This window comes from Tateyamaria sp. Alg231-49 (assembly GCF_900143535.1).
In the GTDB taxonomy this organism is placed as follows: Bacteria; Pseudomonadota; Alphaproteobacteria; order Rhodobacterales; family Rhodobacteraceae; genus Tateyamaria.
The window spans coordinates 1-57671 of the sequence record NZ_FRFA01000006.1 but is presented as its reverse complement, the minus strand read 5'-3'; the positions used below and the strand labels follow the sequence as shown (position 1 = coordinate 57671).

The window sequence follows — 57671 nt, the reverse complement described above, 5'->3', positions numbered from 1 at the left end:
ACCGCCTATCTAGCGCAGTGACGGGTTCTGCCCTTCTCGTGACAGGTTGCATTCCGGTGGCCTTAAGCAATTCCGAGGGCGCTGGCTCTGTCCGGATCCTGGTCCGGTTACCTGGCACCCACCTGTACATACAGGTCCTCGGGAATGAGAGAACCAAACGGATGTGGTGGTTCCCGTCGCTCTTCACCTGCAATACCGGGTCGGTGGGAGGGCGCCTTTAGGCCCGCAGGGGCTAAACAGTGCCGCCCGGCGACACCATTCGATGCACCATGTCCCAGTATTGATCCTGCACAGCGCGCAAACTCAGACGGCCTTCGGCGCGGAACCACGTGGTCACACCCGTCAGCATGGCAATCACGGCCAAGGTGGCGACTTTGGTATCCTGAACTGAAAAAACGCCCTCTGCTGCTCCCGCGCGCAGTATGGTTTCAAGCGCAGTTTCATAGCGACGGCGCAGCCCCTCAATCACCGTGAAATTGTCAGGCGCGAGGTTGCGCAATTCCATGTAGGCGATGAAAACCGCATCGGGACGTTCATGATGAAAGGCGATGTGAAAGCGCACAAAGTTTTCCAACTGTTTTGCCGCCGAAGCATCGGACTCCTTTGGCAACGCCGCCAGCAACTCCTCCATATGGTTGCACATCAGATCAAATAACAGGCTCTGCTTGTCCGGTGTGTAGTTATATAGTGCACCAGCCTGCACACCGACCTCCGCCGCGATCTGGCGCATGGAAACCGCCGCAAACCCGTGCCGCGCAAACAAGGCCAAGGCAGCGGAGCGCACGCGCGGTCCTGTGATGCCAGAATGTGATCCAATGGTACGGGGCATGCGGTTGGGTTTAACTGAACAAGCGTTCAAAACCAAGTGGCGCTTGCGCAGGGCGGCCCCATCGTGCATCCTTTTTGAACCTGCAGCCTTTTGCGGACACCTGCCACGTGATACGCGCTACATCCCTTATACTGTGCCTGACGCTTGCCGCTTGCACGCAATTTCCCGAACTTGACGGCACTGTTGCGCCGGACCTCAGGGATGCCGATTTCCCGCAACTGGTCCCAATTGAACCGCTTTTAAATGCCAACGCCCCGGTTGTGGCAGATCCAATCCAGACCACGCAGGCACTAGACGGGCGCATTGCCGCACTCCGCGCACGCGCCGCCGCCTTGCAAGAGCGCGACGTTGTGGATGCGGAGACCGAACGTCAGCTAGAGGCGGCGCGCAACTGATTCTGCGCGTGCACGGCAATTGCACCCCATCCCGGAACCCGTTACATCGCGACCAAACGCCCGAAGACCGGTGCGCATGATGAAAAGGACACCCACATGAACGCACCCCTGCGCCTTGGCATCGCCGGATTGGGAACGGTTGGTATCGGTGTGGTCAAAATCGTGCGCCTGCACGCCGCTATGCTGGCTGTGCGGACGGGTCGTGACATTACAATAACCGCCGTCAGCGCGCGCAGCCGTGACAAGGATCGCGGCGTGTCTCTGTCGGCCTACGCATGGGAAGACGACCCCGTTGCGCTGGCCAAGCGGGACGATGTGGACATCTATGTCGAACTGATGGGCGGCACCGAAGGCCCGGCCAAAGCCTCGGTTGAGGCCGCTATCGCCGCCGGAAAAGACGTGGTCACCGCCAACAAAGCTATGCTTGCCATCCATGGCCAGTCACTGGCCGAAGCGGCAGAAGCTGCCGGAGTGTCGCTGCGCTATGAGGCAGCAGTCGCCGGGGGCATCCCTGTGATCAAGGCGCTGAGCGAAGGGCTTGCGGGCAATGACATCACCCGGATCGTCGGGGTTATGAACGGGTCCTGTAACTACATCCTGACCCGCATGGAAAACGCAGGCCTGAGCTATGATGAGGTCTTTGCCGAAGCCGACGCACTTGGGTATTTGGAAGCCGATCCGCAACTGGACGTGGGCGGCATCGACGCAGCGCACAAACTCGCTATTCTGTCCTCTATCGCATTCGGCACACAGGTCGACTTTGACGGGATCGAACTGGAAGGGATCGAACGTGTCAGTATCAATGACATCCGGCACGCCGATGACATGGGGTTCAAAATCAAGCTGCTGGGCGTTGCACAGCGCACCGGGCGCGGTCTTGAACAGCGAATGATGCCCTGCCTTGTGCCCGCATCCTCGCCTATGGGCCAATTGCAGGGTGGCACCAACATGGTGGCCATCGAAGGCGACGCGGTCGAACAAATCGTGTTGCGCGGGCCCGGCGCTGGCGAGGGGCCAACAGCCTCTGCGGTGATGGGCGACGTGTGCGACATAGCGCGCGGCACCCGCCTGCCCGTCTTTGGTCAGCCCGCCGCCATGCTTGAACATGCAGATCGCGCAAGTTCCGTCCTGCCTGCGCCGTACTATCTGCGGATGGCACTGGCCGACAAACCCGGGGCGCTTGCCAAAATCGCAACCGTGCTGGGCGATGCGGGTGTCAGTATTGACCGGATGCGCCAGTATGAACACAGCGATTCCTCGGCCCCCGTGCTGATCGTGACGCATAAAACCACGCGCGCCGACCTCGACAACGCGATTGGCGCGATGAAATCCATAGACGTATTGCTCTCTGACCCTGTGGTGCTGCGCATCGAAGCCGTCTGAGCACCCTGTTTGATCCCGAAAAGGACTATTGCCATGACCACCCCTTCCATCTTTCAGGACCGCATGCTCTCGCTTGGCCTGGCCCGTGTATCCGAGGCCGCCGCTTTGGCGTCTGCCCGTCTGGTTGGACATGGTGATGAAAAGGCCGCAGATCAGGCCGCAGTGAATGCCATGCGCGAGCAATTGAACATGCTCGACATTGCAGGCGTTGTGGTGATCGGTGAAGGCGAGCGGGACGAAGCGCCAATGCTGTTCATCGGCGAAGAGGTTGGCACAGGCAACGGCCCCGGAGTGGACATTGCACTGGACCCGCTTGAAGGGACCACACTGACCGCCAAAGATATGCCGAACGCCCTGACCGTGATCGCGATGGGACCCCGCGGTTCAATGCTGCATGCGCCAGACGTTTACATGGACAAGTTGGCAATTGGCCCCGGTTTTGAGGCAGACACTGTGACCCTTGATATGTCTCCGGCCGAGCGTGTAGCGGCGCTTGCAAAAGCCAAAGGGTGCGAAACGTCCGACATTACAGTCTGCATTCTGGAACGCCCCCGCCACGAGGCCATGATCCAAGCGGTGCGTGCCACAGGCGCGTCGATTCGCCTGATCACCGATGGTGATGTCGCCGGCGTCATGCATTGCGCGGACCCGTCCACAGGTATCGACATGTACATGGGCGAAGGCGGCGCACCCGAAGGCGTGCTGGCCGCCGCGGCCCTGAAATGCATGGGCGGTCAGATTTATGGCCAATTGCTGTTCCGCAACGACGACGAAAAAGGGCGCGCGGCCAAGGCAGGGATCACAGACCTGAACCGGATCTACAGCCGCGACGAAATGGTCACGCAGGATGTGATCTTTGCAGCGACCGGCGTCACCTCTGGGTCTTTGTTGGCCGCCGTTCACCGCGAACCCGGATGGCTCGAGTGCGAAACGCTTCTGATGCGCTCCAAAACCGGCTCGGTTCGGCGCATCAACTATCGCACGCCAGTTCACACGGTCTGAGCGGCCACAGGCGCCAAGCGACCGGCGTCTTTCACCTGATCTGAGGCGTGGGTTAGTTTTCGTGCCTCCGGCGGGAGATTTTTAGGCGAGATGAAGGAGGAGGCCGTGGCGTTTCTGGGTGTCGAGCAATCGTTGAGCGGGCGCACGTGGGTCGGACCTTCGGCCGATCTGGCCCGCACGGCAGAGGCATTGGCACAACAGACCGCCCTGCCCCCTCCCGTGTGCCAAATTCTCGCGCGCGCAGGTGTCGATGCAACCGGCGCGCAAGCCTACTTGTCCCCCACTTTGCGCGACTTGATGCCCGACCCGCGGTCATTGCGGGATATGGAGCAAGCAGCCACACGCGTTTTGCAGGCACTAAGCAAGCGTGAGCGGATCGCGATTTTCGCCGATTACGATGTGGATGGTGGCAGTTCAGCCGCCTTGCTTTTGACTTGGCTGCGCGGGCTCGGGCACACCGCGACGCTCTATGTCCCGGACAGAATTGATGAAGGCTATGGGCCCAATGACGCCGCCATGGCCGCCCTCGCCCGGGATCATGACCTGATCATCTGCGTGGATTGTGGCACGCTGTCCCACGGCCCCATAGAGGCGGCAAAAGGGGCGGATGTCGTGGTTCTCGATCACCACCTCGGCCTTGAAACGCTCCCCGCGGCCCACAGCGTCGTAAATCCCAACCGACAGGACGAAGACGGCACTCTGGCGCATCTGTGCGCCGCAGCCGTGGTGTTTCTGATGCTGGTCGAAACCGGTCGCCAGATGCGCGAAGCGGGCAAAAAAGGTCCGGACCTGATGGCTCTGCTCGACCTTGTGGCGCTGGCCACTGTCGCGGACGTCGCGCCGCTGGTGGGCGTCAATCGGGCCTTCGTGCGCCAAGGGCTGACTGTGATGGCGCGGCGCAGCCGTCAGGGCCTCGTGGCGCTTGCGGATGTTGCCGGCATGGATACAGCGCCCACGCCCTATCATCTCGGCTACCTTTTGGGCCCGCGCATCAACGCGGGTGGACGGATCGGTCAGGCCGATTTGGGCGCGCGCCTGCTGTCCACAGATGATCCGCACGAAGCCGCAGCTCTTGCCGAACGGCTCAACACACTCAACTCGGAACGGCGCGATATCGAGGCGTCGGTGCGCGCCGCTGCGCTCAGCCAAAGTGAGGAACGCGGGCAGGATGGCGCTCTGGCATGGGCGTCAGGCCCCGGATGGCACCCAGGCGTGGTCGGCATTGTGGCGTCGCGGTTGAAAGAGGCCACCAACCGCCCTTCAATCGTGATCGGGGTCGAAGACGGCATTGGCAAAGGATCGGGACGATCCGTGTCCGGCATTGATCTTGGCGCGCCAATCCAACGGCTGGCGGCCGAAGGACTATTGATCAAAGGTGGCGGGCACAAAATGGCTGCAGGCCTGACCGTCGCAGAAGACAAGATCGAAGCGGCCATGGCGCGTCTGTCTGAGCTACTGGCGCGGCAAGGGGCGGACGCCCTTGGACCTGCTGATCTACGCCTGAGCGGCGCATTGATGCCCGATGCGGCAACCGTGCAATTGCTGGAACAGATCGATTCTGCGGGACCCTTCGGGGCTGGCGCGCCAGCGCCACGCTATGCTTTTGCCGGCATGCAGATTTATTACGCCAAGCGGGTGGGCGAGTCGCACCTGAAACTCTCTTTCGGCGCGCGCGGAGGCGCTCGCATTGACGCAATCTCTTTTGGTGCTTTTGATGGTCCGCTTGGTCCAGCCTTGATGGATCATGGCGGGGCATCCTTTCACCTCGCAGGGCGCCTTGAAATCAATACATTTCGGGGACGGGCCAGCGTTCAGCTGCGGCTTGAGGATGCGGCACCCGCCTGAGCCACGAGAGGCCGACAATCTGGAACATATGCGATTTTTCCGCTTGCGCCCGATACCCCGATTGCCTAAAGACCCGAACACAGTTTGTGTCCCGTTCGTCTATCGGTTAGGACGCCAGGTTTTCAACCTGGAAAGAGGGGTTCGATTCCCCTACGGGATGCCATCTGCATCTTTCAACACACTGTAAAAATTGAACAAACCGATCCAACACGGATCGTCGTGCGTTCCTTTGTACAATTGAATTCGGCGGATCAGGTCAGTGCAGCGACTCGGCACCGGGGTGCCGCAATACTTGGCGGATCACGTGATGCACGGCTTATCTGCTAATCTGACGTTTTCAACCCGTCGATGTAACCCAAGACACGGTTTCGGTCTTCGTCGTTCATTTCTGTCAAACTGGCTTTGACGGCAATGCATCCGCATATGCTACCACTTTGTTTCGGTCAGCAGAGTTCACCCGCGCCCAAAGCGTGTCGATCATTTCATCAGTCATGTCAGCTCCTTTCGATGCGCAGCGACCCGGCACCGGGTGCTGCAATGCCTGACGATCGATCGTATCGGGCTGAAGCTGTCGCCACATTGGCCACATAGGACGTCTGTGCGGTTTTCGGCATTCCATGCCCCTCCAGATGAAGGGGACGCGGCGCGGCCCGAGGGCAGAGACATGGGTGTCCGACCTGAACCCGATCAAGCTGCTCAAGGGTGCAAACAGTAACGGCAGGGCCAGCATCACAGCGACAGAAAGTTCAACCATCATAAACTGGTTGAGCGTGCCGACCAGCAGCACAAGAGCCATGCCAACTGTCACTTTGAACAGGGACAAACTATCTTTGTGCGACGCCGTCGGGCGCCGCGGGATCATTTGAATTGGCGACCTTTTTCCGCAAGGAAGGCTCATAAAACGTTTGACGCCCCCGCCCTCTATCTTTGGAGGCGTAAAGCGCGACGTCAGCATCATCCATAATCTCCGCCACAGTTTTCGAGGACTCGGGATCGTAAATCGCCATTCCGATGCAGCCAGAAATCCGGCACATCTCGCCTTGATACATCATAGGGCGACACAACTGTTCAATGATGCGTTGGCCAATATTCTCCAACACGTCCTGTGAACTTGCATAGGGCAGAATAATCACAAACTCATCACCGCCAGTGCGTGCGACCGTATCGCAACCGCGTGTCTCCTCCACCATGATGCGGGCCACATTCTGCAGGACAAAGTCGCCTGCGGCGTGCCCAAGCGTGTCGTTGACGGCCTTGAACCAATCAAGGTCGACTTGCATCAGACCAAAGCGTGTGCCCCAGTCAACATGGCGTGCCAGAACATGATCCATCGCACGGCGATTTTTGAGGCCGGTGAGTGTATCGGTGAATGCCTGTTCTTCTGCGGAAATCATAGCACCCTGCAAACGCAGGTTCAGCTTACGGGAAGCATCCATCGCGGCGGACTTTGCCTCGACAAGATACAGCATCTCAATGGCCAGATCAGTGGCGGCAAAATCCGCGCTGGTCAGGGCAAAGTCGGCCACCGCGTCCACGATAGAAATTCCAAAAGACAGGTTCACGATGCTGTGCCCGGACAGCGGTGCAGGCATCAACACGCCTTTAATCTCGGTCTGGGGTGCCGCACGCAATTGAAGGTGCATCTTCGTCCCGGCATTGGCACGCAAGTCGCTGATTTTCTCTATGGAACGTGGACGCTTGAGATCAAAAACATCGAGGAACTGCTCTCCGACCAGCGTTGTCTCGGGGCGCAGTTTCTGCACAGTCGGACCCGCATGGGTAATCATGCCCGTGTCCGAAATCACCAAATGCATGGGGCAAAGAACATCCAGTATGCGCGTGAGTTGGTCAGGCGCCATCATATCGCACGCCCGCCCAATTCAAATGAACGCCCCTCGGCAAATTCGGTTTCAATCAATGTGATTGAAATCGTTTCGGTCCCGTTGTTTGATCCGGCATGTTCCAAAACGGCCAAGACGCCATAATCGTCCGCCATTGCGCGCAAAACACCCATAACGACGTGCCCATACCCCTCGATCGATTTGTCACACGCTAGTCTGAACTGCCCCGGGGCAAGGTCCCGCAACTCCAGCCCCGGAAGATTCAAATCTGAGACAGCCAACCGCGCACGGTCTGGCAGATCATCCAGCGAATGCAGGAATTCCACGAAATCTAGACCGCAAAATCGCAACAGCCGCCTCAATGCCTCAACATTGGGATGCGACACAAGATACGTCCCAATATCTTCCATGACCTCGTTGCGTTCACGGTTCAGGACATGGCTGACAGCATCCAGCAGTTTCGGTGTAACGTCGTCATCATAGGCCAGCATAGATTCGAACTCGACAAATCCGAGACCCGCGTTTACCGCAGCCTCTACCCATGTTTCAGAGCCATAGCTGTCTTCGACAAAGCACTGAATTGCCCTATTTATTAACCCATGCATAACGACTTAATCCCAAATCCGCGTCAGCGATTTTGGTTAACAGGACTAAACAATCCTCTAACAAATCGAGTTTTAGCTAGTTTCCCTTTCGGGCAGCAGGGCTTCTAAAAGTCTGTTGGTGCTCCGCCTTCGGATTTGCGCCGCGCCACGAAATCAGCCAATTCCTCGCGGATCGCCACGTCCATTGTCGGCGCTTCAAAGTTGGCGATGATATTTTTGAACATCGTGTGCGCCCGCTCTTGGGTCCACACCCCACCGGCTGCTTCCCAGCCTTCATAATTCTTCCAGTCGCTCAGGAAGGGTTGGTAAAAGGCCGTCGCATACCGATCCTGGGTGTGTTGGATGCCAAAGAAGTGCCCGTCATTGCCGACGGACTTGACCGCTTCAAGCGCAATCTCGTCAGGGCCGGTCGCTGTCAGAGAGGGATCGAGATAGCGTTGAATTTGCTGCAAAACTTCGCAATCCATGATAAATTTCTCCGGACTTGCGATCAGCCCGCCTTCCAGCCAGCCTGCGGCGTGATAAACCATATTGGTGCCCGACTGCACCGCCGCCCAAAGGCTGTTGGACGTCTCCCACATGGCCTGCCCGTCCGGCACATTCGCAGCACAGACACCCGATGAACGCATGGGCAACCCGTAAAACCGTGCCAACTGCCCTGTCATCTGCGTGGCGCGCATGTATTCAGGGGTGCCAAAGGCCGGAGCGCCGGACTTCATGTCGACATTGGACGTGAACGTCCCGATGGCGCAGGGCGTGCCGGGCCGGACGTATTGGAACAACGCGATCGCACACAATGCCTCGGCAATGGACTGCGCCACGGCCCCTGCCATGGTCACCGGCGCCATAGCGCCCGCCAGCGTAAAAGGCGTTACCACGACCGCCTGTCCCCGACGCACCAAACGCAGGCAGCCATCAATCATGGGATGGTCGTGTTTCAGCGGCGAGGTCGAGTTGATGTTTGTGTACATCCGCGGCGTCGCTTCAAATTCTTCATCCGAAAGGCCGCCGGCGATGCGCACCATCTCCATCACATCTTCGACCCGCTCCTTGCCAAGGGAATAGGCGTGCATGACCTTATCCGTCAGCGTCAGCTTGTCATAAACAACGTCCAGATGTCGGATAGAGGCATGTATGTCGACCGGCTCAACCGGATACCCACCAGCAAAGTGGATACAGTTGAAATACTGCGTGAGCTTGAGCAGGTTCGCACACATTTCGCGCGTGCCAGGCACCTTTGTGCCCAACTCCATATCCCAATAATTGGGCGGCGAGGACACGTTTCCAAAGGTGAGGTGACGTCCACCGATGGTGATCTTGCGATCCAGATTGCGCGGGGTCAGCGTGAATTCAGATGGGGCCTTGCCCACCATCTCCATAACAAATTCGCGGTCCATGCGGACGATATCGCCGTCAACCTTACATCCCGCCTCGCGCAGGATCTCCAATGCTTCATCGTTAAGAAATTGAATGCCAATTTCTTCCAGGATGCGCATCGCACCGTCATGGATCGCCTCAACGCCCTCAGGACGCAGTGGTTCCACCGGTGGGTCAATCATGACCGGAGGATTCCATGGCATCTGCTCGATCACTGCGCCACCACGCCGGGCCGCCGCCCCTGCCCGTCCGCCGCCACGAGTCTTACGTTTGGTGTCGGTCATGAAACGTCCCCTTCGATGCAGTTCGCCCCCTAAGACACATCACGGAACACGCGGCGACATTGCCGTTTGCGACGGTACGTGTCGTTTTTAAAGGCAGGGGTGTCTATCGCGGTGGGGCCGCATGCAATTGATCGAGCCAGTCAGGGATATAGCCAATATTCGGCAAAACGACTTCGGCATGCGGCGACAAGTCCTCGGCGCTGGCCATCCCTGTCAGCACCGCAACACAGCGCATACCCGCTGCACGACCAGCGTGCAGATCATGCAGGCTGTCGCCAACCATGATAACGCCTTCTGGTGACAGGCCAGTGACTGCACAAAAGGCCAACAGCTGACCCGGTGCCGGCTTACCGCCATGGCCGCTGTCAAACCCAGCAACAAAGTCGAAAAGACCGGTGACACCAGCCGCATCAAGATGGGACCGCGCAGGCGCTTCGGCGTCATTTGTGGCCACACCCAGGGCCAATCCACGCGCCTGCAAATCGTTCAGAAATGGCGCCAGCGGGACAGCTTCGGCCTGGGGTGCTGCTCCAGCTTCGGCGTTCAGCATGGTGAGCAATTGAACTGTGGTCAGGTCCGGCAATTGTGGCGACAGGGCCGCAGCAACTTCGCCAGCGGTGCCTGCGATCACAATGGAGTCTTGTGCAAAGCTGCGACTGTCCAGATCAAAACCGATGGCAACGCCCAAGGTGCTGGCACGGACCGCATCGCCTTCGCAAACGCGCAGCAGAAAGGCTGCCGCCCATGCCTCCCACGTGGTGGCAAAATCAAACAGGGTGCCATCCTTGTCAAAGATGATGCCGTTTACTGGGAGCGGGGAATCACTCACGTCCAATGCACCTGATCCCCTCCGGGCAGCATCATGCGCGCATGCATCGGTTGGTCATAGGCCAGACCGGCGGAATCACAGAACTCTCGGACCCAATTGTCGTCCATCATAACAAAATCCAAAAGCGCACCCAAAAAGCCAGGATCGGTGACCCCTGCGCGCACATCTGCCTCGCTTGCACCTGTCGCGCCAAGAAAAACAGGCAACAACTCTTCGTTGCCTGCCATCCAGGTCAGAGCTTTCAGCCCCACAACTTCGGCGGATTCTTGCGACATTCCCACGACGAATGAACCTTCTCTCGGCTTTCGAAACCCTTTGTTAACCTAAACGAACAAATAACGAATGCACAGAACCTGTAATGAAATGGACACGCCTCATGCACGGTAAGATCCTGGTCATCGATGCCATTGCAACCAACCGCATCATGTTGCGCGTCAAGTTAGAGGCGAGTCATTACGAAATGATGCAAGCCGACAGTATTCAGGCAGCCATGGCTGCGGTTACCGCATCGGTGCCTGACATGATCCTGTGTGCTGATATGTTGCCAGACGGAAATCCATTGCGCCTTCTTGCGCGGCTGCGCAAGGCGGGCCTGCTCGGCAAAATCCCAGTGATCGTTATGGCAGCGCCAGGGGCTCCGCTAGACCGACAGCGACTGTTTGGGGCGGGGGTCGAAGATGTTCTGGAGCGCCCGGTTGATGATGCCCTGCTGTTGGCGCGCGCACGCAGCGTACTGCGCGCCTATGCGTCGGCCAGCGAATGGACCCTCAGGGACGGCACGTCGCGCGCGCTGGGATTTGCTGAACCAAGCGCAGAGTTTGGCCCACGCCAGCACGTCTGTATCCTTGCAGAACCCACCGTCGACATCACCGATTTGCGCGACGCCATTGCCCCTTTGATGTCAGCACGCATCACGGCTCGTGCCCCATGCCAAGGCATTTACAGCGACGCGGACGGAGTGCCGGATGCATTTGTATTGCCCGTGGACCGCGACAATATGGCGGACATGCTGAGCCTGCTGGCAACGCTGCGCAGCCACGCAGTGACGCGCCACAGTGCTATCGTCATCCTCCAGATGGACACCGATCCTCGCCTTGGCGCTCAAATGCTCGACATGGGGGCAAACGACCTGATGGCCTTCGACAGGGCCCCTTCCGAACTCTCCTCGCGGTTAGAGACATTGATGACCCGCAAGCGGATGTCAGATGCGCTGCGCGACACGGTCCGTTCGGGGGTCGAAGCGGCTGTGATCGACCCGCTGACCGGTCTGCACAATCGCCGCTACGCCATGCCCCATCTGTCGCGGATGGCCGACCGGTCCGCGGAGTCCAAAAGACCGTTCGCAGTGATGGTTGCCGACATGGACCACTTCAAACAGATCAACGATACCTATGGGCATGCGGCAGGCGACGCTGTCCTGATCGAAACGGCACGGCGATTACGTGAAAACCTGCGCAGCGTTGACCTTGTGGCCCGGATCGGGGGCGAAGAGTTCCTGATCGTGATGCCGGGCGCGGGTCTGAGCAATGCGCGCAAGGCCGCCCAGCGTCTGTGCCGCATGATCCGCGACACGCCATTCGGAATGCCGGGCCTGGGTATGCAGGGCTTCACGGCAACCATTTCGATTGGTTTGACGGTTTGCGATCCGGATCTGAAAACCACGCATACACTGCCGATGACAGCCGAATCGCTGCTGGACCGGGCGGACAAGGCGCTTTACGGCGCCAAGGCTGAAGGACGGCATCGGGTCACCCTGCTGCGCCCGGCGGCATAAAGGCAGAATGCACCGACGCCTGGCAGGATTGCGCCAAACACCATTGAAATGGACGTGGCCAAGGGGTCGGTTCAGGCTTTAGTGGACGAGACTTCAGTTCTTGCCCTTCTTCGGGCGATCATTTCGGTTCAGTGCATCTTGAATCCGGTCAGTATAGGCTGCGCGCTCTTCATCGCTCAGACCAGAGACAGCCTCCAGCCACGCAGCTTGCGAGGCGGTCTGCACACGAGACACACCGTCGCCCTGACGGAGCAGCACCGCCTCAACGGCGGCGGCGTCAAACGGGGTCACCTTCAGGGCTTTTATCATATCCCGGTATTCTTCGCGGCGGGCGCGCCTGTCAGGCAGGCTGTCGTCATTACGCACAGCCTTAAACACATCGCGGCGCAGTTCGCGCGGCAAGGCCAGAACATACGGCATCGCATAGCCCAGCGCGGGTGCGCGCCCGGCCATCGGTCCGCCACGCAACACAAACCCGGCAACAAGGCCCGCAATACATAGGTTCAACCCCAATGACAGAGCCAGAACGAACTTGATCCACAGCGGGCAGCGTTTGGTTTCGGTCTCTTCTTGCATGATCAACCTTCTTCCATGTCCCAGCCAAAGGCATCGAGGCTGCCAGGGCTGTCGTAATAGGTTTCGTAGGTCATGGTCCAAGGGGTAGTGACCCCCACACTGTCAAGGCCGCCAAGGCCAACGACAAACCCGGTTGCAGCGGCCGTAACAAGACCACCTACTGCCACCCAGCCGCCAATCCCGTCCACGACCTGGCGCCACCAGGGCGCAGGGATCACGCGCCCACCGGGCGCGGGCAACATCCCATAAGCATCCTCCATGACACACGTCATCAGGTCATCCGGGGTCTCCGGCACGGGCATACAGGCCAGATCATCCAGCATCCCATCGATCCAAGCGTCGTCACCGTTGCGATTTGGGGTGTTGGTCATGTCCTTCATCCTTCTTCATATCCAAGGGCAGCAGCCTGACCTTTGAGTGCCGCCGCAAGGGCGCGCTTGCCACGGGCCGTCAGACTTTCGACCGCTTCCGTGCCGATGCCAAGGGCTTCTGCGATCTCGGGGTTCGCAGCCCCTTCAAAATGGCGCATCGTGACCGCAATCCGCTGGCGTTCCGGCAAGGCAGCAAGGGCAAGGCGTAATGCATCCCGGCGCGCATCATCTTGCATCTGTGATTCCACGGACGGGGTCGGGTCTTCGGGCTCGGCCACAGCGTCCAGTGGCATTGCAGCGCGAGCACGCTTGCGCAGGCGATCGGTGCACAAGTTGGCAACCACGCGGAACAACCACGTGGTAACCTTTGCCTCGCCGTGGCGCCACTCCGGGGCCACGCGCCACAGGCGCATCATCGCCTCTTGGGCAACATCTTCGGCCTCGCCCGTATCGCCCAGCATCCGCACCGCCTGCCCATAGGCGCGCGGGGTCAGGCGCACCGTCAACAAACGGGCCGCACCGGCATCCCCACGTGCATAAGCCGCAAGCAGGTCGGCGTCATCCATATGCGGATCGGTATCAAGGGGCATGGCCATCGGGTCCGGGCTATCTCTGCCCCGCCCCTTTATGCAAGGGGCGGGATCGGGTCTGGCTCAGTTTTTGTTGCGCTTTTTGCCACCGCGACGCTCTTGCATCTTGGCACGGGCTTCCTGAAACTCTTCCTCGGAAATGCCGCCACTGCCGTCTGCGTCGAGCCGTTCAAACATGCGGGACGGGTCGCGGCGCGGGTTCTTCAACTCTTCTGCAGACAATTTACCATCATCATTGGCGTCCATCCGCTCCATCGTGCGAGCAGCGCGTTCGCTTGCGCGTGCCTGAGTTGCGGCTTCCAACTCAGGCAGGCTCAGGAAACCATCACCATCCGTGTCGGTTGTTTCAAACCGCGCCTCACCGCCAGCCTGCAATTCGGACAAAGTCACCTCCCCGTTGCCATCGGCATCCAGAGTGGCAAAGTCGGGGCCGCGTTCGCGGGCCATGGCGGACAGCGTGGTCAAACCTACAGCAGCAGCTGCGATGGCGGCGATAAATGTTGTACGTTTCATGTGTTTCTTACTCCGTTATTACTTCATGACGGGTTGGCTTTTCCAACCGCGCCATACCCATCAAACGGACGCTTTCGAACATTCCGTCGAAAAAATTTTGGCACACGAAAGCGCGACATCGGGACGCAAGGACAGTTTGAGCCATTCCATATTGCACCGCTTGTCTCCACATTAACCGGGCAGTGACGAAGGAACAGTTTCGTGCACACAGATTCCACATCAGACGATACTGACAACGACGCATCTCAACGCGCCGTGCGCCCGGCCCTTTTTCGTGGCTGGCGACGCAAATGCCCGCGCTGCGGTCAAGGGCCCCTTCTCAAGGGGTATCTGGCTGTGGCTGACACCTGCCCTGTGTGCAAGCTCGACTATTCGCACCACCGCGCGGATGACGGACCGGCCTACCTCACGATCCTGCTGGTCGGGCACCTGATGGCGCCGCTGCTGCACTTTGCTTTTGTCAAATGGCGGCCGGAGCCGTTGGTGTTGTTTACGATATTCGCCGTGGGCTGCGTGGCGCTGTCGCTGTATCTGCTGCCGCGGCTCAAAGGGGCGATCGTAGGTTTTCAGTGGGCGCGCGGCATGGGCGGGTTTGCTCAAAACGGCTGATCAGCCTAGGCTGCCCGGACGTGACATTGCAAATGACAGGACGCCGCGCCGCATGGCCACAGAGATAGACAAGACGCAAGTGCGCGACGCCGCGACCGTGATCGTGTTGCGTGATCGGAGAACGTCGCCGCGCATTCTGATGGGACAGCGCGGGGCGAAGGCTGCGTTTATGCCCAATAAGTTCGTTTTTCCCGGCGGAGCAGTGGACGCCGCTGACCACCATGTTCCACTGGCCACGACACTCGCCGCCCCCAACACGGACCGTCTGTCCGAGGACAGTACACCAGGTCTTGCCCCTGCTCTGGCAGTTGCCGCAATCCGTGAACTGTTTGAAGAAACCGGGCAGATCCTTGGCACACCCGGCGAGTGGGACGCTCCCCCAACCGACTGGCATGGATTTGCAGCCACAGGTCACCTGCCTCATGCTGAACCATTACAGTTCGTATTCCGCGCCCTAACACCACCCGGACGCCCGCGCCGGTTCGATGCTCGGTTTTTCCTGATTGATGCAGACGATCTGGCCTCTGAACTCGACGACTTTGGCCAAGCCTCGGATGAGCTATCCCACCTCCAATGGGTTGGTCTGGATGAAGTACGTAGTTTCGACATGCCCTTTATCACCGAAGTGGTGCTGAGCGAAATTGCGGCCCGGGTACAGGATCGAACTCCGCCCGCCAGCGTGCCCTATTTCCGAAATGACGACGAGGAAAGCCTGTTCCTGCGCCTGCGCGGCACCCCGATGCGGGACTAGGATCAGATCACAACAATCAACATCAGGATCGATCCCAGCAAAACCGCCATCCCGGCCCACTCGCGGGCACTGATAGCCTCACGAAAGACCAGCGTGGAGGCCAGCGCGCTCAGGATCAACTCCACCTGCCCCACCGCATTCACATAGGCCGCGTTCTGCAAGGTGAAGGCGGTGAACCAGCAAAAAGATCCAAACATCGACATCAGGCCGACCCAAACTGCAACGCGGCGCGCGCCCCAAACGGCAGTCACCTGCCCAGGATCGCGCCATCGCAGCCAAATCACCATGGCAACCAGCTGCATCGCCGTCACCGCAGACAAGGTCAAACCCGCACGGGCCAGCGGGTCCTCCAACCCAAGGCTGAGGGACGCACCGCGATAACAGACGCCTGAGACGGCAAACAGCAGCCCCGCGCCAAGGCCCAGAGCCACAGACCGATTGGCCAGATCGCGCAAACGCACACGCACAAGGTCCGGCGGAGCGGACAAAAGTAAAACGCCAACCAGCCCGAGCCCGATGGCCGCAAACCCCAAAACAGAAACGGAGTCGCCCAAAACGACCCAGCCCACCAGTACGGCCTGCATCACTTCGGTCTTTTTAAACGTGATCCCGACAGCGAAATTACGTGCCTGAAACAGACGCACGGTAGCGACGGTCGCAAGGATTTGCGCAAGCCCCCCGCTGGCCCCATACGCCCAGAATTCCGACCCGAACCGGGGCCAGTCCTGCCCAGTTTGCGCCATGTAGATCACGATAAGCACCGCAACCAGCGGGGCAGAATACATGAACCGGGCCAGCGTCGCCCCGCCCGCACTCAGCGTGCCCAGCGACAACTGGCGTTGCAGCATGAACCGCAGCGTCTGAAACAACGCCGCTGCGACGGTGATGGGAATCCAAAGGGTCATACCCCGCTATGGGGGATCAGCGCCGCCGCGACCAGAGCGGATGGGCCACTTTGTCCTTTGCAGCAAACAAGTGGCGCGCAAAAACCTCGCCATAAGACCGGTAACAATACCCCTCATTGCGGACCAGATAGCGCGAGGCATTTGCGCGATACATGCCCAGCAGGCGATACCAAGGCACCTTTGGGTGCATGTGGTGCACAACGTGCAAATTGTTGTTTAAAAACAGAAACGCCAGCAGCCCACGATCTTCCACGATGACAGTTCGGGCCCGCGCCAGCTTGTGGGCCTGATGCTCAAGAAAGGTGCGGATCTTGAGGATCGACAAAGCGGCATAACAAGCCAAAAGATACGCGCCCAGCGACATAGGCGAGCCCCAGACCACAGCCAGAACAAGCGCAACGCCCGGCAGGTGCAAAAGCCAACCCATGGCTACTTGCCACTCCCCAGCCCGGATGGCGCGCCAATCGTCGCGCATGAACACATATTGCGAGATCACAGGCCCGATCAGCATCCGCCCGATAAGCGTGTTGTTGACGTGGAAAAGCATCTGGATCGCACGAGGCAACTCGTCCCAGACAGCCGGGTCCATATAGTTGGTCTCCGGATCGTCATAGGGGTCCGTCAGGTTTTCATCCCTGTGATGCGCAAGGTGGGTGTCGCGAAACCTGATGTAAGGAATGAAGAGCAAAGGCGTGACAATCACCAACGCTTCATTGGCCAATCGGGACGAAAACGGGTGACCATGCAGCACCTCGTGGCTGAGAGAGGCATGCAACACGAGGGCCAGCGCCACCATCACAACCGCAAGCGCTAGTGACCAGTCCGAAACGAAAAACACAGCCGCGCCCAACACCCCCATACATCCCGACCACAGTGCCAAAGTGCCCCATTCCACTGCCTCAAGAAATTCAGAACGCAGCGGTCGGGCGGTGGATGTGGGGGGCATGATGACGGGGGTCCTTTCAAAGGTCTACTATGGACCCTAGCCACCCGTTCGCTGCGGGCACATTCTGAATATCGTTAACAAACCCGACATTCTGTGATTTATATCACCAAATGAGTAATATTATTGACAAACGCGACCGTGCGGACCGGTTCCGCCGCAGGCTTGCCCGCGCCATGCAAAGCACAGGGATCAGCCAAAGCGCGCTGGCCCGCCAAATCGGCGCCGACCGCTCCACCGTATCTCAGGCGCTGGCAAGCGGAGGTGCGCGCCTGCCCGGGGCACAAGTTGTCGGGGCATGCGCCCAAGCACTCGGCGTCTCGACTGACTGGCTGCTGGGGCTTTCGGATCGGCCCGAAAGTGCCGCGGCCCTGACCGCAGCGGCCCTCACCCTGACCCAAGCCCCCCGCGCACTGGTAGACGAGCGCATCTTCGGCTGGCATCAGGAGGCGGCGGGCTACAAAATCCGCCACGTGCCTGCAGGCCTGCCCGACATGCTGAAATCACAGGACATGCTGGAATGGGAGTATTCGCCGCATCTCGGAAAGACCACGGCGCAGGCTATCAACGCCTCCCGTGACCGGCTGAACTGGATGCGTGCTGCGCAATCGGACTACGAAATCGCCATGCCGCTCTACGAGGTACAAAGCTTTGCGGCCGGCACCGGATATTACGAAGGGCTACCCGCCCAAACGCGCGAGGCGCAACTCAATCACCTCACCGACCTGACCCGGCAACTCTACCCCCGACTGCGGGTCTATCTGTTCGATGCCCGTCGCCTCTATTCCGCCCCGATCACCGTCTTTGGTCCCCTGCTCGCCGTGCTCTACACTGGCGGACACTACATGGCCTTTCGCGACCGCGAACGGATCGAAACACTGTCACTACATTTTGACGAACTGGTGCGCGAAGCGCGGGTAAGCGCACGCAATATCCCCGACCATCTGGACGGTTTGCGCAGCCTGATAAAGTGACATCACACAGGGGTCGGTGGGTGCCGGACTCCGCGCCCACGCAAGCGTGGACACTCTGTCCGGTCACGCGCACGCCTAGCGGACGCTGAGGCGCATTTGCCAAAGCCAAACAGAGCATCCACCAAGCCAAAACACCTGCTCACACTTTCGGATCAGGGTTCTCCGTATGCCCGTCCACGGCAATCACCTGCCCGGATACCATACGCGCCGCATCCGAGGCCAAAAACACAACCATCTGGGCGATATCCTCAGCCTCAACAAAAGAACGCATGGAGGTTCCAGCGGCATATCCGTCATAGACCTGATCACGGGTCATTCCCTTGGCCGCCGCCTCGCGGGCCAATACCCCTTCCATGCGCGGCCCCTCAACAGCGCCGGGACAAATCGCATTTGCGCGCACACCAAACGGGCCTGCTTCCATGGCAACTGTCTTCATCAATCCAATGATGGCCCACTTGGCCGCACTGTAGGGCGCGCGGTTTGGATAGCCAAATTGCCCGGCAGTGGATGAGGTAAAGACGACTGCCCCTTGCCCCGCCGCTTTCATAGGGCCCAGCGCGTGCTTGGCTGCCAGAAACGCACCCTCAAGGTTGACGGAAACGCACCCGCGCCAATCGGCAAGGTCCACATCCTCGACCTTGGCCGTTGGCCCCGCGATGCCAGCATTTGCACATAGAACGTCCAACGCGCCCACTTCGCCCATAACCTCGACCAACCGGGGCTCATCCACCGCATCGCAGTGACGCCCGGTGATGCCCTTCGGCAAAGCCTCCAGCGCCACGGCGTCCACATCCGTCACCCACACCTCATCACCACGATCGGCAAAGGCGCGCGCCATGGCCAGACCGATGCCCGAAGCTCCGGCAGTGATCAGCACCCGGCTCATGGACGTTGCCCAACAGCGCGCCCCGCGCCCTCTGGCGTGGACAAGTCGGCGTGGGCCGCAGCAATGCGGTCAAGGGCGACGACAATGGCAAGTGACGGCTCGGACGGACGGCGGGTCTCAAGGCTCACATGCAGCAGGAAATGCTCGCCCGTGGCCAGCAAACGATCTCCTTCAAACATCTCGTGAAACAGGTGCAGCTTCTTTCCCGCACCGGCCAATACTTGCGTGCGCACTTCGATGGTGGCACCCGCCAAAGCCTCGTCCACATGGCGAATATGCGTCTCGGCGGTAAAGTAGCTGCCCCCGGTCGCGATGTATTCTGCATCACATCCAATCAGGGCCATGAACCGGTCCGTCGCATCCCCAAAGGCCTGCAAATAGCGGGCCTCGTTCATGTGGCCATTGTAGTCCGTCCAATCGAGTGGCACCGCGCGGCGCACTGTCAGGATCGGGGCCGATACGTCTTCGAGATCGTCCGCATGCGCACCCAATACGGTGCCTTCACGCAATGCGGCCTCGTGGGCGTTCATCACTGCACCGGCGCCCCAGTTGTTGGCCTTGAGCGCGCGCATCATGCCAACCAGATTGTCGTCACGCGCAGCCAGCATTTGGGAAATGCTCATATGACCGGACTGTGCATCGGATTGACCTGCGATCAAATCAACCAGTTCATCCGTGAACTCAGGCACATCCATGAGCTTGGTCCACGGCCATTTCAGCGCCGGGCCAAACTGGGCCATGAAGTGACGCATCCCTGCCTCACCGCCTGCAGTGCGGTAGGTGTCAAACAAACCCATCTGCGCCCAGCGAATGCCAAAGCCCATGCGGATCGCTTCATCGATCTCTTCAGTCGTGGCAACACCGTCTTTTACCAACCAAAGGGCCTCGCGCCATACGGCCTCAAGAAAACGGTCGGCGATATGTGCGTCAATTTCCTTGCGCACCCGCAACGGAAAGTGGCCCAGAGTGCGCAAAATCCCTTCGGCCTTTTCGACAAGTGCGAGGTCAGTCTGGGGCGACGGTACAACTTCGATCAGCGGCATCAGGTAAACCGGGTTGAACGGATGGCAGACCATGATCTGACCAGGACGGGCTGCGCCTTGCTGCAACTCGGAGGGTTTAAAACCACTGGTGGACGACCCGATGATTGCATCCGGAGGGCAATGCGCTTGCACCGAAGCCAAAACGGCATGTTTGATCTCAAGACGCTCGGGCACGCTCTCTTGAATCCAGTCAACGCCGGATACAGCCTCGGCCATATCATTGTGAAATGTCAAAACCCCCTCTGGCGGTAGGGCCACATCCGTGAGGCTGGGCAATGCCCGGCGCGCCTGCGCCAAGACAGGGGCAAGTTTCGCATCTGCCTCTGGGTCGGGATCAAACACCCGCACATTCCACCCATTAAGCAAGAACCGGGCAGCCCAACCGCCCCCGATCACACCGCCGCCGATGATTGTTGCCGTTGTCATGGCATCCCTTTCCAGTCTTTCGTTCTGTATCCGTTGAAATCCAGCACCTGACGGGCCGCCGCAACCTGATCGGCGCGCACACGTCCGGGACGCGTCGCGACAAAGCCGAACTGCCCGTCCGGATCGCCGATGGCTGCTGTTTGATGATCGGGGTCAATCCAAACGATCCAGAGGGTACGCGAGGCACCGTTTGCATAGCCGATCTTGAAAATACCCGGTGCCAGTTGTGTGATGGCCCCGGCAGACGTATCGCGCCATTCGGTGCTGGCACTGGCGACCTCAAAGCTGCGCAAATCCCACGCGCCACCAGCCGTGTCGACCACCTCCCAGCGCCCGTCAAAAAGGGCCGGGTCAAAGCGAGTGATTGCACCGATCGGCACGGTGGGATTGCGCAACAGCGATGGGTCAGAGCCAAAAAGCGCCGCATCGCTGCACGCAACCAGTGTTAGCGACAGGATGGCATATGCACCAAATCGGTGCACAGTCTGTGCACAGGTTTTGCACGCCCTGTGCATCGCCTTCCTCACCCCTTGGGCGCCCGTTTCACCAACCCAAGCTTTTCGCGCACTTCTTGCGGGCCAATTACCCGCGCCCCCATGTTTTCGATGATGGTGCCCGCACGTTCAACAAGTTGCCAGTTCTGTGCCAATTCGCCTTTGCCCAGCCAAAGGTTGTCTTCCAACCCGACGCGGACGTTGCCACCCGCGAGCACTGCAGCCGCAACATAGGCCATCTGATTGCGCCCCAAACCAAAGGCCGAGAATGTCCAATCGTCAGGCACATTGTTAACCATCGCCATAAAGGTATTGAGGTCATCGGGCGCGCCCCACGGCACACCCATGCACAATTGCACCAGCGCCGGAGAGTCCAACACACCGTCACTAACCAGTTGTTTTGCATACCACAAATGACCCGTATCAAAGGCCTCAATCTCGGGCTTGACCCCGAGATCTGTCATCATGGACCCCATCGCCGTCAGCATGCCCGGCGTGTTGGTCATCACATAATCAGCCTCAGCGAAATTCATTGTTCCGCAGTCAAGGGTGCAAATCTCGGGCAGGCATTCAGCCACGTGCTGCACCCGCTCGGCAGCACCAATCATGTCCGTGCCTTCAACCGGGGGCATCGGTTTTTCCGTGGGGCCGAATACCATATCCCCCCCCATACCAGCCGTCAGGTTAAGAACCATGTCGACTTCGGATTCCCGAATACGTTCAGTGACTTCGCGGTAATACCCCAAATCACGGCTCGGCTTGCCCGTCTCTGGATCGCGCACGTGGCAGTGGACAACCGCTGCCCCCGCTTTGGCCGCTGCAATCGCGCTTTCGGCGATCTGCGCCGGGCTCCGCGGGACATGGGGACTGCGATCCTGCGTACCGCCAGAGCCGGTTACGGCACAGGTAATAAACACCTCACGGTTCATAGATAGGGGCATGGGTGGCATCCTTTCTCGTGTTTTGAACACTTTCGCGATCACACGAGGATACGCCACCTCAAAAGCGTCTTTCGACAGAGAAAAAACGATGTTTCAAGGATCGCCGCCCCCCTTCAAGAGCCGTCCCACCTCAAAGACTTTATCTCGCCGAAAATGCTCCGCCCAAACGGGCAGAGAAAACGCTCAATACGGCATCGGATGGGCGCGTTGGGCAGCCGTGATTTCGGCCAACACCTCATCACTCAAAGTCACATCGGCGGCTCCAAGGGCAACCTCAAGCTGATCCATGTCCGTTGCGCCGAAAATGACCGAGCACATGAAGGGACGCGTCATACACCATGCCAAGGCCATTTGGGACGGATCAAGCCCGTGGCGCGCTGCGATATCCAGATAGGCGTCAACAGCTGCAAAGACTCGGTCCGTCTTGCGCCCACCCATATCGCTGTTCAGCGACATACGAGAGCCGTCCGGCACCGCACCCCCTTGATATTTGCCAGTCAAAAGGCCCGCCGCGAGCGGAGAAAACGCAAGCAAACCAACATCTTCATGCACACTCATCTCGGCCATGTCGGTGTCATAGAGGCGGCACAGCAGGGAATACTCGTTCTGCATTGACGCGACACGTGGCCCGCCTGTCCGCTCTGACGCGGCAAGCCACTGGCACGTGCCCCACGCACTTTCGTTGGACAAGCCAAAGGCGCGGATCGTACCCCGGTCCACCTCAGCCTGAAGCGCGCCCAGGCAGTCTTCCATGTCCTGGCGTACCGCGACGGGGTCGGGTCCAGTCGGGTCATAATCCCAATTCTTGCGGAACATGTAGCTGCCGCGATTGGGCCAGTGAAACTGGTAAAGGTCGATATAGTCGGTCTGCAACCGACGCAGCGATCCCTCCACCGTTTCCCGAATCGTCTTGGACGAGATCGGCGCGCCGTCACGCACGTGGCGCATCCCTTCGCCCGAATGCTTGGTCGCAACGATCCAATCATTGCGAGCACCGCCACGTTCGAACCAAAGGCCAATGATCTGTTCGGTCCGTCCAATGGTTTCGGCGCTGATCGGGTTGACGGGATACATTTCGGCTGTGTCGAGAAAGTTGATGTCCGCCTCAAGCGCACGTTCGATCTGTGCGTGCGCCTCGTCCACAGTGTTCTGGGTTCCCCAGGTCATCGTCCCAAGGCACAGCGCAGAAACCTCAATATTGGTCCGTCCGAGTTTACGTCGTTCCATGCCTTGTCCTTTCACGTCGTTGGCTGGGGTGACCCTAACCGGCACACCGTTACGGGCAAGCGAATTTTCAATGGGGTAAGTGGCATTTGAACATTGAGAACATAAAGTGAACATGTATGATGGATTTATGCCAGTCTCCCACCCCCTCTTACAGCGCGGCCCTGCGCGCGATACGCCCTCCATGGCGCTGCTGCCGCAGAGTGAACACCACGGGCTGGGCCATGGATTGGCACTGGGGCGCGTGCATGAGGGGTGCGGACCAGCACGCCACCGTCTGGCGCTTTGGCTTGCGACGCAGGCCACGGGGCCGGTGATCTGGATTGCCCCTGATTGGGGCGCAGACCGGCTAAACCCCTGCGGGATGATGCCGTTTATCGACCCTGCCCGCCTCACATTTGTACATCCCAAACGGGCCGAGGATGTGTTGTGGAGCATGGAGGAAGTGCTGCGCACAGGTGCGGTGGCTCTTGCTGTGGCCGACCTGCCCGGCCTACCGGGCCTGACAGCGGTGCGGCGGATGCATCTGGCGGCAGAAACCGGGGGCAAGATGCGGGGGCGCGCGCCCTTGGGCCTGCTGTTGACGCCGGGCATGGGCGGCGCGCAAGGGGTGGAAAGCCGCTGGCATCTGGCCCCGGATCACAAGGCGTCAGCGGGGGCCTGGACGCTCAGGCGGTTGCGGGCACGCACCGCACCCGAAGCCGCCTGGCATGTCGCCAGAGAAAAAGGCACCGCCCTCCCGCGCATCACAAATGCAATAAAAGCCGCGTGAGGGATGTATAGAATGCAACGCTGAGGTGTTAGCCCTGCATCAATCCCTCCAAAGGAGACGACCCATGCACCGCCGACACATCCTCGCCCTTGGGCTTGCCGCCATCGCCGCCCCCACTTGGGCCGCGCCTACGCCCTACCGCCTAAACGGCGCAGCCTCGACAATCACCTACACATTCACACTAGAAGGCACGCCCCTAAAAGGCACGGTACCCATCGACCGCGCCGAACTGCAGATTGACCCCACCAACCTCGAGGCCTCGACCGCCGACGTCACAGCAGACGTGCGGCGCGCAAAGACCGGTCTCATCTTTGCCACCGAAGCCTTGAAATCCCGCAGTGTACTGGCGGCAGACGACTTTCCCCTTGCTCGGTTCCAGTCGACCAAAGTCACCCTTGGCGCACGTGGGCGCATCTCGGAAGGGGCAACGATTGAAGGCATGCTGACCCTGCGCGGCGTGACCAAACCGGTTCGGTTTGATGCCCAACTGTTTCGCGCCCCCGGCAGCGCCGCTGATGACCTAAGTGCTTTGCGGGTCATCCTGAAAGGCAGCATAAATCGAGCGGATTTTGACGCAGTTGGGTACGCTGATCTGGTTGATGACACCGTCGCCATCGAAATCGACGCAAATATCGAAGCAACAGGATAAACCGCCCCATTTTGTCGGAAATGGGCAAGGGATGACGGGCCAATCAGGCTAGGTGCTGCCTTATGCGTATGCTCATTTCTTTCGCGGCCCTGTTTCTGTCTGTCATTCTGTTGCAGCTCAGTTCTGGTTCGCTCGGGCCACTCGATGCACTGTCCGGATTTGCCCTCGGGTTCAGCACGCAAGAGATCGGGATTCTTGGTTCAGCGCACTTCTTTGGCTTTTTCATAGGGTGTTGGTGGGCCCCGCGCCTGATGGGAAGCGTCGGTCACGCTCGCGCCTTTGCCGCCTTCACGGCATCGGGCGCCATTGCGCTCATTGCACATATGCTAATTCTCGATCCGACGGCTTGGGCAGTCATGCGGATCGCCTCGGGCATGTGCGTGGCGGGGTGTTACACCGTTATCGAGGCTTGGCTGCAGGCAAAGGTCACCAACAAAACACGCGGGAGAGCCATGGGGGTCTATCGCGTGGTGGACATGGGGGCTTCGCTGACCGCACAGCTTGTGATCAGCGTCCTCGAGCCAGCCAGCTATGTCAGCTACAACATCCTCGCAATCGTATGTTGTGCCGCACTGTTGCCACTCACTTTGACGAAAGCAAAGCAACCGGAAACACCTTCCTCCCCACGCCTCAGACCCCGGCTTGCCTTTGAACGCTCGCCCCTCGCGGTCTTCGGAGTAATCGTTGCCGCCCTTTCCAGCGCGTCTTTTCGAATGGTTGGACCGATCTATGGGCAAGAGGTGGGTTTGAGCACGGCCCAAATCGCCTGGTTTCTGGCGGCCTTCGTATTGGGCGGGGCGCTGGCCCAATACCCAGTCGGCTGGTTAGCGGACAAGTTTGACCGGCGTTGGGTACTGATCTGGCTGTCAGTCGCAGCGATGCTCAGTTGCGGGATCACGGTTTTGGGCTCTGAATTTGGAACATTCGGGATCATGGTGACTGCCTCATTGTTCGGCCTGACAACATTCCCGATTTATTCAGTGGCCGCCGCCCACGCCCATGACTTTGCCGACAGTTCCGAGCGGGTGGAGCTTTCAGCGGCGCTCATGTTCTATTTCGCTGTCGGGGCCATCGCGGCACCGGTTACAGCATCTGCCCTGATTGATGCCTATGGTCCCGCCGCGCTCTTTGCGATGATCTCAGTCGGGCATGGGTTGTTGATCGTTGTTGGGCTTGCCCGGATGCGCGCGCGAAACACACCAACCGAGCGGACACGCTATGTATATGCACCGCGCACATCCTTTGTGATTGGGCGGTTGCTTGGGCGCAGTCGCGAACGGGACTAGAGCGCCAACAGGGTCTTTTCCCTGCCCCGCCGCACTGCTAGACGGGGCGCACTCATGCAAAGGCCCCGTTTATGCAGCGTCACCTGATCACTTCTGCGATCCCCTACATCAACGGGATCAAACACCTCGGCAACCTGATTGGCAGCCAGCTGCCAGCAGACCTGTATGCTCGCTACCAGCGCGCACGCGGCAACGAAGTCCTGTTCCTGTGTGCGACGGACGAACATGGCACGCCGGCAGAACTGGCCGCAGCCAAGGCGGGCAAACCGGTGGCTGAATACTGCGCTGAAATGCACGCCGTTCAGGCCAAAATTGCCGATGGTTTCGGGCTGTCATTTGATCATTTTGGACGCTCCTCCTCCCCCCAGAACCACGCCCTGACCCAACATTTTGCGGGGCGGCTGGCAGATGCGGGGCTGATCCGTGAAGTGTCGGAAAAGCAGGTTTATTCTAACGCTGACGGGCGTTATCTGCCTGATCGCTACATCGAGGGCACCTGCCCCAATTGCGGGTATGACAAGGCGCGCGGGGATCAGTGCGAAAACTGTACCAAGCAACTCGATCCGACCGATTTGATCGATCCACGTTCGGCCATTTCTGGTTCAACCGATCTGGAAGTGCGCGAGACCAAGCACCTATACCTGCGCCAGTCCGCCCTCAAGGATGACCTGAATGCCTGGATCGATAGCAAATCGGACTGGCCGGTTCTAACCACTTCCATCGCCAAAAAATGGCTGCATGATGGAGACGGACTGCAAGACCGGGGCATCACACGCGATCTGGATTGGGGCATCCCGGTACGGCGCGGTGACGATGACTGGCCGGGGATGGAAGGCAAAGTCTTCTATGTCTGGTTCGACGCACCGATCGAGTACATTGCCTGTGCTGGCGAGTGGTCGGATGCCAATGATGGTGCAGATTGGGAACGCTGGTGGCGTACAGACAAGGGTGCGGCGGATGTGCGCTATACCCAGTTCATGGGCAAGGACAACGTGCCGTTCCACACGCTCAGCTTTCCGGCGACCATTCTTGGGTCAGGCGAGCCCTGGAAAATGGTCGACCACCTCAAGTCGTTCAATTACCTGAACTATGATGGGGGTCAGTTTTCGACCAGCCAAGGCCGCGGTGTTTTCATGGATCAGGCGTTGAATATTCTGCCCAGCGATTATTGGCGCTGGTGGCTCCTGTCCAACTGTCCAGAAACGTCGGATTCTGAATTCACGTGGGAGCTTTTTCAGCAAGGCGTGAACAAGGACCTCGCCGACGTACTAGGAAACTTTGTCAGCCGCGTGACCAAGTTCTGCCGGACGAAATTTGGAGAAACGGTGCCCAAAGGCGCCGAATTCGGCCAGCTGGAGACAGAACTGCTTACCGACCTGAACGCACGCATTGCGCGGTATTGCGGGTTCATGGACGCAATGGAAGTTCGCAAATCGGCGCAAGAACTGCGCGCAATTTGGGTTGCTGGCAATGAATATCTGCAAGCCGCAGCACCGTGGGCGACCATCAAAGAAGATGAAGCACAAGCCGCAATGCAAATCCGTCTGGGATTGAACTTGATCAGCCTATATGCCGCTCTTTCTTCGCCCTTCATTCCTGATGCCGCCAAGGCTTTGCAAAAAGCAATGCGGATTGACGAACAAAACTGGCCAGTCGACGCCAAGAGTGCAACGTCTCTGCTGCGGCCTGGGCACGCGTTTTCGGTTCCGGATAACCTATTTGCCAAGATCACCGATGAACAACGTGAAAACTGGCAGGAACAGTTTTCGGGCGTGCGTACCTAATCAAGAGATGCGCATTGGCAATTTGTCGCGAAAATGGGCTGCGATGCGCATCTAGGACGACTGTTTAGGGCAGAGTCGGCCTCGCGCCTCCGTGCGTTCACCGTCCCAACCTGATTAAGCAAATTCCCCGGCAAAAGCCGGTGCCGGCCTCTTAACGTGGTTTTCCAGGTTCCAAGGCACGCGCGGGTTTCTCATTGGCTGCCGCTTCGCAATCTGTCCAGAACCGTCAAAACTCTTCCCAACCCACTTCGATCTTGGGATCCTTTTGATCACCCACTGCCAAAGCCGTGTTTCCGGCCACCGCAATCGATGCGACCTGCGCTGGCTTGCCTCTTTTGGTCACAAGGCCCGGCATCGATCCCCCCGACATAGAGCTTTGTTCGACGCACAAATGCGCATCGCCAAGATTAAACTTGGCAACCGCCGCCGCCAATTTGTCCGCTTCGGACGAGAGTACGTGACTTGCTGCGGTTGTTTCCTCAAACATAACTGCGTTTTGCTGTGTAACGTGATCCAGTTCATTCACGGCGATGTTGATTTCAATGAGGCCTGAGGACTGTTCTCGCGCGGAACTGGCAATTGCAGCAACGCGTTCAGAGATATCAGATACAGACGAAACGATAGATGCGAGTGCAGATCCAGTGCGATCAACCAAGTCAACACCTTGCCGCACGTGCTCTGCACTGTCGGTTATCAGTGCATTGATTTCATGCGCCGCATCTGAAGACCGTTGAGCCAATGCACGTACCTCTGTGGCCACTACGGCAAACCCGCGTCCGGCCTCCCCTGCCTGTCCCGCTTCGCCACCTTCTATCGACTTTGATACTGCCAACTGGTTCCCAGATTTTGTGGCGCCGCCAGACTACAAAGCCAGCAATTCAGTAATACCCGAGACGCGATCCGACTGGGCCGAAAGCACCAAACCACGGCTCCCCTGACCGCTTAGCATTGACTTGCTAGCAACAACGCAAAGCATCGCCAACGCAGCGACCAAAACCGTTTTGAACAGGGTATTGTTGAATTTGGACGATTTAGTCGTCGAAAGTTCGGAGCCATTCATTGCCACACCTGTTATCGAGCCAAACTGCAGACAATTCCGGACAGCCTTTGGGATGTGGCGTGGCTAAACTACCTCTGTTACCGGCCGATTAACGTTGCAGCTTTTGGTTTGAATGCATGCTGCGCTCACTTTTCGGCAGAGTGGCCGTGAGCAGAATAGCGCGTCGCGACCGCAGACTGTTCCAGACCATTATGGCTCGGACTCGGCGGACCTTTTTGTAGCACTTTGTTGTGCCAACCGTCTTCTCTCCATTGCCTCTTTTGGCAATTTGACACCGCTGATGGACCTTGGGCTGTCAGCGCAAAAATGAGGCGCACCCAATCTCTGCAACGTGGTCGGATTGCTGTTCTGGCGTGGGTTAGGAGCGTTAGACGAAACCCGCGATCCGTTCAACGAACCAGAAGGCTGCCCAACCTCCAATGCCATAAACGGCGAGGGTTTCAAGACGCAGGCTAAGGTCTGTTCTGATCAACCGTCGAACAAGTGCCCATGCAGCAAGGCAAACGGATATGAAAACAATTTGACCAAGCTCGACCCCAATATTGAAGGCCAGCAAAGCCAGAACAATCTCACTTTGGGGCAGTCCGATTTCGCTGAGCGCGCCACCAAACCCCAATCCGTGGATAAGCCCGAAACCGAAGGAAACAAGCCACGGAGCGCGCTCGGAAAGCCGCGGGTTGTCTGGGTCGCGGTGGAATATCTCGGAGGCAACAAACATGATGGATAGCGCGATGATCGCTTCCACCGGAGGGCCCGGTATGTTCAGCCAGCCCAGCGCCGCAGCACCAAGCGTAAGACTGTGGGACACCGTGAACGCGGTTATCGCGCCGATCAACAAGCGGACGTCCCGTATCAACAGCAGCAACGCCAACACAAACAACAGGTGGTCAAAGCCGAAGAGTATGTGTTCCGCCCCAAGGAAGGTATAGCTTTTCACAACCTCCCACGCCCCAGGCGACACAGGCACTTCAAAGGACGGTGCTGTAGGCACAAGGCGCCATGCCTGTCCTTTTTTGGGTTCGAGTTCGTAACGGACCAACACGTCGGTGCTGGTTTCTTCGAGACCTTCGATCGAGATGATGCCCCCGCTCAGTCCGCCTGAGCAGGACGTGATCCACCGGGTCGACCACCCTTCTCCATCGAACTTCGGTTCAGGGCCGCGGCGTTGCGCGCAAGTGTCGGGCAAGATGGCATCAAGTGCCATCGGCTGCCCCTGCACGTCTGGTTTGCGCCAGAAAACGCTCCACGTGTTGCCGTCCAAGGCCCGCAGTTCAAGATACCCGGGCTGAAGGGCATGCGCCTGTACCAGGCTGCCCCACAGCATTGCTGATAGTGCTAATGCAAAGAGTCGCTTCATGTGTCGGACATCTGGATTTCGATTGTGTATCGCTCTCGCAGATCTTCATAGATTGCGTCAGAGAGTTCTACGGCGCGCTCCGCGCGCCACTCGGATTCCAACATGTCGCGAACTTCTGCAAGAGCGGGTTGACGCGCTGGCGTCTGCTCAATCACCCGCACGACATGTATGCCGTACCCGGACTGAACAGGTCCGGTCCACGTGCCGATTGGTTGACCCGCCAGTGCTGCGGCAAAGCTGGTGCCAAACGTTCCATCAATGGCAACGTCGGTGCTCAGCGGCACTTCTCCCGGCAACAGCGTCCGCTCGCCAATCGTGTTGCGATCTGTTCCGGCATTCAGGCTGGTCAAGGTTGCAGTGACAATGTCCGCCGTAGCCCTTTGCCCCAGATAGACCTGTTCAAACGCCATCTTTCCACTCACCAGGTATCGATCCGAATTTTCGTTCAGAAAGGTCTCAAGCTCTTCATCTGTCGGGACGACGGCATTTGCTCCGGAGGACAGCAGAAAATCCATCTTCTGCTGCAGTCTTTGGCGGATGATCGCGTCGTTTCGATCCAGTCCAAGCCCCTCGGCTTCGCGGACCAGGACCTCCTGACGGACGTGTGCGTCAATGATCGCTGCGCGTTCAGCGTCATTTGGCGGGCGACGCCAATTGCTTTGAAATGCCTGTTCCAGAACTTCGATATCGCTTGTCGTTACGACAATCTTGTTGGGAACTTCGGCGGGCTCAGGGTTGAGATAGCCAAATGCTGCAAACAGCAAAGCTCCGATCACCACAAAATGCACAAGGGGTTCGCGTAGAATGGGGCCCATGTTGTCCGTGTCCACTGTTTTGATTTTGCTCAATATTACACATGGGATTTGCAGACACAAATGACGCGACACGCCCTAGGCAATGTCACGCAACTTGTCTGTTGCCCCTTACGGGTGGGCGCCAAAAGGCGCCCACCGCCGTCTGAAATTACTCGGCTGGAGTATACCAGATGGGAGACGAATAAGCCCGTTCCTGATGGGTCAGCTGCGCCTCTTCCGGCAGGTCGATCCCATAGCGGACTTTGTCATAAACGATCCAACGGGGTGTCGGAATTTCGAGGACGCGAACGTAATAGAACGCACGCGCTTCGGGATCGAAATCAGGATCGGTCCAAACAGTCATGAGCTCCGCGCTGCCAATGGTGTTGGACCAGCTGGCAGTCTCCAGATCGACCGTGTTGCCAACGGCTGGAACGACGCCATTCGCGTCCGCCACCCGATCACCGGACCATGCCACGTCATACACTTTCTCATCCAGTTCGCCGTCAGGTGTGAGCCAGCCTTTGACCACTTGCATACGGTCCAGATTGGCTCCAATCGGATCGCGCAGCGCATAGATCATAAAGCTTGGTGCTGCATCGCCTTCGCGCGGGCGCAAATCGCCACCCATGGGAACACCCTTGTCGTATCCGTTCTGAGCAGGCATGCGCGTGCGCAGATCATCATCCGTGTAGTCCCAACCACCGAAGAAGCGCAGCCCCATGCGTGGGCCGGTGGTGGCGTAGGTTTCGCGGCGTTTAAATGCATCGAAGATCGCAGCCCGTGTGTTTTCAGTAGCCCACACAGCGGTATAGCCTGATGCCACTATCATATCGCCTGGAATTTCGCCCAGTTCGCTTTTGATAAAGGGATGCTCGATACGAGTCGGTGATGGCTCCACGCTAACCGATTTGCTAAAGAAATTTTCTTCCTCGGCAGTCGCCAGAGACGTATGGCTATCGGTCGCGCCGCCCATGCCGAACTTGTATGGGTTCACCCCGAACTTCGCCTCAAGAGCCAGCCCCTGTTTCAGAGCTTCACGCGCGTATTCACCCGCCAGCATTTCTTCGGTTTTGAGCTCGGTCAGATCAAGGTTGCCGATATCCCAGTTTTCATAGTCGGCGAATGCATCGTCCGGACTAAGAGCAGGGTGTGCCTCGCCGTCACCCTTGATCTGAGTGACCTCGTAGTGCGGCTCCCACTTTGCACGGCGATCGACATATTCCTGATCAACCTCACCACCGTGATAAGTGTCTTCGGTTGGAAACATCCAACCATTTGAAAGGTTGCCGTTATGCGAAAAAGCCACCGCGCGTCCGCCGGTTTTTTCTTCGTACATTTCAAGCCAGTCATAGAGCGTGTGAGGGTTTGTATCGCCGTAGGGCGGTTGCGTGACAGGTGGAACCACCTGCTTTGCTCGAACCCCGCCATCGCGCAACATGACATTACGGTGCAAGTTGAACCCCTTGGGCACCGACGTCCATTCAAAGCCAATAAAGGCCGAGAACGTACCGGGATCGTTATGCCGCTCGGCGGCGTCCACAATGTGTTCCCATGTGAAAGCAAACGCATCAGCTCCGGGGCTGTAGGATTCCAGCAACAACTCAGGCAGGGTCATCTGGGAAAAATTCGTGATCAGGTCAAACGCAGATTTACCAGCTGCTTCACCACCTTTTGAGTAACCTTCATACCATTCCCGTCCCTTGGGATCGGCCAAAACGGAGGGTTTGCCAGCCTGCAGGTCAGGCGCAAAGCCCATAAGATCGGTGTGATCTGTCAATACCATCCAATCAAGCGGTCTGGACAACCTGACTGGTTGGCCTGTTGAAGAAATGACCTGCTCTCCCTTGGCAAAGCGCCATGCTTCGTCTGGCAAAAGGGTATTGCCAAACGCGCCGGCGTCCAGCGAAAGCCCGGTGTGCAAATGGCTGTCTCCCCACAGAGGCCGCTCAGGTATTGTTCTGTTTGCGTAGGGCGAAAAAGGTTTTGCCGGAAATGTTCCCTCGGCAGCTTCTTCAGACGGCACTCCATCCGCGATCGCTCCTGTTGCAAGGATAGTAAAACTCAATGCGGCAACAGATAATTTTGACATGGATTCCCCCCCAAGTGTCTTTATTCGTGGGCGACGCATACACTGGAACAGCGGCAGAAGACGCCCGTGGCCTGGCCACAAGTCGAAAACACTGCCTATACAGAAGGTTATTCTCGAGGGCGGTCGCCAAACCATAGAACCGCTCACTGAGTTGAAAACTCAAGTGACGTGAGAGCAGTGTGCACATGTTAATCGATTTAGACAAGTGACCGCGATCATTAGCGTCGAAAACAAATCGAGTTTCCATCGATCATTAGCCACCTTTTTTCGAGCTTATTCCCCTTCTGGAAACCCAATCAATTCCTCAGACTGCGTGGCAAATGGGATGTGCGCACTCATCCCTCTGGCATGTGTCGAACGCATAGACACAGATGTCAGCCCAAAGCTTTTCGGGCCTAAAAACCGGGGTGAAAGCCAGTTCTGATCCGGCCTGCTATGGCTGAAAGCGGGCCCTGGCAAGCTGCCCGGCTATCCGTCTTCGCTTTGTGCTGTGGTCTGTTTTGCCCGCAGGACGTAAGCGGTTACGCTTGCCAAGTCTTTGATCGTTGTCAGCTTGCGTTCCCTGATCAGCGGCTCAAGAAGTATCGCTTGCGACCAATCGGACCTAAGCGTGAACTGCCGCGCAATCAACGCGCCGGTTTCTGGCCTTTTTTCAACCAGATCGGACAGGGTGTCTGCGATGGCTTGCTGTGTTTGCGCATCCGTAACCGCGTGCTGAACCGACAGCGCCATAACCACCTGTTCCACTTTGTCGAGCGGCTGATTTGGGTCGAAAAGAATGTCTTCTGACAGCTTTTGAACAGCCGCAGCGCCCTCCAATTCGATCAGGGCTGCGGAAAACGCGCCCAAGTTGGTAGGCGACATCTGGTCCTTGGCCCGGTCAACGAAATTATAGATCTCTGCGCGTGCAGCCGCATCATCTGATAGCCCAAGCAGCAGAACATGTATGGCTTGAAACGGATAGTTCGCTGGCTGCCAGAGTTCGGACAGCAATTGCCCTGCGGGTATACGTAAGTCGAGGGTACGCAAATGATCATATGGAACTTTGTCGAGCTCACTGATCAAAAGAAACCGCAGCGTCCTGTGGTCGATATCCTGTAGGCTGTCGATCAGGCGCAATCGGCTTTCGTGGAACCCGGCTTGCCATTCGTCACGATGGGCCAAAGAGATGTCCAGGACGCGGCGAAACTCGGCATCTACATATGCAACTCGGCGCCAATCGCCGTCGTCGAATCTGGCAAACAAAACAGCATCCTGTGGTGCCGCCGACAGCCGGTGTCGGGCCGTCCTATCAACCAGATGAGGAATATCAATTTCAGTTGTATCACCGTAAAGAACCTCCACCATTCCATAGGCAAAGGGATTTTCGGGCTTGGGTCTTGCAAGCAAGAGGTGGTCCGCCTCAACGACCCAGTCGATCGCTGTGCGTTCTGGCTTGACCATATCAAAGGCGCAGGCGCGCACCTGATGAACTGGCACAACAACCACCAGTACTGCCACAGTCACCAGCGTCACAAACCATCGCAACGGTGTCGGGCGGCGCGCATCTGCTGCTATCATCTTCAACTGTTTCACCATCATCCCAAGCTGCCGACCGCAAACCTTTGCGACGACTATGCACAATATGTCCGTCAAATCCAAACGACAGAACCGACCACACGCAAGGCAAAAATGAGCTTTCGCCCAAAATCGCCACGCAGATCTGATGTCAAAGCAATGGGCCGGCAACCGCATCCTATTGTCAGTTCATAGCAACTGACGATCAGCCGGTAAGACCTTGGAAGTCTGCAAGTTAAGAAAGAATACCACTCAGATCGACGGGCCGATAACCTGAACACAGACGGGCCGATAACCTGAACACAACAGAGGGTCCGGTGGCGCATGGCCTATCTGCTAGAACTCAGTGAAATGTGCGGTCCACGCTTTCTGCCTCGGCCTTTTCGCCACTATCCTCGCGCACTTTGCGAGAACGCAATCCGCGACTTCGCCCCTGATCAAGCCAAGGTGTTTGGCCAAGTACCCTCTACAGCACGATTGGACGCATGTACGCTGCAGCTATTGTTGTTGAAGCACCGGAAAGCCATGAGACAAGTAGTGAGGGCGGAGTTCTGAACGGCATCCACCTCACGCTTTGACGTGTTGAGAGCCCAAGTTCAGATTACTGTTCGCCGCCCTTAAAGTGAATCTTTAATCTGCGGCAGGGCATTTCGCGTTGCGCAAAATAACAAACCAATATGAGCAAAATCACAACCTGCGTCATGTCAAAAAACCCCTTTGACGTTTTTGCGGCCAGGAAGCATGGCGTTTTGCCGTGCCGTTTTGGTGGATTGTGAAGGGTAGCGGGTCTTACTCATTTACTCTCTCCACGATGTTCCAACGCTCTGCCTGACAGCTATTCTCTAAAAGCTGTCCGCCGAGGTCAGAACAAAAAACAAAACCTCAGCGGACGCTCACTCATCAACTTTAAGACGGTATGGCCGCCCCACAATTGGACAACTGTACCAACTGGTTACTGACCCTAACTAACCAAGCGATGACGTTCGCGGTGTGGCAGGTTCTTCCAAGGAAAGGCGGCATTGTGCCGAAAGTGAGATTGAGAGGGCGAGTTGATAGACGGCCGTGTTTCGAGAACCGGAACAATGGTCTTGGGAGAGATGTTAAACGCCCCATTTCGCGGCCCTACTGTTTCCTTTCGGGTGGACAGTTTTCTAGCGGTGGGTGAAATCCAAATGCGACATGTTTGCCTAATTCAACTGCTCCCGAATTCGGAAACAAAATGTTTCCAGATCGACGCGGGTCGTCCGCCATATCCAGGCTCGGAGCATCTAAGCGCCCAAAAGGTCAGCCTTGCCCCATGATGCCGCGCGGCGGCCCAGTCTTCCCCAAAACCCGGCAAGGGCGGTCAAACTTCTACATGGGCAGTTCTGGGATAAAAAGCTGAAGCCTAACGACCCCAATGGCTGCACACACACCACTGAGATGTAGTTTGTGGAGAGAACAAAATACTTCCCCTACAAGTCAAACATCTGAAACAACTATTTTGCCTCAATAATTGGTGGTGCGGGCGGTGGGACTCGAACCCACACGGGCATACGCCCTCCAGATTTTAAGTCTGGTATGTCTACCATTCCATCACGCCCGCACATCGCCTTGTTAGGCAATCACGCCTCACACCTCAAGCCCGCGCTCAGATATCCTCTCCAACCGGGCCAAGGGGGGCGCCTTTTGCCAAAAGTGCGCGCTCTGACAGCCATGGGTTGTTCTCAACAGCCTCAAGCATCTGGGCCCGCGCTTCTTCAATGCGGCCCAGGTTCATCAAGGTGAGCGCACGCCCGGATTGGGCTCCGACGTGATCGGGCGACAGGCGCAGTGCTGCATCCAGATCAACCAATGCTGCTTCAAAATCCTCGGTCAAAAAGTACGAAAAAGCGCGTTGATTATACCCTTCTGCGTATTCGGGACAGTACGCGACCAACCGGTCAAATGACGCGACCGAACCGGCAAAATCATAACTGCTTCGTTGCCGCATGCCCTGATCAAGCGCTTCTTGTGCTGCTGCATCTGGCGCCATCAACCAAAGCTGCCACATCTGTCCTGATATGGGCTGAGCCGCACGTTCGTCTGGGGCCGCGCGTATCTTTTCGATCAGCGCGGACAAGGCAGCCGTGTTATCCGGCGATGGCGGGCAAGTGTCGGCCCATGCAGGCGCCGACACAAAGGCAAGGATCAAGAGCGGTTTCATCACCGATATGATGGTGCACTTGTCGCATGGGTCAACTCTACAATGCCTGGGTCAATCAATTCCGGGCAACATCACTTCTTTGACCGCCTCCATCGCAACAAAGGTCGACGTCGCAGCAACATGGGGCAAGGTTGACACGACATCTCCCAAAAATGCGCGGTACTGCGCCATGTCGCGGGTGCGCACCTTGAGAAGATAATCAAAATTGCCCGCGATCATGTGGGCTTGCTCAATCTCGGGTACGTTTTGCACGGCAGCATTAAACGCACGCAAGGCGGTTTCGCGCGTGTCCGTCAGACGCACCTCGACAAAAGCGACGTGATCCAGACCAAGCGAGATAGGATCGAGCAAGGCGCGATAGCCCATAATGATCCCAGACTTTTCAAGGCGCCTCAGTCGGGCTTGCGTCGGGGATTTGGACAAACCAATGCGCGCCGCAAGATCGGTGATGCTCATCCGACCATCTTCGGCCAAAGCGACGAGAATCGATTGGTCAAATGAGTCGAGTCCTGACAGTCTCTTTTCTTGCATTGATCTAGAATTTTCACGCATATGATCTGCCATTATCCCAAAATTCAACAAAACTGCCCACTCAAACACCGATATACTGATCAAAATGGGAAAGGACAAACACATGGCACATGACGCACAACTGGATTTGGCACGCACCATCGACATTGGCATGTATGGCGCGCCAGAGCCTGTGCTGAGTGAGTTGATCCAGACTGCCAATCTATCGCCCGACGACCGAACAGCGATTTGCAATGACGCCGCACAGTTGGTGACGGCCATCAGAACACAGGCAGCACCGGGTTTGATGGAGGTATTCCTTGCCGAATATGGCCTGTCCACCGACGAAGGGATCGCGCTCATGTGTCTGGCCGAAGCCCTGTTGCGCGTCCCGGATGCGGACACAATCGATGCATTGATCGAAGACAAGATCGCGCCCAGCAATTGGGGCAAACACCTGGGCCATTCGACGTCATCGCTGGTCAACGCCTCCACATGGGCATTGATGTTGACCGGGCGCGTACTGGATGATGACCAACCCGGTCCGATCGGCCACTTGCGCGGCGCAATCAAACGCATGGGGGAACCGGTGATCCGCGCCGCCGTCTCTCGCGCCATGAAGGAAATGGGCCGCCAGTTTGTGTTGGGCGAAGACATCGATGCCGCCATGGACCGCGCGGCAGGGATGGAGGCCAAAGGGTTCACCTATTCCTACGACATGCTGGGAGAGGCCGCGCTGACCGAAGCGGATGCGCGGCGTTATCACTTGTCGTACTCGCGCGCGATTTCGGCGATTGCGCGGGCCTGTATTCGCGACGACATCCGCGAAAACCCTGGGATTTCGGTGAAACTGTCGGCCCTGCATCCGCGCTATGAACGCGCACAGGAAGAGGCCGTTCTGCGCGATCTGGTCCCGCGTTTGCGTTCCCTTGCGTTGCTGGCGAAATCCGCTGGCATGGGCCTCAACGTGGATGCGGAGGAAGCAGACCGCCTCTCGCTTAGCCTCGAAGTGATCGATGCAGTGCTCGGGGACGATGCCTTGGCGGGCTGGGACGGGTTCGGGATCGTTGTTCAAGCCTATGGACCACGTGCAGGCACGGTGATCGATACGCTCCATCACATGGCACAACGGCATGACCGCCGGATCATGGTGCGGCTGGTCAAAGGCGCCTATTGGGATACCGAGATCAAGCGGGCCCAGGTCGAAGGGGTCGAAGGGTTTCCCGTCTTCACGCGCAAGGCTGCGACGGACGTCTCCTACATCGCGAATGCGCGCAGCTTGCTGGGCATGACCGACCGCATTTACCCGCAATTTGCGACCCATAACGCCCACACCGTTGCGGCAATCCTGCATATGGCTGGCGACCAGCCTTATGAATTCCAACGCCTCCACGGAATGGGCGAGGCTCTGCATAACATCGTGTTGCGCGGGCGTGGCACGCGCTGCCGTATTTACGCACCGGTCGGCGCGCATCGCGACCTGCTTGCTTATCTCGTACGCAGGCTTTTGGAAAACGGCGCCAACTCCAGCTTTGTGAACCAGATCGTCGACGACAGTGTTCTGCCCGAGGTCGTGGCCGCCGATCCCTTTGACGCGCTAAGCGACAGCGTCGTGACAATACCTGACGGACCAGCCCTGTTCTTGCCAGAGCGGCCCAACTCGCGCGGTTTTGACATCACGAATGTGGAAACCCTGGCACAGATCAATGCGGCCCGAGATGGACATGCAACGCATCATTGGAAGGCTATGCCACTCACAGTCATGTCAGCGGACGGCACGTCGCGGGCTGTTGTAAACCCGGCCGACTCGGATGACACCGTCGGCAGCGTCACCGTTGCAACCCCAGACATGGCGGCCCGCGCCTTTCAGGATGCAACACCATGGGCGGCCACAGCACCCGAGCGGGCGCGCATCCTGAACGCAGCCGCTGATCTCTACGAAGAACGGTTCGGCGAGATATTTGCACTTCTGGCACGCGAGGCCGGCAAGACACTGATGGATGCCGTCGCTGAATTGCGCGAAGCGGTGGATTTCTTGCGCTATTACGCGACCCAAGCCAATCGCGAGGCCCCAGCTGGCACGTTCGTTTGTATTTCGCCGTGGAATTTCCCATTGGCGATCTTCACGGGCCAGATCGCTGCGGCTCTTGCCGCAGGGAACGCTGTTCTGGCCAAGCCCGCTGAGCAAACCCCACTGATCGCGCACCTGGGCGTTTCTCTGATGCATCAGGCGGGCGTTCCGGTCTCAGCCCTGCAACTGCTGCCGGGAGATGGAGAGCTGGGTGGGGCCCTCACGGCACATGGAGGTGCGAGCGGTGTCGCCTTTACCGGGTCAACCGAAACAGCTTTGCGCATCAGGGCGAGCCTCGCTGAACACGCGGCCCCTGGCACACCACTGATTGCTGAAACAGGTGGGTTGAACGCCATGATCGTGGACAGCACTGCCCTGCCCGAACAGGCAGTACGCAGCGTGATCGAAAGCGCGTTCCAATCGGCCGGGCAACGCTGTTCGGCCCTGCGCTGTCTCTATGTTCAGGCCGACATTGCCCCTGCCTTCACCGAAATGCTGATTGGCGCAATGGAGGCGCTGAACGTGGGCAACCCATGGACCCTTGCAACAGATGTTGGACCGGTCATTGATGAGGTGGCACGTGCAGGGATTGAGGCCCATATCGCGACCGCCACGCAAGAGGGGCGCCTGCTACATCGCCTCAAAACGCCCACCTCAGGCACATTTGTCGCCCCTGCCCTGATCAAGGTTCATGGGATCGCGGATCTGGAGCGTGAAGTCTTTGGCCCTGTCCTGCATCTGGCGACCTTTGAGGCTAGCGAACTGGACGCAGTGATCGACGACATCAATGCCAGCGGATATGGGCTGACCTTTGGACTACACAGTCGGATCGATGACCGTGTGCAGCATGTTTCGGACCGGATTAAGGCGGGAAATGTCTACGTCAATCGCAACCAGATTGGTGCGATCGTAGGCTCCCAACCCTTTGGCGGTGTTGGGCTTTCAGGCACGGGCCCAAAGGCGGGCGGACCTGACTACCTATTGCGCTTCCGGCGCACGCAGCCTGCGCCTGGGGCGGGATCATGGGACGCGGAGGCCCCGTTACCCGTTCTTACAAATCAGCCCAACGAACCTCTGAACAGCACCCCTCTGCCCGGCCCTACGGGCGAGTCAAATGTGCTGAGCCACGCAAGCCGCCCCGCAATCCTGTGCGCCGGTCCAGGTGTAGAAACTGCGGCCGCGCAAGCAGATGCCGTCGCGTCCCTGGGCGGCGCCCCCGTTCAAGCGAGCGGTGCCATTCCAGACGGAGCGCTGACATCGGGCCCCGCTTATGGTGGCGTGATTTGGTGGGGAGACGTGGCAACCGCGCGAGCGCTCGAATGCGATCTTGCGGCGCGCCCGGGTCCGATCATACCGCTGATCGCAGGGATGCCTGATCGCGCCCACGCCACCGTTGAACGGCACGTCTGCGTTGATGTCACCGCCTCAGGCGGTAATACTGCCCTCCTGGGCGCTGCGAGCTGACTGAAAAAGGGCAAGGAAACCGTCAAGGGCTCCGTCTCTGCCCTTGACGCGCTGCGCGCCCCGACCAACTGTGTGCGGATGTTTCCAATCCGTGATCATAACCCGTCGGGGCGTATTCCATATGTGACCTACATGCTGATGGCTGCCAATATTGGCATCTTTCTCAGCTATGTGGCCCTTTTAAACAATCCGTTGGCGCTGGAGGTGTTCTTCGATGGGTACGGAGCAATCCCTAAACAGATCAGCGCTGGTGATAGATTCGGCACCCTGATCAGTTCCATGTTCCTGCATGGTGGGTGGATGCACTTGATCGGTAACATGCTGTTTTTGTGGATTTTCGGGGACAATATCGAAGATGAGATGGGACATATCCCCTTCCTCATCTTCTATCTCATCGCCGGGATCGCGGCGGGTTTGATACAGGTGATCTCCGCCCCCGGATCGGACATTCCAACCGTTGGCGCCTCAGGAGCCATCGCAGGGGTTATGGGCAGCTACCTGTTGCTCTTTCCCAAGGCGCGCGTGGACATATTGCTGATCCTTATCATCTTCATCCGCATCTTTCCGATCCCCGCATGGATCATGCTGGCGGTGTGGTTCGGAATGCAATTCGTGGGCGGCATCGGCACTGACGTGTCGGCGGGCGGGGTCGCTTACTGGGCACATGCAGGTGGATTTGTGGCCGGGCTGGTGCTGACACTGCCCCTGTGGCTCAGACGCGGCGGGGTCGGGTTCTGGCGGCGTACCCATGGACATCCGCCCCATCCTGAGGCGGTTTACGCATCCTCCCGCATCCCAAAGGTACGCCGATGAAAGCGTCCTGTCATTGCGGCGCCGTCGTCCTTGAGGTGACGTTGCTCGACGGGCTGGAGACCGCCGGACGCTGCACCTGCTCGTTCTGCCGCCGTCGTGCAGCACCGGCTGTTGTCGCCCGGAAGGGCGATGTTCGCGTTGTGCAAGGCACGGACACGCTGACGTTATATCAATGGGGCACGCAAACGGCGCGGCATCACTTTTGCAAAATCTGCGGCATTTACATGTACCACAACCAGCGGGCCAACCCTGACCACATCGGGGTAAACATGGGCACGCTTGAGGGCGTGAATCCTGCGGAACACGAACCGATCCCGTGGACAGACGGGATCAATCACCCGTCAGATGGCAAACCCTAGGCGCGAATGATCTTTGCGAGTTGTGGAAACATCGGCTCGTTGGCGCAAATGATCTCGCCATCTTCCAGAATGTCGTTGCCGGGTGTCAACGGCTCGGCAAACGCGCCCGCTTCTTTCACGATCAGCAGACCTGCGGCAATGTCCCAAGCATTCAGACGACGTTCCCAATACCCATCATAACGACCTGCGGCCACATAGGCCAAGTCGAGCGCAGCGGCGCCAAACCGGCGAACGCCGGAGCAAACCGGCATCAGGCGGGCCAGTTCCTGCAGGGTTTCCGGGAGATCAGAGCGGCCCCCAAACGGCAAGCCGGTCGAAAACAGCCCCTCGATCATCTTGGAACGTCCGGACACCCGCAAACGGGTGTCGTTCATGAAAGCGCCCTGCCCTTTTTCAGCAAAGAACAGTTCGTCCTTGGCCGGATCATACACGACCCCGGCCACAACCTGTCCTTTGTGTTCAAGCGCAATAGACACAGCCCAGTGGGGCAGCCCGTGCAAAAAGTTCGTGGTGCCATCCAGCGGATCCACGATCCAGCGGCGGGTGGGGTCTTCGCCCGGCTCTTCACCGCCTTCTTCGGCCAACCAGCCATAGGTGGGTCGAGCCGTGCGCAATTCTTCCTTGATGATCGCTTCGGCCGCCAGATCGGCCTTGGAGACGAAATCACCGGCCCCCTTCATCGACACTTGCAGGTTCTCGACCTCGCGAAAGTCCTTGGCCAGTGACCGACCCGCTTTGCGCGCGGCTTTGATCATGATGTTCAGGTTTGCGCTGGCGGCCATTGGGGTGCTCCGAAACGGGATGATGGGATCAAAGGCTGCGCTATACGCCGCATGTGCTACCTTGCCAAGGGGCACGCGACCCTGCACGTTCGGGTTCACGCCTTCAACCACAAGGAATGAGACAAAGATGACGGACCAGATGCAGTACATCACGCTGGCCAGCCGCCCGACTGGTGCGCCGACACTCGACAATTTCGCTTTTGAAACTGCCCCCATTCCTGATCCGGGCCCCGGCGAAGTCGTTGTGCGCGTCCACTACATGTCACTCGACCCTTACATGCGCGGTCGCATGGATGCGGGCAAATCTTACACCGCGGCCACTCAAATCGGTGAAACAATGGGCGCAGGTGGCGTTGGCGAGGTGATCGCCAGCAATGCGGAAGGCTGGAGCGCCGGCGACTTCGCCCTTGGCATGTTCGGCTGGGCAAGCCACGCCGTGCAACCCGCCAAGGCCCTGCGCAAGTTGGACCCAAACGTAGCGCCCCTGACCGCGACGCTTGGGGTTTTGGGCATGCCGGGTTTTACCGGCTGGCACGGTTTGATGGAATACGGACGGCCCAAGGCAGGCGAGACATTGGTCGTGGCCGCCGCCACCGGACCTGTCGGGTCTATGGTCGGGCAACTTGCCAAGTCACTAGGCCTGCGCGCCGTTGGCATCGCAGGCGGCGCAGATAAATGCGCACTTGCCACAGACACCTTTGGCTTTGACGCCTGCCTTGACCACCGCGCCTATCCGGATGCTAAATCCTTGCGCGCAGCGCTCAGCGACGCCTGCCCCAATGGCGTCGATATCTACTTTGAAAATGTAGGGGGCAAAGTGCTTGAGGCCGTGATGCCCTTGATGAACGCCTATGGCCGCGTGCCGGTCTGCGGAATGATATCATGGTACAACGCGGGCGGCCTTGGCGCGGGAGCAGAAGCGACAATGACTGTGCCCGCTCTCTGGCGTGGAATCCTCGTGAACCACCTCAGCGTGCAAGGCTTTATTATCTCAGACTTTTTCCACCGCCTGCCCGAGTTCATTCAGGACGTTGCGCCAAAGGTGCTGAATGGCCAGATCAAGTACATCGAAGATATCACAGAAGGGCTGGAAAACGCACCGGACGCGTTCATCGGCCTGCTGGAAGGCAAAAACCTTGGCAAACTGATCGTCAAACTCGTCTGACGTCACACGTTTTGAAGCTTGCGCGCCTCGATCCGGGCCAATTCGATCAGTTTTTGCATGTAAGGCTTGTCACGCTCCTCGGACCGAACGGCCGCATAAAGGCGTCGGGTCAACCCTGACTTGGTCAAAGGACGGGTGACATAATCGTTCGAATACTTCACCTCGCGCACCACCCAGTCGGGCAGCACGGACACACCGCGGTTTGAAGCGACAAGCAACAGGATGACGGCCGTCAACTCAGCTTGGCGCACCGCCGCGGGTTCCACCTTGGCCGGGATCAGCAACTGACTGAACACATCCAGACGGGTGCGTTCGACCGGATAAGTGATCAACGTCTGCTCGCGGAAATCCTCAGCGTCAATGAACGCCTTTTTCGCGAGAGGATGCGTCGAGGCCGCCACAAAAACTGGTGCGTAATCAAACAGTTCTACAAACTCCACCCCCGGAAGATCCTCAGGGTCAGAGGACACAACCAGATCCACCTCTTCCTTCATCAGCGCCGGAAGCGCGTCAAAGGCCAGACCGGGACGGATGTCCACATCTACATCCGGCCATGTGCGGCGAAATTGCTCAAGCACCGGAAACAACCACTCGAAACATGCGTGGCACTCAATCGCGATGTGCAAACGCCCGGAGGAGCCATCGCGCAAGGATGTAAACTCAGCCTGCAACGCCTCGACCTGCGGCAACACCTGTTCGGCAAGGCGTAAAAGACGCATGCCCGCCGCCGAAAGCTTCAGCGGTTTGGAGCGGCGCACAAACAGTTCCACCCCTGCCTGATCCTCAAGCCCTTTGACCTGATGGCTCAATGCAGACTGCGTGATGTGCAACTGATCCGCCGCACGCGCCAGCCCACCGGCCTCGTGAATGGCCTTGATTGTGCGCAGATGGCGGAACTCGATATGCATACGTACCTCATGTTAATGATGAGAGTTATGAATTTGCTTCATCATACCGCTCTGGTCATACTGGACGCAACCCGCCGAGGAGGCTAATCCAATGACCGCCCTGTCCTTTGAGACCTTTCCACCCAAATCGCTCAATGCGTCCTTTCATTTGTGGGAGACAGTCAAATCGCTAACGCCGCTTTCCCCGCGTTTTGTTTCTGTGACCTACGGCGCGGGTGGCTCGACCCGTGAACTCACGCAGGAAGCTGCACAAACTTTACGCAAAACATCTGGACTGAATGTGGCGGCCCACCTCACTTGCACGGATCAAAGCCGCGCCGAAGTGCTGCGCGTCGCAGAACGCTACAAGGCCTCTGGCATCAACGATATCGTTGCTTTGCGTGGAGATGCGGCCAACGGCGGTAAATTTGTTCCCCATGAAGACGGGTTTGAAAACAGCGTTGAGTTGATCGAAGCGCTTGGCAAAGTCGGTGGTTTCAAGATTCGTGTCGGCGCCTACCCCGACAGTCACCCGGACGCGGCGTCCATGGCGCAAAACATCGACTGGCTGAAAGCAAAGATCGACGCGGGCGCACACGAGGCGATCACGCAGTTCTTTTTCGAAGCAGACACGTTCCTGCGCTTTCGCGATGCCTGTGCGGATGCCGGGATCACCGCCCCCATCACGCCCGGCATCCTGCCGATCAGCAACTGGGCCAACGCCAAGTCCTTTGCAAAACGGTGCGGTACACCCGTCCCTGCGGATATCGCCACTTCGTTCGATCGGGCCACCCGAGATGATCGCGCCGATCTGTTTGCTCTGACCCATTGTGCTGACTTGTGCGACAACCTGATCAGCCAAGGGGTCGACGCGCTCCATTTCTACACGCTCAACCGCCCCGATCTGACACTTCAGGTTTGCCGTGCGTTGGGTCTTGTACCGGCGGCCAGCATTCGCAACGTGGCCTGATCTAACCAAATTTCGGCAGACACATCGCGTGATGGGCATAAGGCAGAGGCTGCTACCGCTTTCAGCGGCCCTGCACTAGACCAGTCAGTCTAATTGACATACGTTCGCGGCAATGATCCCTGCCGGAGAACCCAATGCCCATTGCCACCTCGCCATCCGACCTGCTGAACCAGGATGAATTGCTGTCCATGTCTGGCTTGGATTTCATGACAGGAATTCTGAATGGCACCCTGCCCGGCCCTCCGATTGCAAACACGATGGGCTATAGGCTGCATACCGTCTCGGACGGCAGAGTTACCTTTCGCGGCACTCCGGAATTCAATGTGACCAACCCGATGGGTACGGTTCACGGGGGATGGTATGGAACGCTTTTGGACAGTGCGATGGCCTGCGCCGTGATGACCAAAGTGCCCGCAGGGTCGGTCTATACAACCCTGGAATACAAGATCAACATCACGCGCGGGATCCCTTTGGGGATGACAATAGACTGCATCGGGACAATCGATCATTCGGGACGCTCCACGGGTGTGGCGAAGGGCGAAATCCGCGGGGTCGAGGATGGCAAGCTCTATGCCACAGGATCCACAACCTGCATCATTATGAAGCTCAAATAAGGGACGGTGGGCCGGGCGTGTTTAAACACGCCGCAGGCAGTGTTCAAAGAGCGTCCGCCCCTCGGTTCCGCCGCTTTGACATCCAATCCGACCAGCTTTGGGGTTCTGGTGATTGCGCGACCGAAGGGTGCACGCGTTCCGACGGATCAAGCCCGACCTTGCGTGGCCTACGCGTGATGAACCAGCGGCCAAACCCACGAAATGTTCCCGTGGAAGGCGCACTGGCATCCTGCACAATCCCCTCGGACCACCCTTGCGGCAGCGGCAAATCACAGCTTTCTGCCTGCTCCAGCATCCACACGAACGGAATATTGGAGAGCGGACGCGCCACGTGGAAACCGGTCAGGTGCCCACCGACATCACCATGGGTGCCGCGAAACCACATTTGCACCAGATGTCCGTCCCAATCCTTTGATGTGTCCCACATGACCGGGGCATAGGCGACGCGGGTCTCATTGCGGGCTAGCGCATGGAACCCACGCTTTACCGATTTGCCCAGCGCGTGGTTGTGGAAGGCATGGCGCGGCGCGCTCAGCCGCCACAAATAGGGCATGTTCAGACCCAGTGACTTCACAGTGTCCCACGCCCCAATCATCTCGATCTCAATCGATTCATGACAATTGTTGCGCGCAAAAGTGCGTGCTGCATCCCCATCTGGCGTACATTCGTAGTGGCGATACACGTCACGAACATTGCGCACGGTCGCCGCATCGCTACGCAACAGCCCGACGCGGTCAATGATACCAGCGAGCGAACGCACCGCATAAGCGCCGCGCGAATAGCCAAACAGGTAGATCTTGTCTCCCGGCCGATAGCGTGAGGCCAGATAGCCATAGGCGCGTCTGATCTGGCGATTGATCCCCCGCCCAAACAGCACGTCCCCGGCACGCCGCCATTCGGACCACTGCAACCCAGGTTCGTAGTAGAGCGAAACCTCGTTACCGACCTCGCCAAGCAGGTTGGCCAACAGCCCGGCATTTGTCTCGTCTCCTGGCTCAAGAGACGACATAGTACCGTCAATGATGATCACATGGATTGTTCGCCCGCGTGTGGGCGGATCTACTTGGGCCGCACCTCTGCCAAACCGGCCTTTCAGCCAGTTTGCAATGGTCCTATTCAGCCGCGATTGCATCATCCTTCAGCAATTCCCAAACCTTGAGCGGCGTAAATGGCATATCCACCTGCCGCACGCCGCGTTCCCACAGCGCATCCTGAACTGCGTTGGAGACTGCCGCCAACGCGCCGACAGTTCCGGCCTCGCCGCAGCCCTTCATACCCATGATGTTGGCTGTGGATGGTACCGGCTCTGACGTAAACCCAATCATGGGTACGTCGTCGGCACGGGGCAAGGCATAGTCCATGAACGTTGCTGTGAGCAGTTGGCCATCTTCATCAAAGATCACATGCTCTGTCAGCGCCTGACCAAGGCCTTGAACCACCCCGCCATGCACCTGACCTTCGGCCAGCATCGGATTGATAAGATTGCCAAAATCATCCACGACTGTGTAACGGTCACAAGTTGTCACGCCGGTATCCGGATCGATCACAACTTCTGAAACATGACAGCCGTTGGGGAAGCTGCGCGCCTCCAGTGCGACGCGGCGTTCGTGGACCAGCAGGTCGTCCCGGCCTTTCTCGCGGGCCATGTCGGCGACCTCCAGCATTGTGGGCGTCATGTTCGACCCATCGGCGCGGAACTGTTCATCGTCAAACGTGATCTCGGACGCGGGCACACCCATTTCGTCGGCCAGAAAGGCGGTGAAGGCTTCGGTCATTGCACTGACCGTCGCCAGCGTGGCGTTGTTCTGTGTCGTGACCGAACGTGACCCGCCGGTGCCGCCACCTGTCTTGATCAAATCAGAATCCCCCTGAACCACGTCGATCATATCCACCGGAATCCCGGTCTGATCGCTCAGGAACTGGGTATAAACAGTTTCGTGTCCCTGCCCGTTTGATTGTGTGCCCACATAGATGTTCACGCGGCCTTCATCGGTATATTCAACTTTGGTCGTTTCCGCAGGGTCGCCCAGAATACTTTCGATATAGTAACAAAGCCCCATTCCACGCAGCAGGCCCTTTTCTGCATCGGCTGCCCTGCGCGCTGCAAATCCGGGGATGTCCGCCTCGGTCTCGGTCCGGGTCAACACTTTGTTAAAGTCACCCACATCATAGGTTTCGCCCGTTGTCGTATCGTAGGGAAACTGTTCGGGTTTGATAAAGTTGATGCGGCGCAATTCCAGTGGGTCGACGCCCAACTCACGCGCGGCGCGATCCATGGCACGTTCGAGAATATAGATCGCTTCGGGTCGCCCAGCCCCACGATAGGCATCAACTTGTGTGGTGTTGGTATAGTATCCAATCGAATGGAAGTAGGTGGTCTGCACGTCGTAGACACCCATCAAAACCCGCGAAAACAGTTGCGTTTGAATAGCTTGTGCAAACTGCGAGTTGTAGGCGCCCATGTTGGCCTCGGTCTTGACGCGGTAGGCGGTGATCTTGTTGTTCGCATCAAACGCCAGTTCGGTCAGCGAGGTCAGATCGCGGCCCGCATTGTCACTCAGCATCGCCTCGGTGCGTTCGGACATCCAGCGCACCGGGCGTTTGAGGTCGCGTGCAGCGTGCGCCAACACGAAGTATTCGGGGTACATCATCCCCTTCATGCCAAATCCGCCACCCGTATCCGGGTTCGTGACACGGATCATCTCGGCCTCCACGTCCAACGCTTTGGCCAATTGCCCCTTAGGGCCCCAAACGCCCTGCCCGTTGATCGCGATATGCAGGCGATCCCCCTCCATTTCAGCGTAACAGCCGCGCGGCTCCATCGAATTGACGATAATCCGGTTGTCGCCCACATCCAGCGAGACCACGCGGGCCGCAGCGTCAAAGGCAGCGTCAGTCGCGTCTTTGTCTCCCATGTGCCAGTCGTAGGCGACGTTGTCAGGCGCTTCGGCGTGCAATGTCTGGCCTCCGGCGGACATGTCCATCTTGGCGGGCAGATCGTCGTAATCCAGCATGATCATCTCTGCCGCATCGCGGGCCTGTGCCAGCGTGTCAGCCACGATCATGGCAATCGGTTCGCCGACAAATCGCACTGTATCGCGCGCCAGCATTGGACGTTCGGGGGCCGCCCCTTGTGAGCCATCCCGATTTTTCATGGTGGCCCCGTCCATGCCCACATTCATGCCAGCCGCCTCAAGATCAGCCAACGTGTAGATCGCGTGCACACCGTCAGCCTCTTTGGCGTCGCTCACATCCAGGTCGGTGATCGTTGCGTGCGCAACAGGCGAGCGGAACACAAAGCACTGCAAGGCGCCCTCAGGGGCGATGTCATCCACATACCGCCCCTCACCGGTCAAAAACCGAATGTCTTCACGGCGGGTGACGGGTTGGCTTTTTCCGAACTTGTCCATGGGGGCGCTCCTGCAAAATCTGCGGCATCAGTTGGCTGCGAACCTAGCGGATGTGCCCCCCGAGTCCAGAGCCAGATACGACTAGCGTTTGCCGACCGACGGCACGGTTGTAGCGACCTCGCGAGGCCCAACGTCACCAACCCACCACATACGCCCTGCGACGCCCCGAAACACCTCGACCTGTGTTCCGACGGGATAGGCTTCAAACGGTGCACGGGCTCCACGGGTCATGCTGCTGCCCGCATTCCCTTCTGTGTCCACCCATTGAAGCGCATAGGCAGTGCTGTTTTTGTGTTTCACCTCACGCAGGCCGGTCACCGTGACGTATTCAACCGCGCCAAACTTGCGGGCCCGGATGGCATCTACCGCCTTGCTCCCTTTCCACCACAACACCCCCAGCGTCGCGATCCCAATGGCAAGGGACACCCATCGCATGGTGCGCCCATCCCTCATCGTCTCCCCAATCTCGAACTCTACCCTGCGCGGCGCTTCTGGCAGGTAGCGCACATCTCTGAGCGATCCGATGTCTGAGGTATCGTAGACATATTGCCGAACCTCTTGCCGGACTTCCACAACCTCATCCACCGCCTCAAAGCGCATGGTCAGGTAGTAATCTATCTGCCAACGATCATCGCGGCGGACACGTTGCTGTTGGCGATCAATCACTTCGCCCGTCGTTTCAACGCCGCGAGAGGCAAATGCCAACCCTTTGCGCATTTCGTTCATGCTGATCAGCGAAAAGATCACCGTGAACACAGCCAGAAACACGGGCAACAGCCCGCCCGTGCGCCGCAACATGCGCCAGAACCCCGGCGCGGGGCCATTTGTGAGATCGCTCATGGCAGCACGCTAGCCCAAGGCTACCACACCCAAAACCCCCCTTTCCTTCAGTCAGACACGCGGCTATCTCACGGGCCAAGAGACAAAGGGGGCCAAACGCCATGGCACTGGAAAAATTCAACGCGGCCGAAGTTGAGGCACGTATCTATGCGGACTGGGAAGCACGGGACTGTTTCGCCGCCGGAGCGAACGCGCGCACGGATGCGGCCAGCTACTGCGTGATGATCCCGCCCCCCAACGTCACTGGCGTTTTGCATATGGGCCATGCCTTCAACAACACGCTTCAGGACATTCTGGTGCGCTGGCACCGGATGCGCGGCTTTGACACGCTTTGGCAACCGGGCACGGATCACGCCGGGATCGCTACGCAAATGGTGGTCGAACGGCGTCTTGCTGAAAATCAGGAACCATCGCGCACCGAACTGGGGCGCGAAGCCTTCACGGCGAAAGTCTGGGAATGGAAGGCCGAAAGCGGCGGCACAATTGTATCCCAACTCAAACGGCTTGGTGCCTCCTGCGACTGGTCCCGCGAGGCCTTTACGATGTCCGGCGCTCCAGGCGCACCAGAGGACGTGGCCAAGGGCAACTTCCACGACGCCGTGATCAAAGTGTTCATCGAGATGTTCAACAAGGGCCTGATCTATCGCGGCAAGCGGTTGGTGAATTGGGACCCACATTTCGAAACCGCGATCTCGGATCTCGAAGTCGAGAACATCGAAGTTGCTGGCCACATGTGGCACTTCAAATACCCGCTCGCCGGAGGCGACACCTACACCTACGTCGAGAAAGACGAGGACGGAAACGTCACACTTGAAGAGACCCGCGACTACATCTCAATCGCGACAACCCGGCCCGAAACCATGTTGGGCGACGGGGCTGTGGCGGTTCATCCATCTGACGAGCGTTACGCGCCAATCGTTGGAAAACTGTGCGAAATTCCCGTTGGGCCCAAAGAACACCGCCGCCTGATCCCGATCATCACAGACGAATACCCCGACCCCGATTTTGGGAGCGGCGCGGTGAAGATCACTGGCGCGCATGACTTTAACGACTACCAGGTGGCCAAGCGCGGCAACATCCCGATGTACAACCTGATGGACCCCCGCGCCAACATGCGCAAAGACGGCAAACCATACGCCGAAGAAGCAGCAGTCGCGCAAAGCATCGCCAACGGTGAACAGGAATTCGACGAAATCATGGTGTCCCTCATGAACCTGGTTCCCGACGAATACCGCGGACTGGACCGGTTCGAGGCGCGCAAGCGAGTGGTCGCAGATATCACGGCCGAGGGGTTGGCGGTGATGGAAACCGTCGCCTCCACGGACGAGGACGGGAACGAAATCTCAGAAACCCGTCCTTACGTCGAGAACAAACCGATCATGCAACCGTTTGGCGACCGCTCCAAAGTGGTGATCGAACCTCTGCTGACGGACCAATGGTTTGTAGATACGGACAAGATCGTTGGCCCTGCCCTCGACGCCGTGCGCAACGGCGACGTCAAAATCATACCAGAATCCGGGGAAAAGACTTATTTCCACTGGCTCGAGAACATCGAACCTTGGTGCATCTCGCGGCAGTTGTGGTGGGGCCATCAGATTCCAGTTTGGTATGGCCCCAGCGTCACCCATATCGAAAACGAGGACGGCACGGAATCCGACGAATGGGACACAACCAAGCCTGTCCATTTCTGCGCCGCAAGCCATGAAGAAGCGCTCGACCTTGCAGGTCAGTATTACGGCGGCTCTGGCGCGCGCGGCTTCCTTGTGGATACCGAGGCGCAGAACCCACAAGAGTCCATCAGCCTAAAATATCAGGACGATGGTCAGCCTGTACGTCTTTGGCGCGACCCGGACGTGCTCGATACGTGGTTCTCGTCCGGCCTCTGGCCCATCGGCACGCTCGGCTGGCCGGATGACACGCCCGAACTTGCCAAATACTTCCCCACCTCCGACCTGATCACGGGTCAGGACATCCTGTTTTTCTGGGTGGCGCGGATGATGATGATGCAGTTGGCCGTCGTGGATCAAATCCCTTTCGACACCGTCTACCTGCACGGGCTGGTCCGCGACGCCAAGGGCAAGAAGATGTCCAAATCCACGGGCAACGTTATCGACCCGCTTGACCTGATTGACGAATACGGGGCCGACGCGTTGCGGTTCACCAATGCGGCAATGGCTTCGCTTGGTGGTGCCCTGAAACTCGACACCCAGCGCATTGCTGGTTACCGGAACTTTGGCACCAAACTGTGGAACGCGGCCAGCTACGGCGATATGCGCGGCATTTTCGATCTGCCGCACGCCGACGCGGTGCCCGAAACAAAGCACCCGCTGAATCGTTGGATCAAAGGTGAAATTGCCAAGACCCGCGAGATCGTGGACACAGCCCTCACTGACTACCGTTTCAACGACGCGGCAAACGCCCTCTACGCCTTCACTTGGAACACATTCTGTGACTGGTACCTCGAATTTACCAAGCCGATCTTTGACGAAGGCACGGCCGAGGAAATTGAAGAAACCAAAGCGACCTACGCTTGGGCGCTCGATCAATGTCTGATCCTGCTACATCCCATCATGCCATTCATTACCGAAGAGTTGTGGGGCAAGAAAGAGCGCCCTAAATCACTGATCCATGCTGACTGGCCTACCTACACCACTGATCTGGTCGATCCGACGGCGGACAAAGAACTCAACTGGGTGATCCGACTGATCGAATCCATCCGCTCCGCGCGTGCACAAATGCACGTCCCCGCCGGTGCTTACGTGCCCTTGGTCGTAAAGAGTTTCCAAGAGGATGCCCGCGCGGCCTACGCCCGCAACGAGGCATTGATCAAACGGTTTGCACGGCTCGAAAGCCTGAGCGAAGTTGATGACTTCCCCAAAGGCACAGTTGCATTGGCCGTCTCAGGGGGCACTTTCGGGCTACCGCTCGCAGATGTGATCGACGTGGGCGAAGAGATCGCGCGGCTCGAAAAGACGCTTGGCAAGCTTGGCAAAGAACTGGGCGGTCTACGCGGACGTCTCAAGAACCCCAAATTCGCCGCCAGTGCGCCACCGGAAGTGGTCGAGGAAACGAAAGCAAACCTTGCTCTGCGCGAAGAAGAAGAAGCAAAGCTCAATGAGGCGCTGAACCGCCTGAAAGAACTCGGCTAACCCTTCTCTGATTAAAAAAATCCCGGGGGAGGCGCACAGCGCCGGGGGCAGAGCCCCCACACAGTTCGCCAGATCACCTCTGCCGAGCATTGGCGCACTGCGCGGTAGTGCGCAGCTGTGCTGCTGCGCCGGTTCAATCGAACACAGGCGCACGTTTGGCAAATGTCGCCGCGACAACCTCCATCTGGTCTGGCTTGCCAATCAATTCCGACTGCACACGGCTTTCTTCCAACAGCACGTCGTCGGGTTCATGCGCTTCAGCATAAGCGATCAACGCCTTGGCTGCGCGCAACGCCGAGGGTGACTTGAGCGTCAGACTTTCCGCCAAGCCCATTGCGTGCGCCAGTGGGTCGTCGGCCACTTCTGTGATCAGGCCCCATGCTTCGGCCTGATCTGCCGCGACAGGCTCTGCGGTGTAGGTCAAGCGCCGCAAAACGTCGCTGCGCACCAGACGCGGCAGCAGGACCATGCCCCCCATATCTGGCACAATGCCCCATTTCATCTCCATCACCGCCAGCTTGGCATCAGGCGCCGCAATGCGAATGTCAGCGCCCAGCGCCAGTTGCATCCCAGCGCCGTAGCAGACCCCGTGGATGGCCGCGATCACCGGCACCGGCACGCGGGTCCACACCATGGCAACCTCTTGCCACTGGTTGGTTGTCCCGTCCCCATGGGTCCGCGGCATCAGCAAATCGTTAGGGTCTTTGTCGATCATCGCGCCAAGTCCAGCAATGTCGATCCCGGCACAAAACCCTTTGCCTTCACCTGAAATGACGCACACGCGCGCAGCGCTGGAGGCGACCTCGTGACCCGCCGCAATCAGAGAGTCGATCATGGCCTGGTCAACCGCGTTCATCTTGTCACCGCGCACCAGTCGGACGTGGGCAATGTGGTTCTCATACGTCACGTTCACGCGGGTTGGGTCAATCATCGGTCATTCCTCTTCAGCTGGCATCAACCAATCCTAAGAACGGCCGGTGTTCCAGCAAAACCTTGCGGCACACTGACCTTTGCACATCCTTGCCCCAGGCGCCCACCCGCGCTACCCCTCAGTACATGACTGATCTACGCCTGACCGCCCTCGCCGCGAGCCTGCCTTCGACCGTGCCGTTTGTCGGCCCCGAGGCACAAGAACGAAAGCTTGGCACGCCCTTTCTCGCGCGCCTTGGCGCCAATGAGAACAACTTTGGCCCCTCTCCCCTTGCTTCAGAGGCAATGGCTGCAACGGATGTGTGGAACTACGGCGACCCCGAAAGCTTTGAGTTGCGTGGTGCCCTTGCCGCTCATCTGAACGTTAAGCCCGCCAATATCATGATTGGCGAAGGAATAGACGGGCTCTTGGGCTACCTCGTGCGTTTGTTTGTCGGACCCGGTGACACTGTCGTGACATCCGACGGAGCCTATCCGACCTTCAACTACCACGTTGCGGGGTATGGCGGCGTTTTACACAAAGTGCCTTATGCGAACGATCAAGAGGACCCGCGCGCGCTGTTTGCCAAAGCGCGCGAGACGGGGGCCAAATTGGTTTATCTTGCGAACCCGGACAATCCAATGGGCACGTGGCACAAGGGCGAAACGCTGGTGAGTGCGCTGGATGACCTGCCCCATGGCTGCATATTGGTTTTGGATGAGGCTTATATTGAGTGTTCGCCAAACGGCACCGCCCCTGACATTGCACCAGATGATCCACGAGTGATCCGGCTGCGCACCTTTTCCAAGGTCTATGGTTTGGCCGGTGCGCGGGTCGGCTATGCGATTGGCGTGCCTGACCTCATTGATGCGTTTAACAAGGTGCGAAACCATTTCGGTATGAACCGCGCGGCCCAAGCTGGCGCGCTCGCCGCTTTGGCAGATCAGGCATATCTTGAACAGGTGCGTGGCCAAGTGGCGGCAGCGCGCGACCGTATCGCCGAGATAGCATTGGAAAATGGGCTTACTCCCCTGCCATCAGCCACCAACTTTGTCGCGATTGATTGCGGGCGAGACGGAGCTTTTGCCAAGGCAATTCTTGATGGGCTGATCGCGCGCGGCGTGTTTGTTCGCATGCCCTTTGTCGCCCCGCAGAACCGCTGCATCCGCGTTAGTTGTGGCACCCAGCGTGATCTCGACATCCTTGCCGACGTCCTTCCCAATGCTGTGAGGGATGCGCAAAAGGGCTGACACTGCGGGTTGCGGCATTATAACTTCAGATGTCTGCATCATGTCCGAGGCTGTCATGAACAACAAACCTGTGGGTCGCGCGCCGAATTATACCACGGCTTGTATCGCCATGTTCGGCGTGAATATCACATGGGTGCTGGTTTTGATCTGGGCCTTGTGGGGGCTTATCGCCGCCCTCTTGTTGGCGGTTGGGGTCAACCATCTGATCGAACGAGGGCGCGTTTGGGCCGCGGCGCGTCAGGCCGCTTCGATCCGGCGGGGCAAGCATATTTAGGTGTCCCACGATGGGACAGGCTGCGCGTGACACCTTTTCAATGGGTTACAGAGGCGGCTTAACCAATTGTTCAGACTTGCCCCACGGGAGGCGCCACTTTTTCTGAGCGGATTTGCTGCTTTTTTGACCGTAGATCGGTGTTGAAATAGGGTCACGGGTGACTGCATCGGGCCCAGAGCAAGACCCCTGCCCCCGCTTCGTTTAACCTACCAGATCATTTAGGCTCTGGACCTATGAAACGACCGGAAGCAAATGTACGCTGCCTGGCTCTTCAATGACCAATTTGCGGGGCGAAGCCGCCGTTCGCTGCGGAGCATCACAGGCAGGGCGTATGAGTGTCTGCTACGCGGGACAGTTTTGACCTTCGTCACGATCATTAAAACGAGCGAATACGGCCAATATACGGATTGGAAGGTAGACCTCTGTCTTCGAATTCCCTAACTTTCAATGCTGTTGAGGTGGATCATCTGCTTTGAGGGCTTCGGGAGTAAAGATATGTACCGTTTGGTGTTGATGTCGTCGATTTTGATTGGAATCTTAGGCATTTCCGCGAATTCGCAACCGCTTGAAGAGGACGGTAAGGCCTTCAACCCCTACAGCGAAACGGCCTTGGCGATTACCGGGCCGGTGATTTTGTCCACAAAGCGCATGGTCTTTGAGACAGGCGCGTTTCTCGAGCTCAATCTTGTTGAGCAAGCCGCTTCGGGTAGTTGGGGAATTTCCGGCGACGTACCTGCGGCTCAAGTATTTCGCGTTAAGGGAGACGCAGGGTCCCTTCGGCGGGGGAACACAGCCTGCGGTGCCGGGACGGTCACCTATTTAGCGGCTTGGGAAGAGGAGCTTTCTGGGTCAAATTATCTAGGTATTGCAATGTTCACCGGTACTGAAATACCGACTGGTGCTATTGAAGAGGGGACCTGTGCGACCTTTTACTATTCGATCGATCTAGCCAGATAATTCTACACTCGCTTTTGCCCCCGACTTAAGATCCGAAAATTTTCGAACAGCACTCAATCTGGTTATCACCGTCAGTTTTGGGCTTGTCTTATGCTTTCCTTATCGATCTGCAAAGATTGAGCCACTGCCGGCCAAGCCATTTATGGCTGGCAGTGGTGGCGGCTGGATCGCTTTGGGCTTGGTCGTGAGGGACCGTTTTCGAGTATGGTCAGCCGCCGTCTTCGCATGAGGCCTGAACGGATACGCAAGCTGGATTTTTCATGGGCTTGCATGACAAGCATAGGACATGACGATGATGAC

52 protein-coding genes, 2 tRNA genes and 1 pseudogene are annotated in these 57671 nt (G+C 58.3%); 23 read left to right on the top strand and 32 right to left on the bottom strand.

Annotated features, from left to right (window positions below; all coding sequences use genetic code 11):
• Positions 1-232: 232 nt before the first annotated feature.
• Positions 233-829, bottom strand: coding sequence for a TetR/AcrR family transcriptional regulator (locus DHN60_RS10920; RefSeq protein WP_108837534.1), 597 nt, complete (start codon positions 827-829; stop codon positions 233-235).
• A 107-nt stretch (positions 830-936) separates the two neighbouring features.
• Between DHN60_RS10920 and DHN60_RS10915 the strand changes: the two genes are divergently transcribed.
• The 5 genes from DHN60_RS10915 (at position 937) to DHN60_RS10895 (ending at position 5617) form a co-directional block, all read left to right on the top strand.
• The gene (locus DHN60_RS10915) at positions 937-1224 is read left to right on the top strand and encodes a hypothetical protein (RefSeq protein ID WP_108837533.1); all 288 of its coding nucleotides are present in this window, start codon (positions 937-939) and stop codon (positions 1222-1224) included.
• A gap of 96 nt (positions 1225-1320) precedes the next feature.
• Positions 1321-2607, top strand: a complete 1287-nt coding sequence (locus tag DHN60_RS10910; RefSeq protein WP_108837345.1) for a homoserine dehydrogenase — start codon at positions 1321-1323, stop codon at positions 2605-2607.
• A gap of 33 nt (positions 2608-2640) precedes the next feature.
• Positions 2641-3609, top strand: coding sequence for a class II fructose-bisphosphatase (gene glpX, locus DHN60_RS10905; protein ID WP_108837344.1), 969 nt, complete (start codon positions 2641-2643; stop codon positions 3607-3609).
• Between the two features lie 105 nt (positions 3610-3714).
• Entirely contained in the window at positions 3715-5454 is a 1740-nt protein-coding gene (gene recJ, locus DHN60_RS10900; RefSeq protein ID WP_108837532.1) for a single-stranded-DNA-specific exonuclease RecJ, read from the top strand.
• A gap of 88 nt (positions 5455-5542) precedes the next feature.
• Positions 5543-5617 (top strand) — tRNA-Glu (locus tag DHN60_RS10895).
• 456 nt (positions 5618-6073) lie between these two features.
• On the opposite strand, the pseudogene DHN60_RS22655 reads toward DHN60_RS10895, so the two are convergent.
• From DHN60_RS22655 to DHN60_RS10865, 6 genes and pseudogenes are all read right to left on the bottom strand, one after another.
• Positions 6074-6277 (bottom strand): annotated as a pseudogene (locus DHN60_RS22655) (PucC family protein); the annotation flags it as partial.
• 1 nt (position 6278) lies between these two features.
• Complete coding sequence (locus DHN60_RS10885; RefSeq protein WP_108837342.1) at positions 6279-7316, bottom strand: GGDEF domain-containing protein; 1038 nt, start codon at positions 7314-7316, stop codon at positions 6279-6281.
• On the bottom strand, positions 7313-7900 hold the full coding sequence (locus DHN60_RS10880; protein WP_108837341.1) for a heme NO-binding domain-containing protein: 588 nt from the start codon (positions 7898-7900) through the stop codon (positions 7313-7315). The genes DHN60_RS10885 and DHN60_RS10880 overlap by 4 nt, the downstream gene beginning before the upstream one ends.
• A gap of 104 nt (positions 7901-8004) precedes the next feature.
• Complete coding sequence (locus tag DHN60_RS10875; protein ID WP_108837340.1) at positions 8005-9561, bottom strand: trimethylamine methyltransferase family protein; 1557 nt, start codon at positions 9559-9561, stop codon at positions 8005-8007.
• 103 nt (positions 9562-9664) lie between these two features.
• On the bottom strand, positions 9665-10396 hold the full coding sequence (locus tag DHN60_RS10870) for an HAD family hydrolase (protein ID WP_199913659.1): 732 nt from the start codon (positions 10394-10396) through the stop codon (positions 9665-9667).
• A complete protein-coding gene (locus DHN60_RS10865; RefSeq protein ID WP_108837339.1) occupies positions 10387-10671 on the bottom strand; it encodes a DUF3572 domain-containing protein in 285 nt (94 codons plus the stop codon). Before DHN60_RS10865 ends, DHN60_RS10870 begins: the two co-directional genes overlap by 10 nt.
• A gap of 95 nt (positions 10672-10766) precedes the next feature.
• On the opposite strand from DHN60_RS10865, the gene DHN60_RS10860 reads away from it, so the two are divergent.
• A complete protein-coding gene (locus DHN60_RS10860; RefSeq protein ID WP_159089181.1) occupies positions 10767-12164 on the top strand; it encodes a diguanylate cyclase in 1398 nt (465 codons plus the stop codon).
• A gap of 93 nt (positions 12165-12257) precedes the next feature.
• Here DHN60_RS10860 and DHN60_RS10855 read toward each other — a convergent pair whose 3' ends face one another.
• The 4 genes from DHN60_RS10855 to DHN60_RS10840 are packed head-to-tail and all read right to left on the bottom strand — an operon-like array spanning position 12258 to position 14214.
• Positions 12258-12740, bottom strand: coding sequence for a periplasmic heavy metal sensor (locus tag DHN60_RS10855; RefSeq protein ID WP_108837337.1), 483 nt, complete (start codon positions 12738-12740; stop codon positions 12258-12260).
• 2 nt (positions 12741-12742) lie between these two features.
• Positions 12743-13111: a hypothetical protein gene (locus tag DHN60_RS10850; protein ID WP_159089180.1), complete on the bottom strand. Its 369-nt coding sequence runs from the start codon at positions 13109-13111 to the stop codon at positions 12743-12745.
• Positions 13112-13116: 5 nt separating this feature from the next.
• Positions 13117-13707, bottom strand: coding sequence for an RNA polymerase sigma factor (locus DHN60_RS10845; protein WP_108837335.1), 591 nt, complete (start codon positions 13705-13707; stop codon positions 13117-13119).
• A 57-nt stretch (positions 13708-13764) separates the two neighbouring features.
• Entirely contained in the window at positions 13765-14214 is a 450-nt protein-coding gene (locus DHN60_RS10840; RefSeq protein WP_108837334.1) for an EF-hand domain-containing protein, read from the bottom strand.
• A 201-nt stretch (positions 14215-14415) separates the two neighbouring features.
• Here DHN60_RS10840 and DHN60_RS10835 point away from each other — a divergent pair, with 201 nt between their 5' ends.
• Together DHN60_RS10835 and DHN60_RS10830 are read left to right on the top strand one after the other, a co-directional pair.
• Complete coding sequence (locus tag DHN60_RS10835; protein ID WP_108837333.1) at positions 14416-14823, top strand: DUF983 domain-containing protein; 408 nt, start codon at positions 14416-14418, stop codon at positions 14821-14823.
• 52 nt (positions 14824-14875) lie between these two features.
• Positions 14876-15574: an NUDIX hydrolase gene (locus DHN60_RS10830; RefSeq protein WP_108837332.1), complete on the top strand. Its 699-nt coding sequence runs from the start codon at positions 14876-14878 to the stop codon at positions 15572-15574.
• A 2-nt stretch (positions 15575-15576) separates the two neighbouring features.
• On the opposite strand, the gene DHN60_RS10825 is transcribed toward DHN60_RS10830, so the two are convergent.
• Together DHN60_RS10825 and DHN60_RS10820 are read right to left on the bottom strand one after the other, a co-directional pair.
• Entirely contained in the window at positions 15577-16479 is a 903-nt protein-coding gene (locus tag DHN60_RS10825) for an EamA family transporter (RefSeq protein WP_108837331.1), read from the bottom strand.
• A 16-nt stretch (positions 16480-16495) separates the two neighbouring features.
• Positions 16496-17425, bottom strand: a complete 930-nt coding sequence (locus DHN60_RS10820) for a fatty acid desaturase (protein ID WP_108837330.1) — start codon at positions 17423-17425, stop codon at positions 16496-16498.
• A gap of 110 nt (positions 17426-17535) precedes the next feature.
• Here DHN60_RS10820 and DHN60_RS10815 point away from each other — a divergent pair, with 110 nt between their 5' ends.
• Positions 17536-18396: a helix-turn-helix domain-containing protein gene (locus DHN60_RS10815; protein ID WP_108837329.1), complete on the top strand. Its 861-nt coding sequence runs from the start codon at positions 17536-17538 to the stop codon at positions 18394-18396.
• Positions 18397-18535: 139 nt separating this feature from the next.
• Here DHN60_RS10815 and DHN60_RS10810 read toward each other — a convergent pair whose 3' ends face one another.
• The 5 genes from DHN60_RS10810 to DHN60_RS10790 form a co-directional block, all read right to left on the bottom strand.
• Complete coding sequence (locus DHN60_RS10810; protein WP_108837328.1) at positions 18536-19282, bottom strand: SDR family oxidoreductase; 747 nt, start codon at positions 19280-19282, stop codon at positions 18536-18538.
• The gene (locus tag DHN60_RS10805; RefSeq protein ID WP_108837327.1) at positions 19279-20751 is read right to left on the bottom strand and encodes a carnitine 3-dehydrogenase; all 1473 of its coding nucleotides are present in this window, start codon (positions 20749-20751) and stop codon (positions 19279-19281) included. The genes DHN60_RS10810 and DHN60_RS10805 overlap by 4 nt, the downstream gene beginning before the upstream one ends.
• The gene (locus DHN60_RS10800) at positions 20748-21233 is read right to left on the bottom strand and encodes a lipocalin family protein (protein WP_234423606.1); all 486 of its coding nucleotides are present in this window, start codon (positions 21231-21233) and stop codon (positions 20748-20750) included. The genes DHN60_RS10805 and DHN60_RS10800 overlap by 4 nt, the downstream gene beginning before the upstream one ends.
• A 41-nt stretch (positions 21234-21274) precedes the next feature.
• On the bottom strand, positions 21275-22186 hold the full coding sequence (locus tag DHN60_RS10795) for a 3-keto-5-aminohexanoate cleavage protein (RefSeq protein ID WP_108837530.1): 912 nt from the start codon (positions 22184-22186) through the stop codon (positions 21275-21277).
• Positions 22187-22369: 183 nt separating this feature from the next.
• Entirely contained in the window at positions 22370-23413 is a 1044-nt protein-coding gene (locus tag DHN60_RS10790; protein ID WP_108837325.1) for an aldo/keto reductase, read from the bottom strand.
• 127 nt (positions 23414-23540) lie between these two features.
• On the opposite strand from DHN60_RS10790, the gene DHN60_RS10785 reads away from it, so the two are divergent.
• The 4 genes from DHN60_RS10785 to metG all read left to right on the top strand — a co-directional run bounded on the left by DHN60_RS10785 (position 23541) and on the right by metG (position 27901).
• A complete protein-coding gene (locus tag DHN60_RS10785; protein WP_108837529.1) occupies positions 23541-24182 on the top strand; it encodes an ImuA family protein in 642 nt (213 codons plus the stop codon).
• Between the two features lie 64 nt (positions 24183-24246).
• On the top strand, positions 24247-24831 hold the full coding sequence (locus DHN60_RS10780; RefSeq protein ID WP_108837324.1) for a YceI family protein: 585 nt from the start codon (positions 24247-24249) through the stop codon (positions 24829-24831).
• A gap of 62 nt (positions 24832-24893) precedes the next feature.
• Positions 24894-26117, top strand: a complete 1224-nt coding sequence (locus DHN60_RS10775; RefSeq protein ID WP_108837323.1) for an MFS transporter — start codon at positions 24894-24896, stop codon at positions 26115-26117.
• A gap of 71 nt (positions 26118-26188) precedes the next feature.
• Positions 26189-27901 (top strand): methionine--tRNA ligase, encoded by a 1713-nt coding sequence (gene metG, locus DHN60_RS10770; RefSeq protein WP_108837322.1) that lies wholly within the window; start codon positions 26189-26191, stop codon positions 27899-27901.
• A gap of 226 nt (positions 27902-28127) precedes the next feature.
• On the opposite strand, the gene DHN60_RS10765 is transcribed toward metG, so the two are convergent.
• The 8 genes from DHN60_RS10765 to DHN60_RS10725 form a co-directional block, all read right to left on the bottom strand.
• Positions 28128-28733, bottom strand: a complete 606-nt coding sequence (locus DHN60_RS10765) for a methyl-accepting chemotaxis protein (protein WP_108837321.1) — start codon at positions 28731-28733, stop codon at positions 28128-28130.
• A 595-nt stretch (positions 28734-29328) separates the two neighbouring features.
• Positions 29329-30285: a HupE/UreJ family protein gene (locus tag DHN60_RS10755; RefSeq protein WP_108837319.1), complete on the bottom strand. Its 957-nt coding sequence runs from the start codon at positions 30283-30285 to the stop codon at positions 29329-29331.
• A gap of 29 nt (positions 30286-30314) precedes the next feature.
• Entirely contained in the window at positions 30315-31166 is an 852-nt protein-coding gene (locus tag DHN60_RS10750) for a peptidyl-prolyl cis-trans isomerase (RefSeq protein ID WP_108837318.1), read from the bottom strand.
• 115 nt (positions 31167-31281) lie between these two features.
• On the bottom strand, positions 31282-33204 hold the full coding sequence (locus tag DHN60_RS10745; protein ID WP_108837317.1) for a DUF3604 domain-containing protein: 1923 nt from the start codon (positions 33202-33204) through the stop codon (positions 31282-31284).
• 468 nt (positions 33205-33672) lie between these two features.
• Positions 33673-34764 carry a hypothetical protein gene (locus DHN60_RS10740; protein ID WP_159089179.1) on the bottom strand — a complete coding sequence of 364 codons (1092 nt, stop codon included), beginning with the start codon at positions 34762-34764 and terminating at the stop codon, positions 33673-33675.
• 1496 nt (positions 34765-36260) lie between these two features.
• Positions 36261-36346 (bottom strand) — tRNA-Leu (locus DHN60_RS10735).
• 45 nt (positions 36347-36391) lie between these two features.
• The gene (locus DHN60_RS10730; protein WP_108837315.1) at positions 36392-36946 is read right to left on the bottom strand and encodes a tetratricopeptide repeat protein; all 555 of its coding nucleotides are present in this window, start codon (positions 36944-36946) and stop codon (positions 36392-36394) included.
• Positions 36947-36997: 51 nt separating this feature from the next.
• A complete protein-coding gene (locus DHN60_RS10725; RefSeq protein ID WP_108837528.1) occupies positions 36998-37477 on the bottom strand; it encodes an Lrp/AsnC family transcriptional regulator in 480 nt (159 codons plus the stop codon).
• Positions 37478-37580: 103 nt separating this feature from the next.
• On the opposite strand from DHN60_RS10725, the gene putA reads away from it, so the two are divergent.
• From putA to DHN60_RS10710, 3 genes are all read left to right on the top strand, one after another.
• Entirely contained in the window at positions 37581-40991 is a 3411-nt protein-coding gene (gene putA, locus DHN60_RS10720) for a bifunctional proline dehydrogenase/L-glutamate gamma-semialdehyde dehydrogenase PutA (protein ID WP_108837314.1), read from the top strand.
• Positions 40992-41069: 78 nt separating this feature from the next.
• Positions 41070-41804 carry a rhomboid family intramembrane serine protease gene (locus DHN60_RS10715; protein ID WP_108837313.1) on the top strand — a complete coding sequence of 245 codons (735 nt, stop codon included), beginning with the start codon at positions 41070-41072 and terminating at the stop codon, positions 41802-41804.
• The gene (locus DHN60_RS10710) at positions 41801-42163 is read left to right on the top strand and encodes a GFA family protein (protein ID WP_108837312.1); all 363 of its coding nucleotides are present in this window, start codon (positions 41801-41803) and stop codon (positions 42161-42163) included. The genes DHN60_RS10715 and DHN60_RS10710 overlap by 4 nt, the downstream gene beginning before the upstream one ends.
• Here DHN60_RS10710 and DHN60_RS10705 read toward each other — a convergent pair.
• Complete coding sequence (locus tag DHN60_RS10705; protein WP_108837527.1) at positions 42160-42945, bottom strand: inositol monophosphatase family protein; 786 nt, start codon at positions 42943-42945, stop codon at positions 42160-42162. The genes DHN60_RS10710 and DHN60_RS10705 overlap by 4 nt on opposite strands.
• Before the next feature lie 127 nt (positions 42946-43072).
• Here DHN60_RS10705 and DHN60_RS10700 point away from each other — a divergent pair, with 127 nt between their 5' ends.
• Complete coding sequence (locus DHN60_RS10700; RefSeq protein WP_108837311.1) at positions 43073-44110, top strand: NADP-dependent oxidoreductase; 1038 nt, start codon at positions 43073-43075, stop codon at positions 44108-44110.
• 2 nt (positions 44111-44112) lie between these two features.
• Here the strand turns inward: DHN60_RS10700 and DHN60_RS10695 are convergent, their stop codons facing one another.
• On the bottom strand, positions 44113-45018 hold the full coding sequence (locus tag DHN60_RS10695; protein ID WP_108837310.1) for a LysR family transcriptional regulator: 906 nt from the start codon (positions 45016-45018) through the stop codon (positions 44113-44115).
• 91 nt (positions 45019-45109) lie between these two features.
• Between DHN60_RS10695 and metF the strand changes: the two genes are divergently transcribed.
• On the top strand, positions 45110-45967 hold the full coding sequence (metF, locus tag DHN60_RS10690; RefSeq protein ID WP_108837309.1) for a methylenetetrahydrofolate reductase [NAD(P)H]: 858 nt from the start codon (positions 45110-45112) through the stop codon (positions 45965-45967).
• A gap of 134 nt (positions 45968-46101) precedes the next feature.
• Entirely contained in the window at positions 46102-46581 is a 480-nt protein-coding gene (locus DHN60_RS10685) for a PaaI family thioesterase (RefSeq protein ID WP_108837308.1), read from the top strand.
• A gap of 43 nt (positions 46582-46624) precedes the next feature.
• Here the strand turns inward: DHN60_RS10685 and DHN60_RS10680 are convergent, their stop codons facing one another.
• From DHN60_RS10680 to DHN60_RS10670, 3 genes are all read right to left on the bottom strand, one after another.
• A complete protein-coding gene (locus DHN60_RS10680) occupies positions 46625-47716 on the bottom strand; it encodes a DUF2235 domain-containing protein (protein ID WP_108837307.1) in 1092 nt (363 codons plus the stop codon).
• Positions 47694-49991: a xanthine dehydrogenase family protein molybdopterin-binding subunit gene (locus DHN60_RS10675; protein ID WP_108837306.1), complete on the bottom strand. Its 2298-nt coding sequence runs from the start codon at positions 49989-49991 to the stop codon at positions 47694-47696. Before DHN60_RS10675 ends, DHN60_RS10680 begins: the two co-directional genes overlap by 23 nt.
• An 81-nt stretch (positions 49992-50072) precedes the next feature.
• Positions 50073-50831, bottom strand: a complete 759-nt coding sequence (locus DHN60_RS10670; protein ID WP_108837305.1) for a DUF3592 domain-containing protein — start codon at positions 50829-50831, stop codon at positions 50073-50075.
• Between the two features lie 101 nt (positions 50832-50932).
• Here DHN60_RS10670 and DHN60_RS10665 point away from each other — a divergent pair, with 101 nt between their 5' ends.
• Positions 50933-53980: a valine--tRNA ligase gene (locus tag DHN60_RS10665; RefSeq protein WP_108837304.1), complete on the top strand. Its 3048-nt coding sequence runs from the start codon at positions 50933-50935 to the stop codon at positions 53978-53980.
• A gap of 133 nt (positions 53981-54113) precedes the next feature.
• On the opposite strand, the gene DHN60_RS10660 is transcribed toward DHN60_RS10665, so the two are convergent.
• Entirely contained in the window at positions 54114-54911 is a 798-nt protein-coding gene (locus DHN60_RS10660; protein ID WP_108837303.1) for a crotonase/enoyl-CoA hydratase family protein, read from the bottom strand.
• Between the two features lie 125 nt (positions 54912-55036).
• Between DHN60_RS10660 and DHN60_RS10655 the strand changes: the two genes are divergently transcribed.
• The 3 genes from DHN60_RS10655 to DHN60_RS10645 all read left to right on the top strand — a co-directional run bounded on the left by DHN60_RS10655 (position 55037) and on the right by DHN60_RS10645 (position 57371).
• Positions 55037-56140, top strand: coding sequence for a pyridoxal phosphate-dependent aminotransferase (locus tag DHN60_RS10655; protein ID WP_108837302.1), 1104 nt, complete (start codon positions 55037-55039; stop codon positions 56138-56140).
• Between the two features lie 40 nt (positions 56141-56180).
• A complete protein-coding gene (locus tag DHN60_RS10650) occupies positions 56181-56414 on the top strand; it encodes a hypothetical protein (RefSeq protein ID WP_108837526.1) in 234 nt (77 codons plus the stop codon).
• 495 nt (positions 56415-56909) lie between these two features.
• On the top strand, positions 56910-57371 hold the full coding sequence (locus tag DHN60_RS10645; protein WP_159089178.1) for a hypothetical protein: 462 nt from the start codon (positions 56910-56912) through the stop codon (positions 57369-57371).
• Positions 57372-57671: the final 300 nt, after the last annotated feature.

Bases quoted from the DNA above. Each gene is read 5' to 3' on its own strand.
- DHN60_RS10685 (WP_108837308.1), top strand. From the start codon at position 46,102: ATGCCCATTGCCACCTCGCCATCCGACCTGCTGAACCAGGATGAATTG.
- DHN60_RS10660 (WP_108837303.1), bottom strand. From the start codon at position 54,911: ATGATTGACCCAACCCGCGTGAACGTGACGTATGAGAACCACATTGCC.
- DHN60_RS10725 (WP_108837528.1), bottom strand. From the start codon at position 37,477: ATGCAAGAAAAGAGACTGTCAGGACTCGACTCATTTGACCAATCGATT.
- DHN60_RS10855 (WP_108837337.1), bottom strand. From the start codon at position 12,740: ATGCAAGAAGAGACCGAAACCAAACGCTGCCCGCTGTGGATCAAGTTC.
- DHN60_RS10740 (WP_159089179.1), bottom strand. From the start codon at position 34,764: ATGATAGCAGCAGATGCGCGCCGCCCGACACCGTTGCGATGGTTTGTG.
- DHN60_RS10695 (WP_108837310.1), bottom strand. From the start codon at position 45,018: ATGCATATCGAGTTCCGCCATCTGCGCACAATCAAGGCCATTCACGAG.
- DHN60_RS10655 (WP_108837302.1), top strand. From the start codon at position 55,037: ATGACTGATCTACGCCTGACCGCCCTCGCCGCGAGCCTGCCTTCGACC.
- DHN60_RS10860 (WP_159089181.1), top strand. From the start codon at position 10,767: ATGCACGGTAAGATCCTGGTCATCGATGCCATTGCAACCAACCGCATC.
- glpX (WP_108837344.1), top strand. From the start codon at position 2,641: ATGACCACCCCTTCCATCTTTCAGGACCGCATGCTCTCGCTTGGCCTG.
- DHN60_RS10785 (WP_108837529.1), top strand. From the start codon at position 23,541: ATGCCAGTCTCCCACCCCCTCTTACAGCGCGGCCCTGCGCGCGATACG.
- metG (WP_108837322.1), top strand. From the start codon at position 26,189: ATGCAGCGTCACCTGATCACTTCTGCGATCCCCTACATCAACGGGATC.
- DHN60_RS10820 (WP_108837330.1), bottom strand. From the start codon at position 17,425: ATGCCCCCCACATCCACCGCCCGACCGCTGCGTTCTGAATTTCTTGAG.
- DHN60_RS10705 (WP_108837527.1), bottom strand. From the start codon at position 42,945: ATGGCCGCCAGCGCAAACCTGAACATCATGATCAAAGCCGCGCGCAAA.
- DHN60_RS10815 (WP_108837329.1), top strand. From the start codon at position 17,536: ATGAGTAATATTATTGACAAACGCGACCGTGCGGACCGGTTCCGCCGC.
- DHN60_RS10840 (WP_108837334.1), bottom strand. From the start codon at position 14,214: ATGAAACGTACAACATTTATCGCCGCCATCGCAGCTGCTGCTGTAGGT.
- DHN60_RS10880 (WP_108837341.1), bottom strand. From the start codon at position 7,900: ATGCATGGGTTAATAAATAGGGCAATTCAGTGCTTTGTCGAAGACAGC.
- DHN60_RS10645 (WP_159089178.1), top strand. From the start codon at position 56,910: ATGTACCGTTTGGTGTTGATGTCGTCGATTTTGATTGGAATCTTAGGC.
- DHN60_RS10715 (WP_108837313.1), top strand. From the start codon at position 41,070: ATGTTTCCAATCCGTGATCATAACCCGTCGGGGCGTATTCCATATGTG.
- DHN60_RS10710 (WP_108837312.1), top strand. From the start codon at position 41,801: ATGAAAGCGTCCTGTCATTGCGGCGCCGTCGTCCTTGAGGTGACGTTG.
- DHN60_RS10805 (WP_108837327.1), bottom strand. From the start codon at position 20,751: ATGACAACGGCAACAATCATCGGCGGCGGTGTGATCGGGGGCGGTTGG.
- DHN60_RS10775 (WP_108837323.1), top strand. From the start codon at position 24,894: ATGCGTATGCTCATTTCTTTCGCGGCCCTGTTTCTGTCTGTCATTCTG.
- DHN60_RS10850 (WP_159089180.1), bottom strand. From the start codon at position 13,111: ATGACCAACACCCCAAATCGCAACGGTGACGACGCTTGGATCGATGGG.
- DHN60_RS10920 (WP_108837534.1), bottom strand. From the start codon at position 829: ATGCCCCGTACCATTGGATCACATTCTGGCATCACAGGACCGCGCGTG.
- DHN60_RS10825 (WP_108837331.1), bottom strand. From the start codon at position 16,479: ATGACCCTTTGGATTCCCATCACCGTCGCAGCGGCGTTGTTTCAGACG.
- DHN60_RS10665 (WP_108837304.1), top strand. From the start codon at position 50,933: ATGGCACTGGAAAAATTCAACGCGGCCGAAGTTGAGGCACGTATCTAT.
- DHN60_RS10680 (WP_108837307.1), bottom strand. From the start codon at position 47,716: ATGATGCAATCGCGGCTGAATAGGACCATTGCAAACTGGCTGAAAGGC.
- DHN60_RS10810 (WP_108837328.1), bottom strand. From the start codon at position 19,282: ATGAGCCGGGTGCTGATCACTGCCGGAGCTTCGGGCATCGGTCTGGCC.
- DHN60_RS10755 (WP_108837319.1), bottom strand. From the start codon at position 30,285: ATGCTGTGGGGCAGCCTGGTACAGGCGCATGCCCTTCAGCCCGGGTAT.
- DHN60_RS10675 (WP_108837306.1), bottom strand. From the start codon at position 49,991: ATGGACAAGTTCGGAAAAAGCCAACCCGTCACCCGCCGTGAAGACATT.
- DHN60_RS10730 (WP_108837315.1), bottom strand. From the start codon at position 36,946: ATGAAACCGCTCTTGATCCTTGCCTTTGTGTCGGCGCCTGCATGGGCC.
- metF (WP_108837309.1), top strand. From the start codon at position 45,110: ATGACCGCCCTGTCCTTTGAGACCTTTCCACCCAAATCGCTCAATGCG.
- putA (WP_108837314.1), top strand. From the start codon at position 37,581: ATGGCACATGACGCACAACTGGATTTGGCACGCACCATCGACATTGGC.
- DHN60_RS10700 (WP_108837311.1), top strand. From the start codon at position 43,073: ATGACGGACCAGATGCAGTACATCACGCTGGCCAGCCGCCCGACTGGT.
- DHN60_RS10830 (WP_108837332.1), top strand. From the start codon at position 14,876: ATGGCCACAGAGATAGACAAGACGCAAGTGCGCGACGCCGCGACCGTG.
- DHN60_RS10745 (WP_108837317.1), bottom strand. From the start codon at position 33,204: ATGTCAAAATTATCTGTTGCCGCATTGAGTTTTACTATCCTTGCAACA.
- DHN60_RS10790 (WP_108837325.1), bottom strand. From the start codon at position 23,413: ATGGAACGACGTAAACTCGGACGGACCAATATTGAGGTTTCTGCGCTG.
- DHN60_RS10885 (WP_108837342.1), bottom strand. From the start codon at position 7,316: ATGATGGCGCCTGACCAACTCACGCGCATACTGGATGTTCTTTGCCCC.
- DHN60_RS10845 (WP_108837335.1), bottom strand. From the start codon at position 13,707: ATGGCCATGCCCCTTGATACCGATCCGCATATGGATGACGCCGACCTG.
- DHN60_RS10650 (WP_108837526.1), top strand. From the start codon at position 56,181: ATGTCCGAGGCTGTCATGAACAACAAACCTGTGGGTCGCGCGCCGAAT.
- DHN60_RS10910 (WP_108837345.1), top strand. From the start codon at position 1,321: ATGAACGCACCCCTGCGCCTTGGCATCGCCGGATTGGGAACGGTTGGT.
- DHN60_RS10795 (WP_108837530.1), bottom strand. From the start codon at position 22,186: ATGCCCCTATCTATGAACCGTGAGGTGTTTATTACCTGTGCCGTAACC.
- DHN60_RS10875 (WP_108837340.1), bottom strand. From the start codon at position 9,561: ATGACCGACACCAAACGTAAGACTCGTGGCGGCGGACGGGCAGGGGCG.
- DHN60_RS10670 (WP_108837305.1), bottom strand. From the start codon at position 50,831: ATGAGCGATCTCACAAATGGCCCCGCGCCGGGGTTCTGGCGCATGTTG.
- DHN60_RS10780 (WP_108837324.1), top strand. From the start codon at position 24,247: ATGCACCGCCGACACATCCTCGCCCTTGGGCTTGCCGCCATCGCCGCC.